Raw genomic sequence first — 53,401 nt, 5'->3', positions numbered from 1 at the left:
GATCAAGGGCAAACGCACGTGGTTTGATCTCTTTTCCGCGTGCATTCGCCCTTGATCGATGCGAATGGCCTTGATCGGCGCACGGTCCGCATGGCGGGCGCGCGCGGCGGGGCCGGCGTAGCCGCGCTCGATCGCGCGGCGTCAAGGTCGCAGCCCGAGAGGCCCGCGGTGGGTCGAGCGCCCACCGGGGCGGTGATCGGCATGGCGCGGCGCAGGATCGTCCAACTCCGCGGCGTTGATCAAGGAGATCTGCATGGATCAAGGGCAAACGCACGCGGAAAAGAGATCCAACCACGTGCGTTTGCCCTTGATCGGCGGAAGAGGGGCGCGGGCGTACTAGGCGCGGAGGGCGGCCGTGATCAGGGCGCGGCCCTCGGCCTGGAGTGACGCTAGATGGTCCTTGCCGCGGAAACTCTCGGCGTAGAGCTTGTAGACGTCTTCCGTACCGGAGGGGCGGGCGGCGAGCCAGCCGGACTCGGTCACGATCTTCAGGCCGCCAATCGCGGCGCCGTTGCCCGGGGCCTCGGTCAGCAGGGCGGTGATCGGCTCGCCGGCCAGCTCGGTCGCGGTGACCTGGTCGGGGGAGAGTCCAGCCAGCACGGCCTTCTCCTCGCGGCTCGCCGGTGCGTCGATCCGCTCGTAGGCCGGCGCCCCAAAGCGCGACGTCAGCCTGGCGTAGTGCTCGCTGGGAGTACTGCCGGTGACGGCGGTGATCTCGGCGGCCAGCAGGCACAGGGCGATGCCGTCCTTGTCGGTGGTCCACACGCTGCCGTCGCGCCGCAGGAACGACGCCCCCGCGCTCTCCTCGCCGCCGAAGCCGATCGAGCCATCGAGCAGCCCGTCGACGAACCACTTGAAGCCGACCGGCACCTCCATCAACGGGCGGCCAAGGTCGGCGGCCACTCGGTCGATCATGGACGAGGAGACCAGTGTCTTGCCGACCGCCGTGCCGGCGGGCCAGCCATCCCGGTGCCGGTACAGGTAGTCGATCGCCACCGCGAGGTAGTGGTTGGGGTTCATCAATCCGGCGTCGGCGGTGACGATGCCGTGCCGGTCGGCGTCGGCGTCGTTTGCGGTGGTGACCTGGTAGTCGGCGCGGGACGCGATGAGCGAGGCCATCGCGTACGGCGACGAGCAGTCCATCCGGATCTTGCCGTCCCAGTCGAGCGTCATGAACCGCCACGCCGGGTCGACGTCGGGGTTGACGACGGTCAGGTCCAGCTCGTACCGCGACGCGATCTCGCCCCAGTACGCGACGCTGGCGCCGCCGAGCGGGTCGGCGCCGAGCCGCACGCCGGCCGCCCGGATCGCGTCGAGGTCGACGACGCTCGGCAGGTCGCCGACGTACGCGTCGAGATAGTCGTACTCGCCGGCCTGCTCGCGAGCGCGCGCGTGCGGCACCCGGCGCACCTCTTTGAGGCCGCCTTCGATGAGCGCGTTGGCGCGCTGCTCGATCACCTTGGTGGCGTCGGAGCCGGCCGGGCCGCCGTTGGGCGGGTTGTACTTGAACCCACCGTCGGACGGCGGGTTGTGCGACGGGGTGATCACCACGCCGTCGGCGAGCCCGGACGTGCGGCCCCGGTTGTACGTGAGGATCGCGTGCGACAGTGCCGGCGTTGGCGTGTATCCGTCGCGGCTGTCCCGCAGCACGTGTACCCCGTTGGCGGCGAACACCTCGAGCGCGCTGATCATGGCCGGCTCGGACAGAGCGTGCGTGTCACGCCCGACAAACAGCGGCCCGTCGATGCCCTGGCTGGCCCTGTACTCGCAGATCGCCTGGCTGATCGCCAGCACGTGGTCTTCGTTGAAGCTGAGCCGGGCGCTCGAACCCCGGTGCCCGGAGGTGCCGAACGCGACTCGCTGGTCGGCGACGGACGGGTCGGGGTGGGCCGTGTAGTAGCTCGCCACCAGGTGCGGCACGTCGATCAGGTCGGCGGCGGTGGCGCGTTGCCCCGCGCGAGGATGCGTCACGGTCAAACCTCCTGGTGGAAACAGTAGTGGGCAACGGTAGAGGGCGCGCGGCGGGCACGGGCGGCACGCCGTTACGGTGTGGGGCGGGCATGCACTCTTTCGACTGGAGGAAGCTCTTGACGGGCAGCGTTCGGATCGTGGCGTTCGACCTGGATGACACGCTGGCCGTGTCGAAGTCCCAGATCGACGAGCGGATGGCTGACCTCCTCGCCCAGCTCGTCGCTCGGGTCGACGTCTGCATCATCTCCGGCGGCCGCTTCGAGCAGTTCGAGGCCCAGGTCCTGCGGCACCTGAAGCTCGACGACAAGGCGCGCACCCACCTGCACCTGATGCCCACCTGCGGCACCCGGTACTACCGGTGGATCGATGGCGGCTGGGGCATCGTCTACGCGGAGAACTTCGCCGAAGAGGTCAAGGCGCGCGTCATCGAGGTGCTGACCGAGGGCGCCAAGGAGCTGGGGCTCTGGGAGCCCGAGCCGTGGGGCGACATCATCGAAGACCGCGGCAGCCAGATCACGTTTTCGGCGCTGGGCCAGTCCGCCCCGCCCGACGCCAAGTACGCGTGGGACCCCGACGGCGCGAAGAAGGAGCGCCTGCGGGCGTACGCCGCGCAACGCCTGCCGGACCTCGAGGTGCGCAGCGGCGGTTCCACGTCGGTCGACGTCACAAAGAAGGGTGTCGACAAGGCGTACGGTATGCGGAGGCTGATCGAACGCGTCGGCGTGGCGCACGACGAGGTGCTCTTCATCGGCGACCGGCTCGACGAGGGTGGCAACGACTACCCCGTCAAGGCGATGGGCATTCCCTCCGTGGCCGTGACCCGTTGGCAGGACACCGCGGACTACGTAGAGCGCTTGCTGCCGTCATTGGCCGCTGCCCCGCTGCCGTAGGATCATGGGTCGGTAAAGCCCTGGAAGGAGCAGTCCGGTGTCCCTGGACCCGCAGTTGCGCCAGATCCTTGCGTGTCCGGACACGCATCACGCTCCACTGGAGTTCGACGCCGCCGCGCAGACTCTGACGTGCACCGAGTGCAAGCGAATCTTCGAGGTCCGCGACGGCATCCCGGTGCTGCTGCTGGACGAGGCGCGAAACGGAGCTGACGGTGGGCGCTAGCGTGCGCGGCCGGCGGAACGTCGATGAGACTCTGCTCGACGACGCTGCCGCCCTTCAGGAGAACGACCCGGGCGGCATGCTGCGGGCCACCGCCTCGGCGGGCGCGCAGGTGCGCGAGTCGGCGGCGCTGGCCGCCGAGGCCAACCTGACGTCGTTGCTCGACGAGGGCCGCCCCCGCGCGGTGGTGATCGCGGGCGTCGGCACCGCTGGGCGTACCGGAGACGTGCTGGCCACCGTCGCGGGACCGCGCTGCCCAGTTCCGGTGATCGCGCACCGCAGCGCGGGTGTTCCCGGCTGGGTGGGCGCCGCCGACGTGGTGATCGCGGTCAGTGCCTCGGGGCGCAGCCCGGAGGCGCTCGGCGCCGCCGACGCCGCCGCGCGGCGCGGCGCCCGGCTGGTCGCCGTGGGCGCGCCGGACTCGATGCTCCAGTCGGTGGCCGAACGGGCCAGGGCGCCATTCATCGCGGTGCCGCGGCGCGCGCCGGCCCGGGCGAGCTTGTGGGCGCTGACCGTGCCGGTACTGATGGCAGCCCGCGCCCTTGGCCTCGTCAAGGTGAACGAGGCAGACCTCGCGGAGACGGCGACCCGGCTGGACGCCGACGCCGACCGGTCCCGCCCGACCGCTGAGTCGTTCGTCAACCCGGCCAAGTCGCTGGCAATGGCCCTGGCCGGCTCGGTGCCGATCGTGTGGGGCTCGTCGCCGCTGGCCACCGTGGCCGCGCGGCGCTTCGCCGACACCCTGTCGGCCAACGCCCGGTACCCCGTTGTGGCGGGCGCTCTCGGCGAGGCTGGCCGCGGTCGGGTCGGCCTGCTCGACGGCGTCTTCGGCGGGCTGGTCGAGTCGGCCCGCGACATCTTCGCCGACCCGGGCGAGGAGTCCGACGCCACCCGACTGCGGGTGGTGCTGCTGCGCGACGGCGGCCTCGGCACCGAAGAAGACGCCGACGAGCCGGTGGCCGTGGAGGAGCGGCGGGCCGACGCCGTGCAGACTCTGGCCGAGCGGCGCGGCGTGCGCTGCGACGTGGTCACCGCGGAGGGCGGCTCGTCGCTGGAGCGGCTCGCGTCGCTCGTCGCGATCCCTGACTTCGCATCCGTTTACCTGGCGCTGGCCCACGGGCTGGACCCGATGGCGGTGCCGGCCGTCACCGAGATGAAGGAGCTTTCCAACCCATGAGCGAGCGGAGCGAGCGAATCATCGGGCGCAGTGCGCTTGGTGCCTCATGGCCGCCCGCAGCGAAGCGAGGACGGCCATGAGCGCCTCCGGGGGCACCAAGGCGATCGTCGCGGCCCTGCTGGCCAACCTGGGTATCGCGGTCACGAAGTTCGTGGCGTGGCTCCTCACCCAGTCGTCGTCGATGCTGGCGGAGTCGATCCACTCGGTTGCCGACTCGGGCAACCAGGCGCTGCTGCTACTGGGCGGGCGGCGGGCGCGGCGTAAGGCCACGCCGCAGCACCCGTTCGGGTACGGCCGCGAGCGCTACATCTACGCGTTCATCGTGTCGATCGTGCTGTTCAGCGTCGGTGGCCTGTTCGCGCTGTACGAGGCGTACCACAAGTACGAGCACTGGCACGGCGGCCACGACGAGGGCATCACGGCGTGGCACTGGGTGCCGGTGGTGGTGCTGTCGGTGGCGATCGTGCTGGAGTCGTTCTCGTTCCGGACTGCGATCGTGGAGTCCAACCATGTGCGGGGCAAGGCGACCTGGGTCCAGTTCGTCCGCAGGGCGCGCGCGCCCGAGCTGCCCGTCGTGCTGCTGGAGGACCTTGGCGCGCTGGTCGGTCTGGTCTTCGCGTTGATCGGCGTGTCGCTGACGCTGATCACCGGAAGCAGCCTGTGGGACGCGCTTGGCACCGCGGCGATCGGACTCCTGCTGGTCACCATCGCGGTCATCCTGGCGATCGAGACCAAGAGCCTGCTGCTCGGCGAGGGCGCTACGCCGGAAGACGTCGCCAAGATCGAAGAGGCCCTCCTCGCCGGGCCCGAGGTCGACCGGATCATCCACATGAAGACGCTGCACCTCGGCCCGGATGAGCTGCTCGTCGCTGCGAAGATCGCGGTACGCGAAAGCGAAACCGCCGATGAGATCGCAGACCACATCAACGCGGCCGAGAGCCGCATCCGTGCCGCGGTGCCCATCGCCCGGGCCATCTACCTGGAGCCCGACATCTACCGGGTACCGGCAGCGCCGGCCGCGGAGCCGGCGCCAGCGGCGGGCTGAACCGTGGAGGCGCTGGCCAGCCCGATCCGGCCGTACGCCTGGGGTTCCCGCACCGTGATCGCGGGAATCCAGGGGCGGCCGGTGCCGAGCGACGGGCCGGAGGCGGAGCTGTGGATCGGCGCGCACCCGGGCGATCCGTCCACTATCGACGGTGTAAGTCTCGCCGACCGGGTCACCGCCGAGCCGGAACGGTTGCTCGGTCCTGCCGTCGCGGCCCGGTTCGACGCGCGCCTGCCGTACCTCGTGAAGATCCTGGCGGCCGCCGCGCCGTTGTCGTTGCAGGCGCACCCGGACGAGGCCCAGGCCCGTGCCCGCTTCGCGGCCGGGCATCCGAGCTATGTGGACGCTCACCACAAGCCGGAGATGCTCGTCGCGGTCTCGGATTTCGAGGCGCTGTGCGGGTTCCGTGACCCGTTGGCGGCAGCCGACAGCCTCGCGGCACTCGATGTGTCCACGTTGGAGCCGGTGGTCGCGGCGCTGCGCGCCGGCGACCTGCGCACCGCGCTGCGCGCGTTGCTGGAATGGCCCCAGACCGACCGCCCGTCACTCGTCGAGGCGGCGGTGGCGGCGCCCGGCGCTCCTGATCTGGTACGCCAACTCGCCGCCCACTATCCCGGTGATCCAGGGGTACTGGTGGCGCTCTTGCTGAACCACGTCACGCTGGCGCCCGGCGAGGCGATCTGGATGCCGGCCGGCAACCTGCACGCGTACCTTCGCGGCACCGGCATTGAGATCATGGCGGCCAGCGACAACGTGTTGCGCGGCGGGCTCACGCCCAAGCACGTCGACGTGCCCGAGCTGCTCGACGTGCTGCGATTCGAGGCGCTGGTCGACCCGGTCGTGCCGGCGGTCCCAGTGGCGCCGGGCGTGGTGACGTGGCGGGCGCCGGTGGCCGAGTTCGCGCTGCACCGCGTGCGGCCGGTGGAGGCCGGTGGTCCGGTGACGCTCGACGTGTCCGGTCCGCGCGTGGTGCTGTGTATCGCCGGCGAGGTCGTGGCGGACGACGGCGCCGCGAGCGTGAAGCTGCCGGCCGGGTACGCGGCGTTTGGTGCGGCCGGTGCCGGACCGGTGATCGTGGCCGGCGCGGGCGAGGCGTTCGTCGCGTCGGTCCCGGCCTGAAGCCAGTTCCTGCACGCCCGTCCGAAGATGGGGCGTATACCGAAATTTCGCGTTTTAGCTTGACACTGACGTTGCGTAGTGTGACTCTATGGGTACGCAGTGTTATCGGGATTAAGGTCCGAGTCACGCGCGGGGAACCAAACCGGGGGGATGCGCGGGGCGGTGGGAGCTGGGCGGAGATGCCGCTCATGACCCGCCGCCCCGCGCGCTGTACGGGTCAGATTGCCGTCCGCGTAAGGTAGTGGGTCGTGCAGTAGACGCGTACGACAGGAGCTTTCATGACCAGCACTCTTCCGGCGCCCGGCGCGTCGGCCGAGTCCCGTCCGCGCACCGTCGCCGAGGGCGACTACAAGGTCGCTGACCTTTCCCTGGCTGCCTTCGGGCGCAAGGAGATCCAGCTCGCAGAGCACGAAATGCCTGGGCTGATGTCGATCCGGCGTGAGTTCGCTGCGGAGCAGCCGCTGCGTGGCGCGCGGATCACCGGTTCGCTGCACATGACGATCCAGACCGCTGTGCTGATCGAAACCCTGGTCGCACTGGGCGCGCAGGTCCGCTGGGCGTCGTGCAACATCTTCTCCACTCAGGACCACGCCGCCGCGGCGATCGTGGTCGGCCCCGAGGGCACGCCCGAGACGCCGACCGGTGTGCCGGTGTACGCGTGGAAGGGCGAGACGCTCGAAGAGTACTGGTGGTGCACCGAGCAGGTGCTCATCTGGCCCGACGGCGAGGGCCCCAACATGATCCTCGACGACGGTGGCGACGCGACGCTGCTCGTGCACAAGGGCGCCGAGTTCGAGACGGCGGGTGCGGTGCCGGCGACCGAGGCGTCCGACAGCGAGGAGTACGCCGTCATCCTCGACGTGCTGCGCCGCTCGCTCGCCACGGACAACCGGCGGTGGAGCCGGATCGCCGAGGGCATCAAGGGCGTCACCGAGGAGACCACCACGGGCGTGCACCGGCTGTACGAGATGCAGTCGGCCGGCACCCTGCTCTTCCCGGCGATCAACGTCAACGACTCGGTGACGAAGAGCAAGTTCGACAACAAGTACGGCTGCCGCCACTCGCTCATCGACGGCATCAACCGGGCCACCGACGTGCTGATCGGCGGCAAGGTCGCGGTCGTGTTCGGGTACGGCGACGTGGGCAAGGGCTGCGCCGAGTCGCTGCGCGGCCAGGGCGCCCGCGTCATCGTGACCGAGGTCGACCCGATCTGCGCGCTTCAGGCGGCGATGGACGGTTACCAGGTCGCCACGATGGAAGACGTGGTCGAGACGGCCGACATCTTCATCACCGCCACCGGCTGCTTCGACGTGATCACCGCCGACCACATGGCGCGGATGAAGCACCAGGCGATCGTGGGCAACATTGGCCACTTCGACAACGAAATCGACATGGCTGGTCTTGCGAAGCGCGACGACGTCACGCGGATCAACATCAAGCCGCAGGTCGACGAGTGGAGGTTCGACGACGGCCACTCGATCATCGTGCTGTCGGAGGGGCGCCTGCTGAACCTTGGCAACGCCACCGGCCACCCGTCGTTCGTGATGTCGAACTCGTTCGCGAACCAGACGATCGCGCAGATCGAGCTCTTCACCAAGCTCGACCAGTACCCGGTGGGCGTCTACACGCTGCCCAAGCACCTCGACGAGAAGGTGGCCCGGCTGCACCTCGACGCCCTCGGCGCGAAGCTGACCACCCTCACCAAGGAGCAGGCGTCGTACCTGGGCATCCCAGTGGAGGGTCCGTACAAGTCGGACCACTACCGCTACTGAGCACCAACTGACGCGATCGGGCCGGGTCCTACCCGGCCCGATCGTGCTTTCTGGGCCGGACCCAGGTCCACACGCAGTACGCGAGCCAGCCAACCGCCACGGCGGTGGCCAACGGCCGCAGCTTCAGCGCGCTGAGCAGGATGATCACCGCCAGCACGGTGAGCCACGGGATGAAGGCCTTCACCCGGCAACAGTAGACGGAGATCCGCACAAGGGGCGGCGGGCCGGTGGTTGCCGCCACCTGGCCCGCCGTCCGGCCTCGGTTTCCGTGTCAGAGCACGTGCTGCGCCTGCCTGCCAACGACCTGTACCACCTCGGCGTCCAGCATGCGGACCCACCGGCGGCGGACGCTGTGCAGTGTGGTGAGGATAGGCCGAGCCGGCGTGCCCTCGGTCGGCTGGAGCACGGCGTTGCCGTCCGGCAGTACGAGCAGCCAGGCCGCCACCTGACCGGGAGTATCGCGATCGCCTCGGCGATAGAGGGCGAAAACGATCGGGCGCTCGTCGACGAAGACCAAGCCGGTATCCAGTTGCCAGGGAAGCTCGGGGTCTGCGGCGAAGGTGCGTTCGTCCAGCACGGGCTGCCTCCGTCGGTCGGTGTGGCGGGTGCCTCGACGCCGTTGTCGCCTTAACTTCCCTTCAGGGTGAAGGTTGCGAGGTGAAGATGCAAGTGCATCTGCGGCCTGTCCGTTGCATGTGAAGACGCCGGCTTGCGTTACCGTGTCCTTGATGGCAGTGAAGCCCAGTCCACCCACTCTGCGTCGGCAACTCGGTGCCGAGCTTCGGCGCCTGCGTGCGGAACGCACGGTCGCGGACGTTGCTGCCGAACTCGGGTGGTCTGAATCGAAGCTGAGCCGCATCGAGACGGCCCATACGGGCATCCGGCCCAAGGACCTGGACCGACTGCTCGACGTTTACGCGCTAGCCCAGGACACCCGGGCGCGTATCCAGGCGCTGGCCACTCAAGCCCGCAAGCGCGCCTGGTGGGAGGCGTACGGTGACGTGCTACCGAACGCCTACGAGACGTATATCGGGTTCGAAGCCGAAGCCACCAGTATCTATAACTATGAAGCACAGATCGTTCCTGGCCTGTTACAAACCGCCGACTACGCCAGCGCGGTCATCGCCGCCGACGGTGTTTACCAGGATGAGGAGGTTCATGGCCAGCGGGTCGCTGTTCGGATGGCGCGTCAGGCGGTATTGACGCGGAGTCCACCTCCGCAGCTAATCGTCGTGGTCGACGAGGCCGTCCTGAGGCGACAGGTCGGGGGAGCCGATGTTATGCGGCGTCAGTTGGGCCGACTCGTCGAAGCAAATGATCGCAAGATGATCACGGTTCAGGTACTGCCGTTCAGTGTGGGTGCGCACCGGGCCCTCGCCGGCTCATTTGTGATTATGGAATTTGCGGGGGACGCCGACCATCCGCTTGTCTATTCCGAGGGCATGACCGGCGGTGTCTTCCGAAGTCGCGCAGATGAGCTTCGAAGTTACTGGATGAGCTTCGAGGCGTTACGGACTGCCTCGCTTACTCCGAAGCAGTCCGTGGAGTTTATTCAAGCCGTAATACATGGCGAAATCTGACTTAGTTTGAGAGGATTCGAAAGTTCATGGTTGGGTGGAATCTGCGTGATAACGCGAACTGGGTGAAGAGTACGCGCAGTGCCGGAAATGGTCAGTGTGTCGAGGTGGCCAAGTTCGGTGGATGCGTCGCGATACGCGACTCCAAGGACACCGATGGGCCAATGCTCCAGTTCTCGGCCACATCGTGGCAGTCTTTCGTGAGCTCGCTGGCCGCGAAGGCCGACGACGAGTAACTCGTTGCCGGGTCACAGTGCAGGCGGTTCTTGTGGGGCCGCCTGCGGTGAGCCTCCGAGCTCTTCAGAGAAGACGGCGATGATCCCTCCCTGCTTGCCCTGGTAACCCGTACGCCAAACGTCCTCAGTGCTTTGCCAGTAGCTACGAACCCACTCGCTGGTCGCCATGAATCGCAAATGAAGCCGGATCTCGTCTATGTTGGCGGTGCCCGTCTGGTGTAGCATTATGAAGTAATTCAAAACCAGATTGGTGTAAACCACCAATCTGGTTTCGACTCCCTCGGGTCGGGGAAATTGTCCCCAGGCTTGCAGTAGTTCTGGATCATTGATTGCCATGGCCAGGAGATCGGTCTGAAATTGTCGAATGGCCATCCGACGCGCATCGCGCATCTGCCTTTGTTGTAGCGCCAGCGTCATGGCGACGGCAATAACGGCTGCGGCGGCAAGAACTGCTGAGATGGCGCCATAGGACTGCCCGATAAGGCTAAGGCGCTCCCAGTCTTGCTCTTCACTGTCGAGAAAGCGTAATGCAAGCGGCGAGGCGACGATGAGCGCTGTTGCCAGGATCAACAGGATCGATGTCGCCAGGATGCCGAGATTAACCTTGAGTGGGCTAAGGAGTCCTGCCGTCGGTTGCCTCTGCCTCTGCATCCTTCTCCTCGTCGCCGGGGCTGCATGTCAGCGGGATCGCCGCCGTATCGCGTCACGCTTGAACGCGTATGCCCGCCAGAACCATTACAAGACAGCGGCGCAACCTCCATGTGAAGGGCGCGGTCGCGCTGGTCAGGTGAATCTGGCGTCTGACGAGATGAGCCGTACCCTATTGAGCTGCGTTTTTAGGCCGATTCGTGGGGCTCGGGCGCGGGGCGCCTGAGCGTGCTGGCCACCGGCGGTGGGCGCAGGCCTGTCCAGTCCGCTTGCTCCGCCGCGGGATTCAGCCACGGTGGTGTGGGCCATTGGTGGCTGGCCCAACCGGCGGCTGGCGCGGTCGCGGGCGGCTCCGCCCCACCCGGGGCGCTCCACGGCGACGGTGCTGGTGCGCCTCCCGGTACGCCGGGACGGGGTGTGGACGGGACGCGGCGCGGGGGACCGGTCAGGCCTGGCCACAGCGTGGCGGTGACCGCGCGGGCCCGTGCCAGCCGGTGTGCCGCCCGGCGGTGCCGCTCGGCGAGCACTGCCGCCAGGTACGCCCACCCGGGCACTCCCGGCGGTGGCGGTGGGGTCGTGGCGGCTGCCACCTCGGTGGCGAGCGCCTGACCGAGGCGGCTGCGCTCTGGTTCGGCCAGCCCGTGCCCGCGGGCTAGAAAGTGCCGCACCGCCAGCGCCAGATCGTCGTCGAGCCCGGTCAGGTCGAGCGTGGCCGCCCAACTCGCGAGCGGCAGGGGCATGCCGGGCACCCAGCCCCAGGAGGCCGGTGTGCGCTCGTGGATGACCATCGTGCCGGCCGCCAGGTCGCCGAGGCGTTTGCCGCGCGGGTTGCTCAGCATCGTGGCGAGGCTGGCGATCCAGGTGACGAGCGGCAGTACGAGGCCGGGCCACTCGACAGCGACGCTGACCAGGGAGCGAGTCAGCGCGTGGCGGAACCGGACGGGACCGCCGTCGTCGCGGATCACCCGCAGGCCCACGGCGAGCTTGCCGACGGTGCGGCCGCCGCTCAGCGTCTCGCAGATCACGGGGTACCCGACCAGCACGAGCACGATGCCGACGGTGAGCAGTGCGCCTTCGAGAGCGGCGTCGGCGCGCACGGTGGTGATGAGGACGCCGCCCACCATCGCCAGTACGAGGGCGATGCCCGCCTGAACCGCGATGTCGACGAGCAGCGCGAGCACGCGGGAACCGACCCGCGCGACCCGCACCTCCAGCTCTACGGCCTCCCCGTTGACGAGACGGCTTGACGACCCCCCTTGCGCGTTCACCCGACCAGTGAACACCATGTCCGGCGTGGATCTCGACGCGTACGTCGCCGAGCACGATGCCGAGTGGCGACGGCTGGAGCAGCTGTCGCGGGGACGCAAGCTGTCCGCGGCCGAGGCGGACGAACTGGTGGCCCTCTATCAGCGGGCGGCCACCCACCTGTCTGTGGTGCGCAGCCGGTCGCCCGACCCGGCGCTGGTTGCCCGCCTCTCCCGGCTGGTGCTGAGCGCCCGCGCCGCGATCACGGGCGGCACCGGGGTGTCGTGGCGCGAGGTGGGCCGGTTCTTCACGGTCGGCTTCCCACTGGCCGTGTACCGGGCACTGCCGTGGTGTACAGGCGTGGCGGTGGCCTTCACGGCCGTGACCGGCTTTCTGATGTGGTGGGTGTCCGGGCACCCGGAAAGCGCCGCCGCGTTCATCGGTGAAGACGCGGCCCGCGAGCTGGTGGAGTCGGAGTTCGCCGGGTACTACACCGAGTTCATGCCGGCGACCTTCGCCTTCCACCTGTGGACGCACAACGCCTGGCTGGCGGCGCAGTGCCTGGCCGCGGGCGTGCTCATCGTGCCGGTGCTGTGGCTGCTGTGGAACAACGCGCTGAACATCGGCGTGGTCGGCGGGGTGATGCTCTCGTACGACCGGGGTGACCTTTTCTTCGGACTGATCCTGCCGCACGGGCTCCTGGAGCTGACGGGGATCTACGTGGCGGCCGGCGTGGGGCTGCGGATCGGTTGGGCGTGGATCGCCCCTGGTTCGCACCGCACCCGTGGGCGGGCAGTCGCCGAGGCGGGTCGCACCGGGATGCTGGTCGCCTTGGGCCTGGTCGGCTTGTTCGCGGTGGCCGGGCTGATCGAAGCGTTCGTGACGCCTTCGCCGCTGCCGGCGGTGTTTCGGGTCGGCACCGGCGCGGCCGTCTGGCTCGCCTTCCTGGCCTACGTCGTAGTCCTGGGCGGCCGCGCCGCCCGCGCTGGCGAAACCCCCGACGTCCCCTGACCCCGCCTACGCCGGCGCCGCCCGCTCTCCCGTCGATCAAGGGCAAATGCACGCAGATCGGAGAGGCCCCGATCAGCGTGGCGGCCAGCCACCCTGTTCGGGCGGCTGGCCGCCGCGCGCTGTCAGAGGCGGCCGGCCTGCTTCAACGTCAGGTACGCGTCGCAGAGGCGAGACGGAAACACGTCGAGCGGCGCGTCGAGCACCGTGACCCCGTTGCGGGTCAGCGCCGACCGCACCCGGTCTCGCTCGCCGAGGGTGCGGATCGCCGCGGCTGACAGGTACGGGTCGCCGGTCGGCTCGGCCATCCGCTCCAGCAGCGGGTCGTGCACCGCCGCCACGATCACGCGGTGCCGCGCCGCCAGTCGCGGCAGCACCGGCAGCAGCCCTTCGCCGAGCGCGCCCGGCTCCAGCGCGGTGAACAGCACCACCAGCGCGCGTTTCCGCTCGCGCCGCAGAACCTCGCCGACCACCAACTCGAAGTCGGTCTCCACAAGGGATGGTTGGAGCGGCGCGAGCGCGTTGACGAGGCGGGGGAGCAGCACATGGCGGCCGCCGGACACGGTGGCGCGCACCGCGGTGTCGACCGCGAGCAGATCCACCTGGTCGCCGGCCCGCGAGGCGAGCGCCGCGAGCAGCAGGGCGGCGTCGATCGACGCGTCGAGCCGCGGTTCGTCACCCACCCGCACCGCCGACGTGCGCCCGGTGTCGAGCACGCATACGACCCGGCGGTCGCGCTCCGGTCGCCAGGTGCGCACGAGTACGTCGGAACGGCGCGCGCTGGCCCGCCAGTCGATCGACCGGACGTCGTCACCGATCACATACTCGCGCAGCGCGTCGAATTCGGTGCCCTGCCCTCGTCCCCGGGTCACCCGCGCGCCTTCGAGCGTGCGCAGCCGGGCCATCTTCTCCGGCAGGAAGCGCCGTGAGTCGAAGCGCGGCAGCACCCGCAGGCGCCACGGCGGCGTGGCGGGGCGGCCGGCACGCTGCCGGAACGCCAGCCCCAGCGGGCCGTACGAGCGCACGCTCACCCGCACAGCCGGGCGGTCACCGCGCCGGGTCGGCATCACCGTGGTCTCGATCCCGGCCGACGCGCGCGGCTCCACTACCACCCGGTGCACCCGCGAGGGCGCGCCGGCTGACGGTACCCAGGAATCCCGGACCTGCGCGCGCAGGACGCGTGGGGAGTCATTGTGGACGCTCAGCGTCACCGCGGCGGTCTCGCCGAGCCGGACCGCGCGGGCCCCGTCGCGGCGAAGGAGCACGCCGCGCAGCGGCGCGGCGAGCGCGGCGTCGGCCGCCGCGAGCGCCAGGACCGCTGCGGTGAGAAGCACGACGCCCCACCACGGCGACGGCCACAGCGGAAGCGTGGCGGCGCTGAGCGCGAGGAGCGCGGCGGTCCGGCCGGTGAGCATTACCGCGGCGTGGGCACGGTGGCGAGCACAGCGTCGAGTACCGCGTCCGGCGTCACGCCTTCCAACTCGGCCTCTGGGCGCAGCCGGACGCGGTGCCGGAGGGTGGCCCGCGCTACCGCCTTGATGTCGTCGGGCGTCACGTACTCACGCCCGGCCAGCCAGGCCCACGCCTTGGCGGTGCCCAGCAGGGCGGTCGCGCCGCGCGGCGAGGCGCCCAACTCCAGTGACGGCGACGTCCGGGTGGCCCTGCACAGGTCCACGACGTAACCGAGCACAGCGTCGGCGACGCCCACCCGTTGCACGGCGGCCCGGCCCGCGGCCAGATCGGCGGCGCTGGCGACCCGTTGCACGCCGGCCGCCTTGAGGTCGCGCGGATCGAACCCGTTGTGATGCGCGCGCAGCACGCCGATCTCCTCGTCGCGGCCGGGCAGCGGCACGGTCAGCTTGATGAGGAACCGATCGAGCTGAGCCTCGGGCAGTGGATACGTGCCCTCGTACTCGATGGGGTTCTGGGTGGCGGCCACGATGAACGGCTCGGGGAGGGGGCGTGGCGTGCCTTCCACCGACACCTGCCGCTCCTCCATGACCTCCAGCAGCGCCGACTGGGTCTTCGGCGGCGTGCGGTTGATCTCGTCGGCGAGCAGCAGGTTGGTGAACACCGGCCCGGTGCGGAACTCGAAAGCCGCGCTGTGCGGGTCGTACACCAGCGAGCCGGTGACGTCGCCGGGCATGAGGTCGGGCGTGAACTGCAGGCGCTTGGCGTCGAGGTCGAGCGCGGCGGCGAGGGTGCGCACCATCAGGGTCTTGGCGACGCCTGGCACGCCTTCGAGGAGCACGTGGCCGCGGCACAGCAGCGCGATCACCAGCCCGCTCACGATGGCGTCCTGCCCGACCACCGCCTTGGCGACCTCGGCGCGCAGCCGGTGCAGGGCCGCTCGGGCGTGGTCGGCGTCGGCGGGGTGGGTCACCGCTGCTCTCCTTCGTCGGTCCTCACGGGTGGCGCGCCGACCTCGTGTGCCAGCGCGTCGAGGTCAGCGGCCAGCGCGACCAGTTCCTCGTCGGTCTCCGGGGAGGCACCGTACAGCAGGTGGTCCACCTCGTCCCTGTTCCAGCCGGTGTGCACGGCGACCGCGTCGGCCAGCGCCCCCTCGTCGGCGTCCGGCTCCAGCCGCAGCAGGGTCGCCGCGCGCTGGCGTGCCGCTTCTCGCAGGATGTCGGCGGTGGGCCCGCGCGCCTTGGCCCGGCGGTACAGCCGGCCACGGCCCAGCACGGTTTCGGCGCCCCGCACGGTAGCCGGCAGCGGCTCGCTCACTGGCGGGCCGAGCCGTCGCGCCCGCCAGAGCGCGACGACCAGGGCGGCCAGGGCGAGCTGGACCAGCACCGCCCAGAACCAGGGCGGGAACGCGTCCCAAAGCGGGTTACGCCCCTCGCCGGGTGGTGCCGCCTCTCCACCGTCTCCTTCGGACCCGCCAGAGGCGGATCCGTTGCCGGAGCGCCCATTCCCGCTGTCGCCTTCTCCCGGCTCACTACCGGAATCGCCTTCGTACGAAGGGTCCTGCGAGGGCGGCCGGTCCGGCGCGGTGCCGGGCGGGTCGACGTTTCCCGGCGGTGGCTTTTCGAGCTCGTGCAGGTCGAGCCAGACCACTGTGGACCGGCTGGACAGCAGTCCGACGGCGAGCGCGAGGTTGCCGTGCTCGTCGACGCGGTCGTTGCGGAACGGTTCGTTCGCCCCGATCACCACAAGCTCGGCCGCCGACCACCGGGTCAGGACGAGCCCGGCGTCGTAGCACCGCTCGCCGTCAGCGTCGTACCGCTGGCGCAGCGCCGCGGCAATGCCGGCGCGGCGGGCCTCGTCGAGCGCGCAGCCCGGCTCGGTCGCTTTGGCCGCCCACCGGCGCACGCTGGTCGCGACCGGCGCCGCCACGGTGTCGAGGGTACGGGCGGACGGGTCGACGAGCACGATCCGGGTGCTGGCCGGCAGGGACGACAGCATGCGCAGGTAGTCCGGGTGTGAGACGCCCGGCACCGGCACGAAGAGTGTGGCGTTCCCCTCGTACGCGGCGCCGATCGCGTCGAGCGTGCTGGCCGTCCGGTGCACCCGTACGCCCTCGCGGCGCAAGGCGTCGGCGAGCGCGCGGCCACCGATCGGCGCCTCGCTGACCGGGCTGAGGAAGTCGGCGTCGGTCGGGTCGGGCTGCTCGATGGCGTACGTGACGCCGGTCACCGTCAACAGAAGCGCCGCGATGCCGATGGGGATCGCGATCCGGTGCCACCTCATGACACTGCCGCCATCACAGGGCCCGCCGCAGCTGGTCGGTCAGCTCACGCATGCGCGCGTCGTGCTGGGAGGTGGCGGGAAGCTGGCCGTACCAGAGGTCGGAGAAGACGCCACCGGCCGCGCGCAGCGGCTCGTCGACCGCGGGCCGGGCTCTCCCCGCTGCGCCGGCCAGCTCGGTCACCGTCCATCCTGGACGATGCTCGACGACGCGCCGGTCGACCAGTTCGCGCACCATCGCGCGCAGCCGTTCGCGCACGGCCTCGGCGTACCGGCCCTGCGCGGCGAGCCGGTCGGCCAGCGAGATGAACGCCGCCACCGGCATGTCGGGAAGCTCGTCGGGGCCTGCCGCGCTCTTGCCGGTGGCAGGCTCGGGCACGCTCTCACGGCGGCGCCAGGGCCAGCGGAACCGGGGCCACCGCAGGCGCGGCATGCGCAGGCGTGGCCACCGGAGCCAGCTCGGCCGGCGGCGCGGCACCCAGGCCGGCCACCATCGCCAGCCGGCGGCGACCAGGCCCGCGAGCAGCACTAGGAGCAGCGCCGCCAGCGGCAGCGGGACGACGTCGCCCAGCGCCGCCACCGACTCTGTCCACCACCGGCTCATCGGGCCAGCGCGAGCAGGTCGGGGGCCAGCCGGCCGTGATGGCGGGCCCGGGAGAGCAGGATGTCGAGCCCTTCGGTGCGCATCCGGGTCTCCAGGTGCAGCACGGCGTCGAGGCAGGCGAGCGTCGGGTAGGCGAGCGTGTTGACCAGCAGCCAGGCGACCGCGCTGAGCAGGCCGGTCCACTGCGGCCGGTCGAGGCTGAGCGCGTCGAGCGCGGCGACCGCGCCGAAGCCGAGCGCCACCCGGATCGCCAGCCACGCCAGATAGCCGAGCACCCGTACCCCACCGGCACGCAGGCCCGCGCGGCACGCCAGGCCCGCGCTGCGCACCAGCGCCCGACCCGGTCCGAGGCGATCGAGTACAACGGCAGGGGCGACCAGGCCGAGCAGGGCGTACACGGCGAACCAGGCCGGTCCGGCGAGTGCCGCCGCGAACATGGCGGCGCCGGTCACCGCGGCGACCAGCGCGACCCGCCCCCACCGGGCACCGCGCGGGTCGATCAGGCGGCTTGCGGGAACTGGCTGGCCGAGGACGGAGGCCGCCGCGGCTCGCGACGTGAGCCCACCGAGCAGCACGATGATCGTCATCTCGGTGGCGGCGCCTACGGCGAGCAGCAGCCAGTACAAGCTGAGGAGGTCGGAGTCGGGTAGGTAGGCGGGCGGCTGCGCGTCGGCGGACCGCCGGAGGGGAGCGAGCAGCGCCTGCTCGAGCGCGGCGAGCACCGCCGCGACGGGCAGCAACACTCGCCCGTGCGTCCGTAGCAGCGTCACCGCGGCGTCGAGAAGCTCGCCGACGGTAAGGGGACGCAGCGGCAGCACTGCGCCATCCTGGCACGGTGTGGCCAATCGGTCCGCCCCGGCCACCCTGACGACCGATGTTGATCGTCCGATTTGTCGTATGCGCAGGTGAACCGCCCGTGGAGCCGGACACACGGATCTGAAGCGAGGTGGAATATTGAACGCATGAGGGCACGGGTACTGGTGGTCGACGACGATCCCGCACTCGCCGAGATGCTCGGCATTGTGTTGCGGAGTGAGGGTTTCCTGCCCTCCTTCGTGGCCGATGGCGAGCGGGCGTTGGCCGCGTTCCGGGAGAACCGTCCCGACATAGTCCTCCTTGACCTGATGTTGCCTGGAATGAGCGGCATCGACGTGTGCAGGTCGATACGTACCGAGTCCGGCATTCCGATCGTCATGCTGACCGCCAAGAGCGACACCGTCGACGTGGTGCTGGGTCTGGAGTCAGGCGCCGACGACTACGTGGTCAAACCGTTCAAGCCCAAGGAACTGGTCGCCCGGATGCGGGCCCGGCTGCGCCGGGGCGAGGACGCTGCGCCCGAGATGTTGACCATCGGCCCGCCCGGCAACCAGATCAACATCGACGTGCCGGCGCACACCGTGAGCCGCGACGGCGACGAGGTCAAGCTGACCCCGCTCGAGTTCGACCTGCTGGTCGCGCTGGCCCGCAAGCCGCGCCAGGTGTTCACCCGCGAGGTGCTGCTGGAGCAGGTGTGGGGATACCGGCACGCTGCCGACACCCGGCTGGTCAACGTGCACGTCCAGCGGCTGCGGGCCAAGATCGAGCCCGACCCTGAGCGGCCGGAGATCATCCTGACCGTGCGGGGCGTGGGCTACAAGGCGGGCACCGGATAGCCTGGGGCCGACTGTGGCACTTTCGGCACCCTCCGCATCCGCGCTCGGCAAGGCTTCCGCACTCGGCAGGCGCGCGCTCGCCGCTGCCCACGGTGCCTGGCGGGCCGCCGCCCAGCGCGGTGTCGCGCTGGGCGCGCCCGTGCGTCTGACGTGGCGGCGGTCGCTGCACGCCCGCGTCGTCACCATCACGCTGGTCGCCTCCAGCCTGCTGGTTGGCGGCTTCTCGTACCTGGTGGCCACCCAGAGCACGAACATCCTGATGCAAGGCACCGAGTCCGGGGTCAGCTCGCAGCTCCACGACGACGTCGAGTACGCGGCGAACCAGCTGAGCGTCTACGACCAGCCGTATGACCCGGACATCCAGGTGACGCTCAACCAGACCGCGACCTACCTGTCCGGCGGCGGGCCCGAGCAGGGCGGGATGGTGGCGCTGACGGCCGTCAAGCACACCAACCTCAAGAGCGCGGCGCCGCTCGGTGTCGATGTCAGCCCGCTGATCGGCGACGAGCTCGAAGACGCGGTGGCGTTCCAGGGCCGAGTGGCCAAGCAGATCCGCACGGCCGATCTCGGCCCCGGCCCGACCAAATTCCTCGTGTACGGCTCCCGGGTGCCCACCAGCTTTGGCCAGGTCGAGCTGTACCGGATTGTCCCCCTGACCACCGAGGACCAGGTGGCCAACCAGATCCGCACGATGGTGCTCTTCACCGGCGTGGCGCTGGTGGTGCTGCTCGGTGTGCTGGCGGCTCTGGTTACCCGCCTGGTCGTCAACCCGGTACGGGTGGCCGCCCGTACCGCACAGCGCCTCTCCGCCGGGCTGCTCGACCAGCGGATGGCGGTCAACGGCGAAGACGACCTGGCCCAGCTCGCTGCGGCGTTCAACCAGATGGCGACGAATCTCCAGCGCCAGATCGTGCGACTCGAGGAGATGTCGCGGCTCCAGCGCCGGTTCACCTCCGACGTCTCGCACGAGCTGCGCACGCCGTTGACCACCGTCCGGATGGCGGCCGATCTGATCTTCGCCGAGCGTGACGAGTTCGACCCGGCCGTCGCGCGCTCGGCCGAGCTGTTGCAGGCTGAGCTCGACCGGTTCGAGAGCCTGCTCACCGACCTGCTGGAGATCAGTCGCTTCGACGCCGGCTTCGCCATGCTGGACGCGGAGCCAACCGACCTGGTGCCGGTCGTACGCAGGGTCGTCGATCGGCTCGCGGGCGTCGCTGAACGGGCCGGCGTGGCGATCGACCTGCACATGCCCGACACACCGGTGATCGCCGAGGTGGATCCTCGACGGGTCGAGCGGGTCCTGCGCAACCTCGTCGGCAACGCGGTCGAGCACAGCGAGGGCAAGCCGGTCGGAGTCACCCTCGGCGCCGACGAGTCCGCCGTGGCGATGACCGTTCGTGACCACGGCATCGGGCTGCGGCCGGGCGAGGAGAAGCTGGTGTTCAACAGGTTCTGGCGGGCCGACCCGTCGCGGGCCCGGCAGACCGGCGGCACCGGGCTCGGCCTGTCGATCAGTCTGGAAGACGCGCGGCTGCACGGCGGTTGGCTGGAAGCGTGGGGCGCGCCGGGTCAGGGGGCCCAGTTCCGGCTCACCCTGCCGGTGCGGGCCGGCGACCGGCTTACCTCGTCGCCACTGCGCCTGGTGCCGCAGGCCGAGGTGACGGCGTGACGCGTCGGCGATCGGTGCTGGCCGCGGCGCTGGCGATCGGGCTCGGAGCGGCCGGCTGCGGCATACCCGACGAGACAGAGGTACGGGTCGACGGGCCGGGCCCTTCGCCGGGATTCGCCACCAGCGGCGGGGTCGGCGCCGCCCCGCCGCCCCGTGACTCGGCCGCCTCGAAAGAGCAGTTCGTCGACAACTTCCTCCTGGCCGCGGCCGGTGAGCCACGGGAGACGCACCTGCGGGTGCGCAACTACCTCGCGCCAGCGGTCAAGGACGAGTTCAAGGAGTCGCAGGAGGAGCCGCCGGTCAACCTGGTGCGGGTGCGCTCGCGCACGGTGGCCGACAACGCCGACGGCACGTCGATTGCCACGCTGCAGGTCGACCAGGTCGGGGTGCTCGACGGCGACGGGCGCGTCAACCCGCCAGCACTGACGGTGACGACCTACACCATCGGGATCGGGCAGGTCGAGGGCAACAGCGGCTGGTTCGTCACCGTCCCGCCCAACGTGCTGCTGCTCAATGTCTCCGCGCTCGACAGCAACCCGCTCAACGGGTACTACGAGCCGCAGACCATCTACTTCTGGAACGCCGAGCGCACCGCGCTGGTGCCCGACCTGCGGTACATGCCGCGGGCGGTGCCGCCCGAGGGCCAGCCGACCGAGATCCTCGACCGTTTGATCGCCGGCCCGTCCGACCTGCTGCGCCCAGCGGTGCGGCGGTTGCCGGCGGGCACCCAGCGCACCGGCACCGTGCCCGATACCGGCGACCGGTTGGAGATCAGCCTTTCCGCCGAGGCGGGGGCGCCCGACTACGACCCGGCTGACCTTGGCCGGCAGCTCATATGGTCGCTGCCGCCGTCGTTGCGTAAAGACCTGGAGGTGAAGATCGAGGGGCAGTCGCCTCGGGTCATCACGATGGATCAGGCGTACCTCGACGCGAACCAGGCGGGCACTTCCAGCGAGACCCCGGAGCGGTTCGCGATCTACCAGCGCAAGATCTACCGGCTGAACAGCTCGCCCAACAACGGTCGGGACCCGTTGCCCGCGCTGCTCACCAACGCGGTCAACCACGACGTGCTGTTCGCGGCCCTGGCCAGCGGCTCCGGCGTGACGGCTGGCGCGCTCGTCGTCGCGCGCGGTCAGCGGCAACAACTGATCGTCGGGGCGACCGGCGGCGACCGGCCGCGCTCGTTCACCCCGGTCGGTTCGGAGCACCAGTCGATCGGTCGGCCTGTGTGGTTGAAGGCGCCGCTCGACACCGGGCTCGTCGTCGTGGAGGGCGGCCTGTACCAGTTCGGCCTCGACCGTGGTGAGCTGACGCGGGTCGGCCTACCGGGCGTGCCTGGCGCGGTCAGCGCGGTCAGCGCCGCCCCCGACGGCAGGCGGCTCGCCGTCGTCGCGGACGGGCGGCTGTGGGTCGCCGCGCTCGGCCGCGACGACCGGTCGGTGGAGGTGCTGGCGGTCCGCCCGGTGCCGACCACGCTCCAACAGCTCACCGAGGTGGCCTGGAGCGGCGAGGGCCAGTTGGCCGTCGCCGGAGTGCGCGCTGGCAAGAGCACGATCGGCAAGGTCACCATCGACGGCGTGGCCGAGGCTGATCCCAGTTACGAGCTGGGCGGCGGCACCGTGACGTATCTCGTCGGATTTTCGAGTCCGGGCAGCGTCGAGGGCATCAAGATCATGTATGTGGCGGGTGGGAAGGGGTACGACGCGCAGGGACCGGAGCTGATCATCCAGGCGAACGAGGTCGTGAACGGGCCCGCCAACGCACAGCCGGGCAACGCCACCGCCCCCTTCTTCCTGAGCTGATCGCCGTGGGCGTCTGGACCGCCGTCACCGACCTGGTGCTGCCCGCCGGGTGCGCCGGCTGCGGCTCCGAACGGGTGCCGCTGCGGTACGGCGTCTGCGACACCTGTGTGGGCGAGTTGACGGCGTTGCGGCCCGGCCCCGCACGTCCGACTCCGGCGCCGGAGGGCCTGCCGCCGTGCGGCACGCTGGGGCCGTACGCCGGAGCACTGCGGGAGGCGCTGCTGGCGTACAAGGAGCGCGGGCGGCACGGGTTGGCGGTGCCGCTCGGTGCCCTGCTCGCCGACGTGGTCGCCTATTCGGTGGGTGGGGCCCTGCCCGCGTACTCCTTGTGCCTGTGCCTGACACCGCGAGGGCCGCGCGGAGCCGGCATGGCGACCACATGCGGCGGCTTGCCGCGAACGCGGCCGCGAGCCTGCGGCGTGCCGGCTGGCCGGCGGCGGTGGCGCGCCCGTTGCGGGCACGGCCGCGCGCCGACTCCGCGGACCTGGATCGCGCCGCGCGGCTCACGGCGTCGGCGGGCGCGTTCCGGATCGCGACCGGCCGGGCGCCGGCGCTGCGGCGTGCTGCCGCCGGGCGCGCGGTCGTCGTGGTCGACGACATCATGACGACGGGTGCGACGCTCGCGGCCACATCGAGACGGCTGGCGACCGTTGGGGTGACTGTGCGTGCAAGCGCCGTACTCGCAGCGACACAGTTGAGGAACGCTCGCTAGATATCCTTTTCACCCGTTCGTGCGGCTTGGGCGATTCTTCTCGAACCGGTCTCGCCTGGGGGGGTGACGAGCGGCCGAACAGGAGTTAGCGTCGACTTCACCGGGGTATGACCATGGGTTCAACCCCGCAAGGGCGGCTCGTACTTCGGGCGCCCGCTGCCGAGAGGAGGAGCGATTCCTTCATGTCATCGGCAACGGGCCGGTGACATGCCACAGATCAATCGTGGGGGAGGTCACGCGTGGACATCGTCGTCAAGGGGCGCAACGTTGAAGTGCCCGATCACTACCGAGTTCATGTATCCGAAAAACTCGCAAAGATTGAGCGCTACGACCACAAGCTCATCCGCGTCGACGTCGAACTATTCCACGAGCGAAACCCGCGACAGTCCGACCACTGCCAGCGCGTAGAGATCACGGTGTTCTCCCGCGGGCCGGTAGTTCGCGCGGAAGCCTGTGCGCAGGACTTCTACGCGGCGCTCGACTGCGCGATCGCCAAGCTCGACACCCGGCTACGCCGTGCCGCCGACCGGCGCCGCGTCCATCGCGGCAGGCGCGCACCCGTCTCCGTCGCCGCCGCGACGGCGGGCCTGCCAACCGAGCTACCTAGTACTCCAGCGGTCAACGGGAGCCGTGCTCCCGCGCCGGTCGAGGAGGAGGAGTACGACGACCAGCCCTGGCACATCGTGCGCGAGAAGGAGCACACCGGTGAGCCGATGACCATCGACGACGCTCTGTTCCAGATGGAGCTCGTCGGGCACGACTTCTACTTGTTCCTCGACAAGGAAACGGGCCGGCCCAGCGTCGTGTACCGGCGCAAGGGCTACGACTACGGCATCCTCTCGCTGGCTGTCTGAACCAGCACGAGATCCCCGGCAAGCAGGCCGTAGATCACGTCGTCGACGCGGGTGCCGGAGAAGCCTGGCAGCCGGCCGCGCAGGTACCCCTCGCGCCGGAACCCGGCCTTCTCCAGCACCCGCTGAGACGCGACGTTTCCCGGTCGCGTGCCGGCGGTCAGGCGGTCGATCCCCGCCTCGGTGAACGCCCATCCGGCGAGCAATCGCGCCGCCCGCGTGGGAAGGCCGCGCCCGCGCCAGGGCGGCAGCATCGCGTACCCGATCATCGCCTGGCCACTGCGCGGCTCGTCGTAGTACAGGCCGATGTTGCCGGTCGCCGCACCGGTCAGCGCATGGACGATCACGAAGTCGGCCCGCTCGCCGGCGAGCCAGCGGCCCTCGGCGCGGGCGCACCGCAGCTCCACCTCGTCGCGATCTGGCGCGATGGGCGGCAGGCTGGTGGCCGCCACATCCGGCGTGGTCAGCAACGTGTGCAGAAACTCGCCGTCGCCCGGCCCGAGCGGGCGGAGCGTGACCACCCCATCCGAGAGCCCGCCGGCCGGCAGATCGGGCAGCAGGCGCGGTGTCTGGCCCGGCGGGTCATCGGCCAGCCGGCTCCAGACCACCAGGTCGTCCCGGTGACCGTCGCGCCGGAGGGCGGCCCCTCGGCGTACCCCCTCGCGCTGGAACCCCGCGGCCAGCGCGACCCGCTGGCTGGGCGCGTTGGCGAGGTCGGTCAGCAGTTCCAGCCGCCCGAAACCGCGGGCGAACGCCCATCCGGCGAGCGCGGTCGCGGCGGCGGTGGCCACCCCGCGGCGGCGCGCCCACGGCGCCACCCAATACCCGATCTCGGCCTGAGCGCGCTCCGGCACCAGCCGGCCGAGACCGGCGCCGCCGATGAGGCGGCCGGTGACCGGGTCGGCGACCGCGAACGCCGCGCCGCCCGACGCCCAAGCAGCGGGCGCGCCCTGGCTGATCCACCCGAACGCGTCGGACGGGCTGTACGGCTGAGGCAGGCCCGGCATGAACCGTGCGGTCAGTGGGTCGTTGCAGCCGGCCACCAGGTCGTTGACGTCGGCGTCGGTGAACCGGCGCAGCAGCACGCCGTCGCCCTGTACCGGCGTCGCGCCTGTCACAGGGAATCTCCCGGGAGGAGGCTGGCGATCCACGCGTCGCGGCGCTCGCCGCGGTGGGCGAGGTCGCCGCGCAACATGCCCTCCATCGTGAATCCGGCCTTCTCCGCGACCCGCCGCGACGCCACGTTGCCGACGTGCGCACGCCATTTCACGCGGGCGAGCCCCACCTCCGCGAACGCCCACTCGCACACCGCTCGCAGCGCGGCCGTGGCGTACCCGCGTCCCCGTGCCTCGGGAGCGACGAGGAAGCCGACCTCGCCGATCAGCGGGTCGTCGGCGGAGATCCGCAGGTCGATGTTGCCGACCCACGTATCGGCCGGATCCGTGATGGCGAAGACCGCGCCCGCGCCGCGTGCCCAGCCGAACGGGGCGATCCGGAACGCGAACTCCTCGGCGTCCTTGCGCCTGTACGGGGTCGGGACGGTGGTGTAGCGCACGGCGTCCAGGTCGGAGCAGGCTGCGACCATCGCGTCGATGTCGCGTTCGTCGGGCCGGCGGAGCGTCGCCTCCTTGGCGTGCAGGATCGGCTGGGCCCGACCGAACACCTTGGCCCGGCGGGCGGTCAGCTCGTCGACCTGCACCTCGACCGGGTCACCCGGCAGCAGCGACCCCACCCAGCCGGCGTGGCCGCCGAGCGGGTTGCCGTCCGCCAGCCGGAGCTCGCCCTCCAGCCGGAACCCGGCCCGCAGCGCGACCAGGCGGGACGCGTGGTTGCCGACCGCCGCCTGCCAGACCACGCGGCGCATTTCGAGCGCCTCGAATGCCCAGCGGCACACCGTGCGGGTGGCGCCGACAGCCACGCCCCGACCACGGGCCCAGGGCGCCGTCCAGTAGCCGACCTCGGCCGAGCGCAGCACCCGGTCGATCGAGACCAGCCCGCACGAGCCGAGCAATTCGCCGCTGTTGGCATCCGTCACCGCGAAATGCGTGCCGGTGCCGTCCGCCCAGGCCGACGGGGCCAGCTCGGTGACGAAGTGCCGGGCATTTTCGCGCCCGTACGGCACCGGCACGCGGGTCCAGAGTTGGATGTCGGGATCTTGGCAGGCCTGGTAGACCGCGTCGGCGTCGTCGGCCCGCCACTGGCGAAGCACGAGACCAGGCGCCGTGATCTGATCCTGGGTCACCATCGGATCCCGCTGGGAGTCGTGGCCGCCCACGATGGCGCCTGACGTGGATTCCGGTTGAGGTTCACTGGGTAATCGTGCCGGATCGTTCGCGGCTGGCGTAACCTGTTTCGGTGCTCGCCCCAGGTGAAATGTCCGCTTACGCACGGTCGGCCGGAGGCGCGGCTGACAGTTCCCCTCACGGTGCGCCTACGATGGTTCGGCAGACTGTCCAAGGGGAGCGTTGACCCGTGTCGATTCTTGAAAAGTTCCTTCGTGCTGGCGAAGGCCGAATGGTACGCCGGCTGAAGGTGATCGCTGCAGCGGTCAACTCGATAGAGGACAACTACACAGACCTCACCGACGCCGAGCTTCGCGAGCTCACCGACCAGTATCGGGAGCGGATCGCCGACGGTGAGACCGTCGACGACCTGCTGCCGGAGGCGTTCGCGACAGCGCGCGAGGCGGCCGCTCGCGTGCTCGGCCAGCGGCCCTACGACGTACAGGTCATGGGTGGCGCCGCGCTGCACTTCGGCAACATCGCGGAGATGAAGACCGGTGAGGGCAAGACCCTCACCTCCATGCTCCCGGCGTACCTGAACGCGCTCTCCGGCAAGGGCGTGCACATCGTCACGGTCAACGACTACCTGGCACAGCGCGACGCCGAATGGATGGGTCGCATCCACCGGTTCCTCGGGCTCAGTGTGGGCGTGATCCTGCCGAACCGGCCCGCCGCCGAGCACCGTGCCGCGTACGAGTGCGACATCACGTACGGCACCAACAACGAGTTCGGCTTCGACTACCTGCGCGACAACATGGCGTGGTCGGCCGAGGAGTTGGTGCAGCGCGGGCACAACTTCGCGATCGTCGACGAGGTCGACTCGATCTTGATCGACGAGGCCCGCACACCGCTGATCATCTCCGGTCCGGCGGAGCACTCGGCTCGCTGGTACGGCGAGTTCTCCACGGTCGTGGCCAGGTTGCAGTCGGGCAAGGACGGCGAGGGCGACTACGAGGTCGACTACGCCAAGCGCACCGTCGCCATCACCGAGCGCGGCGTCGCGAAGGTCGAAGACCGACTGGGCATCGACAACCTGTACGAGTCGGTCAACACCCCGCTCGTCGGATATCTCAACAACGCCATCAAGGCCAAAGAGCTGTACAAGAAGGACAAGGACTACATCGTCAGCGACGGCGAGGTCCTGATCGTCGACGAGTTCACCGGGCGCATCCTGCATGGCCGCCGGTACAACGAGGGCATGCACCAGGCGATCGAGGCCAAAGAAGGCGTCGAGATCAAGCAGGAAAACCAGACCCTCGCCACGATCACGCTCCAGAACTACTTCCGCCTCTACGAGAAGCTGTCCGGTATGACCGGCACCGCCCAGACCGAGGCCGGCGAGTTCAACAAGGTCTACAAGGTCGGCGTGGTCAGCATCCCCACCCACCGCCCGATGATCCGGCTCGACCGCTCCGACGTCATCTACAAGACCGAGAAGGCCAAGTTCAACGCCGTGGTCGAAGACATCGTCGAGCGGCACACCCTGGGCCAGCCGGTCCTCGTCGGCACAGTCTCCGTGGAGAACTCGGAGATCCTTTCGCAGATGCTGCGCCGCCGCGGCATTCCGCACGCAGTGCTCAACGCGAAGTTCCACCAGAAAGAGGCGGAAATCGTCGCGCAGGCCGGGCGCAAGGGCGCAGTCACCGTCGCCACCAACATGGCCGGCCGCGGCACCGACATCCTGCTCGGTGGCAACCCCGAGTTCCTCGCCAAGAACGAACTGCGCCAGCGTGGCCTCGACCCGGTCGAGCACGAAGACGACTACTACAAGGCGCTCGAAGAGATCCTTCCCAGGTGGAAGGATGCCTGCGACGCCGAGGCCGAAGAGGTCGCCGAGGCCGGTGGCCTGTACGTGCTCGGCACGGAGCGGCACGACTCCCGGCGCATCGACAACCAGCTCCGCGGCCGCTCCGGCCGGCAGGGCGACCCGGGCGAGTCGCGCTTCTACCTGTCGCTACAGGACGAACTGATGAAGCGGTTCCGGGCCGGCGCTGTCGAGGCGGTCATGGAGCGGCTCAACATCCCCGAAGACGTGCCGATCGAGTCCAAGATGGTCACTCGGCAGATCAAGAGCGCGCAGGCTCAGATCGAAGGCCAGAACGCCGAGATCCGCAAGAACGTGCTCAAGTACGACGAGGTGCTCAACAAGCAGCGCATGGTGGTCTACGCCGAGCGCAAGCGTGTGCTCAACGGCGAAGACCTTCACGAGCAGGTCGAGCACATGATCAACGATGTCGTCGAGGCGTACGTCGGCGGAGCCACCGCCGAGGGGTACGCCGAAGACTGGGACCTCGACCAGCTCATGACCAGCCTCAAGCAGCTGTACCCCGTCGGTGTCACCGTCGACGACCTCGTGGACGAGGCCGGCGGCGAGCTCAACAACCTCGACGCCGACTTCCTGACCGCTCAGCTCAAGGAAGACGCGCACGCGGCGTACGTGCGGCGCGAGGAGGAGCTCGGCTCCGAGGCGATGCGCCAGCTCGAGCGCATGGTCCTGCTCCAGGTGATCGACCGGAAGTGGCGCGAGCACCTGTACGAGATGGACTACCTCCAGGAGGGCGTGGGGCTGCGCGCCTACGCCCAGCGTGACCCGCTCGTCGAGTACCAGCGCGAGGGGTACGCGATGTTCGCCACGATGATGGACGGCATCAAGGAGGAGACCGTCGGATTCCTCTTCAACCTGGAGGTCCAGGTCGAAGAGGCGCCGCCCACGCCCGCCCAGCCGGGTGGCCCGGCGCCGCTGCCGATGCCCGACGACGCCACCGTCGAGATCAAGGCCAAGGGCCTCGGGCGGCAGCGTCCGCAGCAGCCGCTCCAGTACTCGGCACCCACCATCGACGGCGCTGCCGGCGCTGGCGCCGTGGCCATGGAGCAGGAGCAGGCACCGGCGTTGGGCCTCGGCGGCCCGGCTCGGGAGCCCGCTGGCCGGCGCCCGTCGCCGAGCCAGGGTGCGTCGGCCACGAGCGCCGGTCCGTCCCGCAACGCGCCGTGCCCGTGCGGCTCCGGCAAGAAGTACAAGCGCTGCCACGGCGCCCCCGGTGGCGCCTAGGCCCTAGCCGTGGAGCCCGGGGCGCGCACCGCCACCTTCGCAGGTGAGCGCCCCGGGGCCGGTGGTGCCCGGACTGCCCCGCCCACCTCCCCCGACCACCGCCCGACGAAGTCGGTGCGCGGCGCGAGGGAAGGCACCGCCTCCGAGGGGACCGGGCCAACCAGCGCGAGCCCCGGTGTCAGGTCACACCGTGCGGACGGCGGTGCAAAGCCACGCGCCACGCCGCCGCTCCAACCGGAACGCCATCGCCCAGGTGCGGCCTGCCAGGCCGAGCGCCGCGGCTGCCTCCACCACGCCCGGGCACGGCTCGCAGGTGTGGAGGCGGCGGGCTCGCACGAAGGCGCTCGGGCGCTTGGTCACGTGTGGTGGCTGACCACCGCGCAGCGTGGCGGCGCGGTCGAGGCCGGCGGCGAGCTGGGTGATGACGGCCTCGGCGCAGCCGGGAACCGTGAGCGGACGGATGTGGCCGGTCGGACGGTAGCCGTTGAGGATTTCCAGGCACATGTCGAGGAACCGCTTGGTGGCCTGCTTCGCCTCGGGTGAGGCCGACGCGACCGGCACCGGCGCCTCGGGTGCCCCGGCGTCAGCGAGGGCGGCCGCGGCGGCTCCGGTGCCCGGGACCAGCACCGGGGGCCGCGCCCGCCGGCGACCTGTGAGGTCGAACTGGAGCGCGAGCTGGGCGTGCCACGGCTCCTGGTCGATCTCGTCTTCGAACGGTGGGTCGAGAGCCGGAGCGGGGCGGAGCCGGATGGGTGGACGAGTCGTGGCGATCATGCAGCTCACCCCGATCTTGCGTTTGCCTACGTTTGCCTTCGACAGCATCCGTTGTAAGACCGCAAGACGGCACTCGTCAATGTGTTGCAGGGAAATCGGGCGCTAATCAGTCGACGAGTGGGTTCCCGCGCACCCATTCCGCCGTCTCGTCGTACTTGCGCTCGATGTACTCCTCCAGCTTGGTGCGCTCGACGCGCCACTGGCCCCGGCCACCGATCTTGATCGCGGGCAACTCGCCGCTGCGGACCATGTGGTAGACCTGCGAGTCGGTGACGTTCAGCTCGGCTGCGACGTCCGACAGGAGCAGGAAACGAGGGCTCACTGCTTCAGTTTGCCATCGATTGCGGCGGGTTCCGCCGCCTGCCCGCCCCGGTCGCGGGTTGATCACCGGAGGGGTGTAGTAACTGGGGCGTGTCAGATCAGGTCATCCGGGTGTACGTGCCGGCCACCGTGCCCATGCTCGCGGCGCTGCGCGCGTCGGGCCACCTCGGCGCGGTAGAGGGGCATGCGGTCACGCCGGCACTGCGCGAGTGGTACGCCGAGGGCGACGAGGAGGAGCTGGAGTACGTCGCGTTCACCCGTGCCGCTCAGGGTGCCCTGCGCCTGCTCCGGCACGACCTGGACGCGCCCCGGCGCCGCGTCGTGGTCTCCGCCGACGTGCCGGCTGCCGTGGTGCACCGGGAGGACGACGAGCTGGGCTCCAGCGCGGTACGCCTCACCGAGCCGGTCGGGCTGGGATCAGTGGCCGCGATCCACGTCGACGGTGCCGACGCGGCCGACGACGTGGCAGCCGCGGCCGACGTGGTCGAGGAGGCGCTGGTGGGTGACCCGGACGCCCAGTTCACGGTCGACGGCGCCGAGGACCACGAGCTCGAGTGGTACGACGTGACCGAGTTGGAAACTCTTACTTAGACGGCAGCGACCGGCCGAACGCCATGATCGCCGAGATCGCCCCCACGAAGAGCACGACCAGCGCGTAGTTCACCCGCGACTCGTCCAGCATGCGCTGGACCGTGCCGTCGGCCTCGCTCACCTCGCCGGCGAGCGTCATCACGCGGCTGCCGAGGGTCCGGACGATCACCTCGGCGACCATCAGCGCGAGCCCGGGGCCGGCTCCGGCGGTCGCGTACGCCGGCCAGCGCAGCACCTGTGCCCCCGCCCGACGCTGGGTCCAACGCAGGTAGAAGTACGCCACGAGGCCGGCTACCAAGCCGCTGATCACGGCGGTGGTCAGCGCGGCCCAGCCGGCGGCGCTGAGGCGCGACGACGCGTCGTCACCGGCGCCGTAGAGCGAGATCAGGTTCTCCTTGAAGTTGTCGAGCACCAGCCCGACGGCGAAGACCACGAGGCCGGCGCTGACCACGGCGCCGACCACCGAGCGTGCCCGCACCCCAGCCACAGCGCCGCCGACGGTGACCGCCGCCGCGAGGGTGCCGGCCAGGATCGTGCTGGCCTCGCCCTCGCCGTAGCTGGACACCACCGCGAGCGCCGCGCCCAGCCCTGTGAGCAGGCCGGCGCCGATCGCCGCGACGAACCGGACGGTGACGTGCCGCCGCAGCAGGTGGGCGACCGCGAGGCTCACCCCCGCGCCGGCCACGATGCCGGCCGAGATCACGCTCGGCAGCGCGAGGGCCGCCGATGTGATGGCCAGGGTGCCCTCGCCGCTGACGATGACGCGGTGGGCCGACCACATCATCGCGGCCAGCCACACCAGCGCCAGCACCGCCAGCACAGCCGCCCCCGGCGCGGCCTCTCCTGGGGGAGAAGCGGGCGGGGCGGAGGCGGGCGTGGTCTGGACGTCTTCAGTCATCGTCGCCACCCCTCGTGAAACCCGCCCCAGCGTACGCCGCGTGCGACGATGGCATGCGAGGCTACCGCCCACGCAGTAAAGATCAAGTTCCTACAGGAGCCGCAGATGGACGCCGTTTCCGCCGTACCCCCGCCGCGCAACGAGCCGGTCCGGAACTACGCACCGGGCAGTGCCGAGCGCGAGAGCCTGCGAAGCCGTCTGACCGAGCTGGCCGCCGACCGACTCGACCTCACCATGACGGTCGACGGCGAGCAGCGGATGGCCAGCGGCGCCCCGATCGACGTGGTGCAGCCGCACCGGCACCGGCACGTGCTGGGCGTCACGCGCAACGCGACGACCGCGGACGCGGCGGCGGCGGTGGCCGCCGCGAAGAAAGCGGCTCCGATGTGGCGCGCGCTGTCGTACGAGGATCGTGCCGCCATCTTCCTCCGCGCGGCAGACCTGCTCGCCGGCCCGTGGCGTGACACCCTCAACGGCGCCACGATGCTCGGCCAGTCGAAAACGGTGTACCAGGCCGAGATCGACGCCGCCTGCGAGCTGATCGACTTTCTTCGCTTCAATGTCTACTTCGGACACAAGCTGCTCGGCGAGCAACCCCTCTCGTCGCCGGGCATGTGGAACCGCTTCGACCACCGGCCGCTGGAGGGCTTCGTCTACGCGGTCACCCCGTTCAACTTCACCGCGATCGCCGCCAACCTGCCCGCGGCGCCGGCCCTGATGGGCAACACGGTGGTGTGGAAGCCGTCGCCGACCCAGCAGTTCGCCGCGCACTTCACGATGCGGCTCTTCGAGGCGGCCGGTCTGCCGCCCGGTGTCATCAACATGGTCACCGGCGATGGGCTCGCGGTCTCCGAGGTGGCGCTCGTCGACCCCGACCTGGCGGGCATCCACTTCACCGGTTCCACCAAGACGTTCCAGACGCTGTGGCAGGCCGTCGGGCAGCGCATCGCGGAGTACCGGACGTATCCGCGGCTGGTCGGCGAGACGGGCGGCAAGGACTTCGTCGTCGCGCACGCCAGCGCCGAGCCGGACGCGCTCGTGACCGCACTCGTGCGGGGCGCGTTCGAGTACCAGGGCCAGAAGTGCTCGGCCGCCTCGCGGGCGTACGTGCCGCGCTCGCTCTGGGAGGCTGGGGTGCGCGACAAGCTGGCGGCGACCGCCGACTCCCTCGCGTACGGCGACGTCGCCGACTTCACCAACTTCGGCGGCGCGGTCATCGACTCGCGGGCCTTCGCGAAGCACGCCGCGGCGCTCGACCGCATCAAGAACGCCGACTCCTGCACCGTGCTGGCCGGTGGCACCGCCGACGACAGCGAGGGGTACTTCGTGCGCCCCACGGTCGTGCAGTGCGGCGACCCGGACCACGAGGTCTTCACCACTGAGTACTTTGGACCGATCCTGGGCGTGCACGTATACGACGACGCACGCTTCGAAGACGTGGTGACACAGGCAGAGCGGGCCGCGCCGTACGCGTTGACCGGTGCCGTCTTCGCGACCGACCGCCGCGTCGTCGACTGGGCGTCGCAGGCGCTCCGGTACGCCGCGGGCAACTTCTACGTCAACGACAAGCCGACCGGTGCGGTGGTGGGGCAGCAGCCGTTCGGCGGTGCGAGGGCGAGCGGCACCAACGACAAGGCCGGCTCCTGGCACAACCTGGTTCGCTGGACGTCCCCGCGCACCATCAAGGAGACCTTCGTCCCGCCCACCGACCACACCTACCCGCACATGGGTTAGGCCGATCATTGCCCGCCGCAGGCCGGCAATGATCGACAGGACAGGGCCTAAGCGGGTGTCACGCCGCCTATGCGGTCGAGCAGAAACATGCGCTCGTCGTCGCGCAGGTGGCACCACGCGGCGAGCATCGGGCCGTCCAGGTCGAGCGGCTCGATGACCCGCTGTGACATCGAGCCCTGCGCGTCGGTGTAGGCGATCGTCACGGCGATTCCGCCGTCCACGGCGGCGGCCAGCAGCCGCTGCTCGCCGTCGCCGAGGTGTGGCGCCGCCACCTGCACGTGGTGGAGGGCCGACACCGGCGGCTCCAGCAGGCGGGCAGCCAGTTCGGCTGGTTTGGGCGGTTTGACGGCCGTCCGCGAAGGTGGGCGCCGCGGCACGGGAGCCCGCCGGCGAACCGGCCGCTCGATGGCCGCGGCCCCCGAGGCGTCCTCGCCGATCGGCGCGTATCCGGCCGACCGCAGCGCCGTGAGCGTCTCCACGAGCGGCCGGACGCTCGTGAGGACGGTTGGCGCCAGCACCGCGAGCCCGAGCGGACGCAGCGCCTTGGCCCCCGCCACCTCCGCCACCAGCGCGGGGTCGTCGGCGTACAGCACGCATCCGACCTCGCGCACCCGCAGCCGCCCATGCTGCCGCCCGACGTCGGCGACCAGGTACTCCAGCACCTGCGGTAGCGCACCGCCCACCGCGGCCGAGCGCAGCGCGTCGACCAGGGCCTCGGGGGTGCGGCCGGCGTCCAGCGCGGCGCGCACCGACGCGGTGGAGAAGCGCCAGGTGGTCGCTCCGCCGCGCGACTCCCGGGTGGCGGCGTCGTCGAGCAGCGCGGCGAGCGCGGCGGCCGGCGCGCCGGGCACCACGGCGGTGAGGTCGTTCTGGAACAGCGCCTCCGACACCGGCGGCGGCAGCAGATCCTCGGCGGCCACGGCGAGGCTCGCCCGCTCGTCGACGAGCGGGCGGCCGAGCGGGGTCAGGGCGCCATGCGCGACGGCGCCGATCAGCCGCGCCTCCTCCCACAGCGCGTCGAGCAGGGGCTCATCCGGGTCGGCCAGCAGCGGCGACCGCCAGCCCAGCACGTCGGCGAGGCCCTCGGCGGCACCCTGCCCGTCGGGCAGCTCGGCCAGCGCGTCCAGCAGGGCAGGACGCAAATCGTAGGCGGCCAGCCCGGCCGCGTCCCGCACCAGCGCGGGCCCGGGTTCGGGCACCAGCGGCGCGGCGGGCAGCCGCGGCCAGGCCCGGAGCAACGGCTGCAGGCGACCGGCCGGGCTCGTGACACACCACTCGTCGTACGCGTCGGTCGGCAGTACTCGCGCTTCCGCGATCCCGAGGAGGCCGGCGGCGTACCCGAGCTCCAGCCAGAGCCTGACCTGTGACTCGCCGCAGCCGGCGGACTTGGCCAGCCGTCGCAGCTCGCGGGCGCCGACGCCGCCCGACTTGAGCAGCGTGACGGGCGCCGCGCCGAACACCGCCGCGGCCTGCTCGACCGCCGCGCTGGCAGCGGCGGCGGCCTCCCGGGCCACGGCCTGCGCCGGCGCCGCCGTCAACCGTGGCGACGGCGGCCGTGGATCGAAGGGCGCCCGCCACTGCGGCCCGCGCAGCGCCCTGCCCACCTCGCCCGGCATCTGCGCGTGCTGCCAGCCGTCGGAGATCAACAAGCCGTGGCGCAGCGCCCACGCGAGCGGCCCGGTCGTGGGCCGCGCGTATGCCGGCATCGCCACGAGCGGTCCGCGCCACGCGACCGCCGTCAGCAACTCGCGCGCGCCGTCAGGGGCCGCCGCGACCAGAGCGGTCACCCGCTCGCCGTCAGCGAGCGCGGCGCACACCGCGGTCCAGGTTTTTTGTCTGGTACGCCCACCGGGCAACCCGAGTGCGATGGCGACTTCCCGTAGCTCGCTCACGGGGTACCCCTCCAGTAGCCGCTTGACAGGCCCGCCGAGGTTCAGTGGGTACTCGAAGGCCGTCCACAGAGGTCCCGCCATCCGCAGGTCGTCTCCGTCGGGCCACATCAGAGCGCGCTGGGAGAGCACGCGTAGGGTCGCGGCGAACTCGGGATCGTCCGGCGTCCGCCCCACCGCCGCGGCGAGTTGGTCGGTGCCGACCGTCGGCGGCCCGAACGCCTGCATGGCCTCGATGAGCTGGAGGGCCGGGCGGGGCAGCGACCCGATCGCGACGGAGACCGACTCGCCGTCCTGGAGCCGGCCGGCGAGGGCGGAGAGGGTCGTGACGGCCGGCGCGGCCATCGTGTCGGGGCGCCTCATCAAGATCGATTCGAGGTCGCCGGCACCGAGCGTCGCCAGCCATCGGACTAGGGGGGAAGCCACGAGCAATCAGCCTCTCGTAGCGTGTTTGCGAACGCTAGTCCCTTGTTCGTGCCAACCACCCGACAGGCCGAACCGGGAATTGGTGACCTCGGCCTACCGTCATTGGCATGGAGGCGCTGGCCGGCCGGTATCGGCTGGGTAGGGAGATCGCGCGCGGCGCGATCGGCACCGTGTGGCGCGGTGTCGATACGCGTAGTGATGAGCCGGTCGCGATCAAGCTGCTGCGCCCGGAGGCGGCCGAGCAGGCCAGCCTGGCCGAGGCCTTCCGCGCCGAGGCCGGGATCCTGCGTGAGCTGGACCACCCGAGCATCGTCCGGCCGCGCGACTACGTCGGCGAGGGCGACTTGCAGGCCCTCGTGCTCGACCTGATCGACGGTGAAGACCTGCGCCGCCGGCTCCGCCGGGACGGCCCGGTGCCGCCGTCGATCGCCGCCAACGTGGTGGCCCAGGTCGCCGACGCGCTCGCCTACCTGCACGCCCAGGGCGTCGTGCACGGCGACATCAAGCCCGGCAACCTGCTGGTGCCCGCCGACGGTCAGGCGGTGCGGCTGATCGACTTCGGCGTGGCGCGCCGGATGTCCGATCCGCCGCCCACCGCGATCCACGCCACGCCCGAGTACGTGCCGCCGGAGGTGGTCGAGGGCGCGCCGCCCAGTCCCGCCGCCGATGTGTACGCCCTCGGCATGGTGCTTTATGAACTGCTCTGCGGCCGGAGTCCGTTTCGGGGCGGCGAACCGCTCCAGGTGCTCCGCCGGCACGGCACCTGTACCCCGGTGCCGCCGCCCGGCCTGCCCCCGGTGGTCTGGCCGATCATCGAGGATTGCCTCGCGACCGACCCCGAGCGGCGGCCGGAGGCCAAGCTGATCGGGGCACGGCTGCGCGGCGTCGAGCCGGCTCTGGAGGGCGCGCCGGCCCTGCCGCCGCTCAGCCCCGGCCAGATCACGTGGTGGCCCCGCCCCACCGGCCCCGCGGCCGCCGTGGCGAAGGTCACCTGGGTGCCGCTCAACGCCGCGCCCGTGTCGCCCGCGTCCGCGTACGCCGGCCGCATGGTGGCCATCCCGATCGCCGGGGTAGGCCCGCAGCACCTCGACCCGGCGTACGGCACGGCGAGCCCGTGGCCCTCCCGGCGCGACCAGTCCGACTCGGGGTCGCCACGCCCGCGCCGCGGGCGTTTCATCGTGGCGGGCGGGGGCGGCGCGGCGGCTCTCGCGGTGCTCGCGTTCCTGGGCGGCCTCGTGGTGGCCGGCAATGGGCGCGTGACGGGCACCGTCCCGGCGGCCCGGATCACCTCGCCGGCACCGGCGGCCACATCGGCCACGCCGGTGCCACTGGCCACACCGGACACACGCGGCTGGCCCGGCATCGGCGACCCGATGCCACCGGCACCACCACTGGTACCTCGCTGATCACTGCTCGTAGCGGGTCCTCACCGGACTGTCGGGCACGGACAGTGCACAGTGGAGCAGATCGCCCCGCGGATCACGCGAAATCCTGGACGCGAAGGCCACAAAGTGGCAGCGTGGAGGGCATGGCAGAAACAGCAATCAACCCGACCGCCGCGGCCCTCCTCGGGCTGCTCCACGAAGGACCGATGACAGGTGGTCAGTTGATGGCCGCCGCCGAGCGTCGCCTCGGACCGTTCTGGTCGATGACCCGGAGCCAGGTCTACCGCGAATTGCCGGCGCTGGCCGACGCGGGATACGTCCGCTTGGGTAAGCCGGGACCGCGCTCCAGCCAGCCTTACGCGATCACCGCGTCGGGGAAGCGGGCGTTCGGCCGCTGGCTCGCGGAGTCGCCGGGCCGGGATGCCGTGCGCAACCCGATCGCGCTCCGCGTGGCCTTTGGCGACCAGCACTCCGCGGCTCAGTTGAAGGATCTCTACGCCGGCGCCAGCGAGTACCACAATCAGGCGCTCGCGGCGGCTCGGGAGCAGGCGAAGGAGGTCAAGAAGGAGGGCGACAACTACGGTGCGGCGGCGCTGGAGTTCGCGGTGGCCTATCACAAGGCCGCTCTGTCGTGGCTGAAGACAGCACCGACCGGGTAACGCGTACGCTTGACGGTTGTGACCGCTGCCGACTTCGCCGAAGAGCTCAAGGCCCTCGACTCCACCCTGCGCAACCTCGAGTCGGTTCTCGACCTTGACAAGTTGCGCCGGAGCAAGGCTGAGCTCGAGGAGGCGGCGTCCGCGCCGGACCTGTGGGACGACCAGGCGCGGGCGCAGCAGGTCACCTCGCGGCTGTCGTACGCCAACGGCGAGATCGCGAAGGTCGAAGGGCTGCGTCAGCAGCTCGACGACGCGCATGTGCTACTCGAGCTGGCCGAGGCAGAAGGCGACCCCAGCGCCTTCGCCGAGGTTGGCACCGAGCTGATCTCCCTGCGCAAGGCCATCGACGAGCTTGAGGTGCGCACGCTGCTCTCGGGGGAGTACGACTCCCGGGAGGCGCTCGTGGCCATCCGAGCCGGCGCGGGCGGCGTCGACGCCGCCGACTTCGCCGAGATGCTCCTACGCATGTATCTGCGCTGGGCGGAGCGGCACGGGTACCAGACCGAGGTCTACGACACGTCATACGCGGAAGAGGCCGGCCTCAAGTCGGCCACCTTCGCGGTCAAGGCGCCGTACGCGTACGGCACGCTGAGTGTCGAGTCAGGCACGCACCGGCTGGTGCGGATCAGCCCGTTCGACAACCAGGGGCGGCGGCAGACGAGCTTCGCGGGTGTCGAGGTGCTTCCGGTCGTGGAACAGACCGACCACATCGACATCCCGGAAAACGAAATCCGGGTCGACGTGTACCGTTCGTCTGGTCCTGGTGGACAGAGCGTGAACACGACCGACTCGGCGGTTCGGATCACACACATCCCCACCAACATCGTGGTCACCTGCCAGAACGAGAAGTCCCAGCTGCAAAACAAGGCCTCCGCGTTGCGGGTGCTCCAGGCCCGCCTGCTGGAGCGCAAGCGCCAGGAGGAGCAGGCCAAGATGGAGGGCCTGAAGACCGACGCGGCTGGCTCCTGGGGCGACCAGATGCGCTCGTACGTCCTGCATCCGTATCAGATGGTGAAGGATTTGCGCACTGAGAAGGAGACGGGCAATCCGTCCTCCGTGTTCGACGGCGAGATCGACGACTTCATCGAGGCGGGCATCCGCTGGCGGAAGCAGCGCGAGATGGCGGGCGACGCGGCCTGAGTACGTCACAGCTGGCGCTGAATTTCAGGCAAGGTGCGCAAACTGCTCCAGGGCGGACTTGGCTATCTAGTTACACCGCGTAGACTCTCGACCCGTGATTCAGCTCGAGAACGTCACGAAGACGTATCCCAAGGCGTCAAGGCCGTCGCTGGACCAGGTCTCGTGCGGGATCGAGAAGGGCGAGTTCGTCTTCTTCATCGGCCCCTCCGGCTCCGGCAAGTCCACGATCATCAAGCTGCTGCTGCACGAGGTCACGCCCAATCAGGGCAAGGTCGTCGTGAACGGCCGCGACGTCACGTCGATGCGCTCCTGGAAGATCCCCCACTTCCGACGCTCGATCGGCTGCGTCTTCCAGGACTTCCGTCTGCTGCCCAACCGCACCGCCTACGAGAACGTGGCCTTCGCCCTCGAGGTCATCGGCAAGACCAAGGCGGTCGCTCGGCGGGTCGTGCCCGAGGTGCTGGAGCTCGTCGGTCTCGGCGGCAAGGAGCACCGGTACCCTCACGAGCTCTCCGGTGGTGAGCAGCAGCGTGTGGCGGTCGCACGGGCGTTCGTCAACCGGCCGCTGATCCTGCTGGCCGACGAGCCGACTGGAAACCTCGACCCCGACACCTCAATCGAGATCATGCGGTTGCTGGACCGGATCAACCGGACGGGCACGACCGTCGTGATGGTCACGCATGACTCCAACATCGTCAATCAGATGCGCCGGCGGGTCGTTGAGATCGAGAGTGGCCGGATCGTCCGCGACCAGGCGCGCGGCGTCTACGGCTAAGCACCCGACCGAACCCCAGCGAAGGAAATCCCCCGATGCAGCGGCTTAAATACGTCCTGTCCGAGGTGATGGTCGGGCTGTGGCGAAACGTCACGATGACCATCGCCATGATCATTACGATGGCCGTCTCGTTGGCCATGCTGGGCGCTAGCGGCCTGATGTACATGCAGGTCGACAGCATGAAGGACTTCTACTACAAGAACATCGAGGTGGCGATCTTCCTCGACGCTGAGGTGACCGACGCGCAGCGGTCCGAGCTGAAGACGCAGCTCGAGGGCGACCCGCTGGTCCGCGAGGTCATCTACGAGTCCAAGCAGCAGGCGTACGAGAAGTTCAAGACCATGTACGCCGACGCTCCTGACCTGGTCAACGCGGTCAAGGAGGGTCAGCTCCCCGAGTCGTTCCGGGTGCGGCTCAACAACCCCGAGCAGTTCAAGCAGATCTTCGACAAGTACGAGAACACCGAGGGCATCGAGACGATCGTCGACCAGAGACGGCTGCTCGACAAGATCTTCAACATCCTCGGGTCCGTGCAGAACATGGCCCTGGCAGCCGCGACCGTCATGGCCATCGCGGCCCTGCTGCTGGTCGGAAACACGATCCAGGTAGCCGCGTACAGCAAGCGGCGAGAGGTCGCGGTCATGAAGCTCGTCGGCGCGTCGAACTGGTTCATCCAGGCTCCGTTCGTGCTGGAGGCCGTGGTCGCCGGGCTCATCGGCTCGATCATCGCCTTCGCCGGGCTGGCCGCGTTCAAGGGCTTCCTCCTCGACGGGTCGCTGAGAGACCTGACCGACCTGCTGACACGTCTGAGCTGGGGTGACGTGCTCCTGATGTTCCCGCTGATGGCGGGCGTCGGCGGTCTGGTCAGCGCGATCACCGCTTGGGTCACACTCCGCTTCTACCTGCGGGTTTGACGCGCTTCGACGCAGCTCACGAGCGCCGCTCCCCCCGAACGGGTGGGGAGCGGCGTTCCGTTTTAGGTGCTTGAGACTGCTGTGACGGGGGTACGGTAAAAGACACGAATGAGGGGAGTTGCCTGTGAAGCCCCATCGTGCCTGGTTTGCGGTCTTTGCTGCCGTGCTGCTGACCCTGCCCGCGGCCCCAGCGGCGGCGGCGCCTGGACTGCCCGCCCACCTCCCCGACCACGCCACCCTTCAGGCTCAGGGGGCCGCGCCAGCCAGCAGAGCGGCAAGTGATCCGCGCGACGACAAGAAGCGCATCGACGCCGAGGTGGCCGCGGCCGCCTCGATCCTGGAGGGCGCCACCGCGCGGGCACAGTCGGCCGCGAAGCGGCTCGCGGCGGCGAACGCCGTGCTGCCCGGCGCGCAGGACCGGGCTGCAGAGGCCCGCGGGCTGGTCGCCGCAGCGGATGTCGCCGCCAACACGGCACGGCGCCGCGCCGAGGCTGCCGCGGTCGCCGTCAAGGGGGCCGCGCAGCGATACACCGAGTCGGAGCGGCGCGTCGAGGAGGCGCGCGGGCGGGTCACCGAGTTCGTGTCGTCGGCGTACAAGGGCGGCGGCATCGTCACCCTCAACCTGCTGATCGACGCCCGTACCCCCATCGAGGCGGCCGAGCGGTACGGGTACTTCGAGCGCATCCTCGGCGCCGAGAAGGTGGCGCTGGACGGGTTCACGCATGCACGGCGAGCCGCCAAGCAAGCGCAGAACGACGCCGTGCTGGCCCAGCGCGAGGCCGAGGCGGCGCGGCTCGCGGCCGAAGGGGCGCTCGCCGAGGCGCGGGCGGCACAGGCCGAGGCGGAGGCAGCGGTCGCCTACGTCGCCACGCTGGCCGCCGAGCGGACCGAATCGCTGGAGATCGCCGAGCAGGAGCGCGACGCCAGCCTCGCGAAGTACGAGGAGGCGAAGGCGGAAGCGGCGCGGATCGAGCAGGAACTGCGCGCCTGGGAGGACCGGCAGAAGGTCACCCGGCCGGGCGGGGGCACCCCCGTGGTGCGGCCCGGTGCGAGGCTCCTGATGCCGGTGCAGGGCTGGAAGTCCAGCGATTTCGGCATGCGTTACGACCCGTACTACCGCGTGTGGCAGCTGCACGCCGGGGTCGACATCGCAGCGGGCGGCGGCCAACCCATCTACGCCGCCGCCGACGGGCGGGTCATCCGGGCCGGCTGGAACGGCGGGTACGGCAACTACACGTGCATCAGCCACGGCAGCTACCGGGGCAGCGGATTGAGCACCTGCTACGCGCACCAATCCCGGATCGTCGTGTCGTCGGGGCAGCGGGTGCGGCGGGGGCAGGTGATCGGGCGGGTCGGCACCACCGGTGCCTCGACGGGATACCACCTCCACTTCGAGGTGCGCCTCTCCGGCCGGCCCACGCAACCGCTGAACTGGCTCCCTGGTTGCCTGTGTTGACACGCTAGGCTTGCGCGGTGCCGAGAGAAAAGGGTCGCAAGGTCGTCGCGTCAAACCGCAAAGCGCGCCACGACTACACCATCCTCGACACGTACGAGGCGGGCATGGCGTTGACCGGCACCGAGGTGAAGTCGCTTCGCGCCGGCCGGGCATCTCTCGTCGACGCGTTCGCCCAGGAAAAAGCCGGCGAGCTGTACCTCTACGGGATGCACATCCCGGAGTACACCCAGGGCACGTGGAACAATCACGAGCCCCGCCGCACCCGCAAGCTCCTGCTCGGCCGGCTCGAGATCGACCGCCTGATCGGCAAGCTGCGCGAGACCGGCTACACGCTCGTGCCGCTGTCGGTGTACTTCTCCGACGGGTGGGCGAAGGTCGAGATCGCGCTGGCGAAGGGCAAACGGGCGTACGACAAGCGGCAGGATCTCGCGAAGCGCGACGCGGATCGCGAGATCACCCGGGCGATGGGGCGCCGCGGCAAGGGGATGGAGTGACACCCCTCCGGGCGCCGCGGTGACCGAGATCAGGATCAGCGTCCAGTACCAGCACCAGCCCGAGCTGGTGTGGCGGGCGCTGACCGACCGCAAGCTGCTCTCCCGGTGGTTCATGCTGACCGACCTGGAGCCGCACGCGGGGTCCACATTCGAGCTGCTGCCGGAGACTCTGCCCGGCTTCGACGGCACGGTGCGGGGCGAGCTGATCGAGGTGACCGAGGGGCGCCGGCTGTCGATGCGCTGGCGCGGCGAGCAGATGCACTCGCGGGTCACCTGGGAACTGTCCGAGACGCCGGGTGGCTCCCGCTTGCTGATCACGCAGTCCGGGTTCCTTGGGATCCGGGGCACCGCCCGGCGGCGGCAGCTCATCGCCACGTACCGGCGGCTCTTTGGGGTGCGGCTGGCCGCCGTACTCGATGGGCTCGCGGCCGGTGCGGACATCGCGGTGCCGCCACCCCCGTCGGTGACCGACGCTCCGGAGCCGCCGGACCGGCGGCGGCAGGTGCTCGTGGTGCTCGCCGCCGCGCTGCTCGTGGCCTGCGCCGCTGTCGTGGTGGCCAACCTGCCATCGCGCACGAGCGACCCGGCGTCGGCGCAGATGACGTCCGGCTCGGCGCTCCCGGCGGCGACGCAGGCGACCAACCGGCTGGCATCCGGTACTGCCGCGCCGCCGCGCCGGACGCCCACGACAAGCCCATCCCCGTCCGGGTCGGTCAGCAGCGCCGCGACGCCGGCCGCGCCCAGCACGACCCCGCCCGCCCCCGAGGCTGCTGCCCTGGGGGCCAGCTACGCCACGCTTTCGACGACTTTGCTCGGATACCGGGGAAGCGTCGAGGTTGCCAACAGCGGCGGTAGTTCGTCAGAGCCGTGGACGGTCACCCTGGTCGTGCAGGGCCTCGATCTGGTCAGCGGAGTGGAGGGCCCGGCGCCGAAGCGAAGTGGCGATACCGTCACCTTCAGCGGTCCGGCGCTGCGGTCCGGCTCGTCCACGCGGATCGTCTTCGACGTGACTCTTAGCCTCCTAGGGTCGAAAGAGCCGGCCAATTGCGAGATAGATGGCAGTACTTGCGCGGGTCTGTAAGGTCACCCGAGTGAGTGAAATCCGGTTAGATGTCGACCTTGAGCATCCGCCCGAGCGCGTGTGGCGGGCGTTGACCGAAGACCGGCTGCTGGCCCAGTGGCTTGACCTGCCCGGATTCGATCCTGTATCGGAACTTGAGGTGACCGGGCTCGAAGAGCCGCGCCGCGTCGCCATGCTCTGGGGCAACGACGACCTGCACACCCGGCTGACGTGGGAGCTGTCGGAGACCTCCAACGGCTGCCAGCTGCTGCTGCGGCAGACCTGCGTGTACGGCGAGTGGGACGACGAGCAGCGCGAGACGCTGCGGGACGTCTGGGAGTCGGTACTGGACGAACGGCTGCCGGCCGCGCTCGATTGGCTGGCGTTCGGCGAGGTCGACCTGCTGGGCGACCCCGACCCCGACACCGAGCCCGCCGTAGCCGGCGTCGACGAACCCACCGTCCTCGCGCCGACCGTGGCGCCCCGCCGACGCAGTGGCCGCCGGACCCTCGTAGCCGTCCTCGCCGTCCTCGCCGTGGCCACCGGAGCCACCCTGATCCTGCTCGTCCGGCCCGGCAAGGACGACCCGATCGCGTCCACCACGCCCGCCGCCGAGGAGTCGTCCACCACTGCCCCCGCGGCCACGGCCAGCGCCGGCGCGGGCCGCGCGGAGGCGGCATCCGCCCCCTCACCGACGCCGACCCCGTCACCCACCAGTCGCGCCGAGTCGGCCACCACGCGTCCGGCCCCGCAGGCCAAGCTGGGCGCCCAGTACGAGACCGTGTCGACGCGCATCCTCGGCTACCGCGGCGAGGTCACACTGAAGAACACCGGCGACGCCACCGCGCAGGGCTGGCAGGTGACGATCACCCTTCGGGAGGGCGCCACTGTGACGGACGCCACTGGCGCCTCCTTCAAGCAGGAGGGCACGACGGTGACGTTCACCGGCTCGAACGTGCGGGCAGGTGCCTCGCTGGCTTTCGAGTTCGAGGTGGCAGGCGACGCGCGCCTCGGCGCCAAGGGACCCGACAGCTGCCAGGTGGACAACGCGCCCTGTGGGGCGGCGGCGGGATGAATCCAGTAGCGCGGGGCGTTAAGCTTGGCGGTAGGTAGTGATCAGCTCAGGGAGTGATCAGCAAGGGGGTGACTGGTTTCGACTTCGTCCGTTGCGACAGGGGAAGCGAGCCGAGGAAGCCGACGTCGTCTCGAGAATCGGTCGTCGGAAACCAATAAGCGCCGAAACCAAGCGCGCTGACTTCGCTCTCGCCGCCTGAGGCGAGTAGTGAGTCTGTCGGTCTGGGAATGCCTTCGTCCCAGTTAACCGGCATCAGCTAGAAGGCTGGCCAATCGAACCCGGCCGCGGGGTTCGTGCGGTGAGATTAATCGCGGCTGGGCCCGTCACATCGACTCGCTCGCGTGATCGGTGGGGCCGAGTAGAGGCATAGCGAGCTGCGCTCGGAGAAGCCCTGACAAGACGCCGAAGGACCCGGGTTCGATTCCCGGCACCTCCACCAGTCCAAGGGCGGTACGACCCACTCGGGTCGTACCGCCCTTCGCCATCTCCGCTGGTCGGGAGGGGTCGCGTGGGGGTCGCACAATGAGGGGGCACCGCGATCTAGGGGAGGCGCTGTGTCCGAATCCGCGTACGCCGTCGACATCGTCTTCTGTATCGACGTGACGGGCAGCATGTCGCCCGTCATCGACACCGTGAAGAAGGGCGCACTGTCGTTCCACAAGAGACTCGTCGATGCGATGTCCGCCCGCGAGAAGGCGGTTGGCCAGCTGCGGATCCGCGTCGTGGCGTACCGGGACTTCGAGGCCGATCCCGGCAACCCCGTGGAGCTGTCCGACTTCTGGCGGATACCCGAGCAGGCCAAGCAGTTCGAAAAGTTCGTCAAAGGGCTGCGGGCGGACGGCGGGGGTGACGTGCCCGAGTCGGGCCTCGAAGCACTCGCCCTCGCCATCAACTCGCCGTGGGAGCGGGAGTTCGAGCGGCGCCGCCACGTGATCGTCATGTTCACCGACGCGCCGGCGCACGACCTGGGCGTCGGTTCGGGCACGAGGCAGTACCCGCCCGACATGCCCAATGACCTGGACGAGTTGGCCGCGATGTGGGGGCGCGGCCGCAGCAACTCGGCCGTCATGGACAGCGGCGCCAAGCGACTGCTCATCTTCGCGCCGGATCTCCGGCCGTGGACGACGATCGCCGACTCCTGGAGCAACACCCTGCACTCGGCGTCGAACGCCGGCACCGGCCTGCGCGACGTCGACCTCGACGAGGTCATCGGCACCATCGCCGGCAGCGTGTAACCGCCTCATCCGTCCCACCAACCACAACCCGCCAGTGAAGGCTGGACACTCCGCGCTCCCAGCCGCGACCATCGCCTAATAGCTCGTGGCGGGAGGTGCGTCGTGGTGGCAGGACCGATTCAGCACCCGACCGCGGCGGATGCCACGTCGCTCGCCGTCGCACGGCGGCACCGCGCGACCCTCCTGGGAAGCATTCACGCCTTCGAGCAGGCGCTCGCCGCGCCGGCGGGTGACCCGGGATGGCGGCCACGAGTGAGCACCCGGCTGCACGCGCTGCGCGGGGCGTTCGCGGAGCACATCGTGGTGACCGAGGGCGCCGACGGCCTGTACGCCGAACTGCTCGACCAATCGCCGCGGCTGGCGCGCGCGGTGCGGGTACTCGTGCATGAGCACGCGGCGGTGGCCGCCGCGCTCGGCGCCCTTCAACGGCGGGTCGACGCGCTCGAGACCACGGTCGACGACCTGCGCGCCTGGGCGAGCGACCTGCTGCGCGACCTCACGCGGCACCGCCAGCGCGGCGCAGACCTGGTCTACGAGGCCTTCGGGACCGACATCGGCGGCGAGACCTGAGCCGCCTACGGCAGCTCGATTGGCAGCTTGATGCCGTCCAACGCGGACGGGCACGGGCAATCGCGCTCTTGCGGCAGCGCCGCCAGCGTGTCGAGGAGTACCGTGCGGAGGCGGTCGGTGTTTTCCCCGAAGACCCGGAAGACCTCGTCCTGCGTGACGCTGTGCCCGCCCTCGACTCCGGCGTCGAGGTCGGTGACCAGAGCGATCGCCGTGTAACAGAGCGCCAGCTCGCGGGCGAGCACCGCCTCCGGGTGGCCGGTCATGTTGACGACAGTGCCGCCCATGCTGGTGTACCAGCGTGACTCCGCCCGGGTCGAGAAGCGAGGGCCTTCGATGACGACTATCGTGCCGCGGCTCTCCGCTTCGATCCCGTGCCCGCTGGCCGTGGCGAGCACCGTCGCGCGGCCCACCGGGCAGTACGGGTCAGCGAACGAGACGTGGACGGCGCCCCGGTCGTAGTACGTCTGCACCCGGCCGGTGGTGCGGTCGATGAGCTGATCGGGCACGACGAAGCTGCCCGGCCCGAGGTCAGGCCGCAACCCGCCGACCGCGCACGGCGCCAGAATTTGCCGTACTCCGAGCGAGCGCAGCGCCCACAGGTTGGCCCGGTAAGGGATGAGGTGCGGCGGATGCCGGTGGTCGCGCCCGTGGCGGGGCAGGAACGCCACCGATCGGCCGCCCACCTCGGCGATTGTGATCGGGTCGGACGGTGCGCCGTAGGGCGTCTCGACCACATGCTCGGTGGCGCTGTCCAGTAAGGCATAAAGGCCGGACCCGCCGATGACGGCAAACTCTGCGTGAGGGCTCACGTTTGAGACCTTAACCATGGCCCTTGCCGCAGGCTATCGTGCGTGCATGGCGTTCACTGCGCGCATGGTCGGCACCGACCGCGCCGACCCAGAGGGTAAGCAGTTCCGGACACTAGGCGCGCGCGGGTAGCGGGGCGCCATGTACGGAGAGGGGCAGCGAATCGGGGGGCGGTCGATGGAGTCGATGACCGGGCAGCTACTGGTCGCGACCCCCGCCCTGAAAGATCCAAACTTCGACCGCACCGTCGTTCTGCTCGTTGCACACGAGGCGGGCGGCGCGCTCGGCGTCGTGCTCAACCGGGCCACCGAGGTGCCGGTGTCCGAGGTGCTGGGCAACTGGGGCACGATGGCCCGCGAGCCGGCTGTGCTCTTCGAGGGCGGCCCGGTGCAGCCCGAGTCGGCAATCTGTCTGGCCCGGATGCGCCCCGGCGCTCGCAAGGTGCGCGGCTTCCATCCGGTGTCCGGCTCGGTCGGCACGGTCGACCTATCCGTCGACCCCGAGACGCTCCAGAGCAGCCTCGTCGGCATCCGGGTGTTCGCCGGCTACTCGGGCTGGTCCGCCGGGCAGTTGGAAGACGAGATCTCCACGGGATCGTGGTTCGTCTTCGACGCACTGCCCGGAGACGCGTTCGTCGAGCGGCCGGAAGACCTCTGGTCCATGGTGCTGCGCCGGCAGGGCGGCATCCTGGCGGCGGTGGCACAATTCCCGCCCGACGTGGCCCTCAACTGACCCTCGGATGTGACCGGCGACTGCGGGATGTGTACTATTGCGCGGGTGCCCGGGAGACCGGGGATGTTTGGGGGCCGTGGCGCAGCTGGTAGCGCACCACACTGGCAGTGTGGGGGTCAGGGGTTCGAGTCCCCTCGGCTCCACCCAGATCCACATACGACAAACGCCCTGGTAGGGGAGAGATCCCGACACTAGGGCGTTTCTCGTCTCCGCTTACGATTGCCGGCCGCGTGCCAGATCCGTGCCAGATCAGGCGGCGATTTCGCCTCGCGCTTCCGTTATCAGCGTGTCGAGTGCCGACGCGATCGCGTGGTCCCGGTCACGCCTCGCGTGCTGGTAGATCATTGCCTCAGTGCCGGCCAGACGACCGGACGGCGCGGCGCGACGGGAGCAGCCGCGGTGCCCTCGGTCGTGATGTTGGTGCCCGGGTCTGCGGGCTGGCCTTCCAGCGGCGACGCGTCCAGCGGCAGCGTCTGCTCGGCGTCCGCCGGGTCCGGAATGGCCGGGGGCGGGCCGATCAGGTCCGGAGTGCGGTCAGTGGGCTCCGGCACCTCGGCCGGCGCGGCGGGCGGGGCGAGCAGCTCGGCCAGGGCGTCGCGTAGCGCGTTCGCCTTCGGTGAGCCGACGCGCAGCTCCTTCTTGAGCCGGTTGCGGGAGGGGATCTCGCCGAGCGTCTCGGCGAGCGCGCGGGCACGGGGCAGCAGGTCATCGATTGGCGCCGGGTAGGCGCTGTTGACGGTTGGTGCGGCGGTCATCGGTTACCGTCCTTCGTTGCAGTCCAGGCACTCGCCGAGCGAGCGCGGGATGTAGTAGGGCCGGACGTTCGTGCAGGTCGGGCAGGTGCGGCGGGCGGCTAGCGCCGCCTCGATCGCCGCGCGCTGACGCGCGGTTGCGGTGCGCTTGGGCCGTGCGAGGTCGACGCGGTACAGGTACGCGACTCGGGTGCCGCCTACGCCGCGCCACAAGATCTGAGCGGCGACCGGCTGACCGGTGGGGCGTAGCCCGCCGACTGATCGTCAGCCGGCAGGGCAGCGGCGCGTTCGTCCGGGCGCAGACACAGCGCCCCGTCGAACTCCGGCCGCACATCGAGGCTGCGTTCGAACACCCTCACGTCACCGTCGACTTCGCTGGGTTCTCCGGCGAAACACTGCGCGACGCGCTCAGCGAGACGCTAGACAAGGTGCGGGCCGGACGGCTGACACCGGAAACGGTCGCCGTGCGGGTGCTGCTCTGCGACACCTCGGCGCCGATGGCGCTGCCCGCCAGGGCCGAGACGCAGTCAGACGATCCGGCAGTGCGGGATCGAGCTGACCGGATCACCCGACGCGCGGCGAGCGGAATTCTCGATCAGATCAACGAACTGTCGGACCTGGGTCTCATTCCCTCGGCCACGGTCGCCGTTCGGATCTGGGGCGGTTCACCGCAGTTCAAGATGTACATCCTCAACAATGAGGAGGTGTTTTTCGGGTTCTACCCTGTGGTTGAGAGGACGGTAACGATCAAGGGCGTTCCGCTCGCTATTAATGACCTGCTGGGTAAGGACGTTCCGCTGTTCCACTACGCGATTACCGACGATGATGAAGCGCTCGGCACGCAGTTCGTACATGCCTCACGCGCCTGGTTCGATTCACTGTGGAACAGCGTTGCGCGGGGGTACGAGCCGTGACCACCAATGCCGCGCTTAGCCGCCTGCTGGCCGGTCGCGGGCCGCTCCTACTGGACTTCGACGGCCCGGTGTGTTCCATATTTGCCGGCTATCCCGCCGCAAGCGTCGCCGATGAACTCCGGTCGCTGTTGCGTGAGCACGGCGTGACGATCACCGAAATCCTGCTAGAAACCCCGGACCCGCTAGACGTGCTGCGCTGGGTCGGAACCCGGCGGCAGCCGGAAATCACGCGCCTTGTCGAGGACGCGCTGTGCGAAGCCGAGCTGCACGCGGTGCGGTCGTCCGCGCCAACGATGTACGCCAAAGAGGTCATCGTTGCTGCTCGCAAGTCGGGTAAGCCGATCGCGGTGGTCAGCAACAACTCCGCCGGGGCTGTCATGGAGTACCTGACCGCCAAGCGGCTTGCGCCGTACATTACTTCCGTCATTGGGCGCGCGTACGCCGATCCCGCCCTAATGAAACCCAACCCCGAACCGATCCTGCACGCCGTGTTTGACCTCGGCGCCGAGCCGGGCGAGTGCGTGCTAGTCGGTGATTCCCTCGCTGACATTACGGGCGCGCAAGCGGCCGGCGTCCCCATCATCGGGTACGCGAACCGCGAGGAAAAGGTGCAGACGTTCAAGGACGCAAAGGCAGACGCGGTAATCACGAGCATGGGCGATATTGCCGTCGCGCTAATCTGCGACGACACCGACTGACCTACCAGCACATACACATCACCGCCCCAACATTGAGGCGGTGCGCCTCACCCTGCGCTGACCAAGAAGGTCAAATGTCCCCTATTTCAAGAGCGCGATTGGCAACCCAATTTTCGGCTCTCGCTGGAAGAGGTTGCGTATTTTCGCAAGGTACTAACGGTGCACGCCAACGATCCGAAAGCGGGTGTGTGCCGGGTATGTGGGCGAGCAAGTTGCGAAGACTGGCGTGCCGCGTACGACCGACTCGCAGTAGCAGGTGAGCTTATGGGAGAGACGTCAAGGGCATCCCGCTACGTGCCGACGGGTCGCAACTTCGCGCCGAACCCCGATTCGCGACAGTTCGGCCGCGGGCATACAACCGTTCCGACCACCGGAAGGGCCAGCCGGACGGCCCGTATCTACGCGGACTGTGTCGACGGTGTCACCTGTGTCACTGGTGTCACTCGGCTGTCTCTGAACTGTGGAAACGTGCGCTGATCATGAGTGACAGTCGAGTGACACAGCTAGTCCCACCCTCTGATCGTTGGGACGTTTATGCAGGTCAGTGGTCGGCGCTCAAGGATTTCCTCCAGCAGGCCCTGATCTGCTCACACAATTCCCCTGGTCGCCGCTCGCCATGGACCGCACGTGCCCTGCTGGGGGCCGCGGCTCGTCGTCCCCCGGAGGAATTCCGTGTGCCCGATGCCAGAGGAACGTCGTGAGCGTGGCCAGAATCGGCGAGCCCTTGACCCCTTACGCCAACCATCAATACGATGCGTTCAACATTGATCGACGTAGTCGGCGGATGCCCAGACTCACGGTCACTTTCTGTTCCGATGGCCCGCAGCTACCCAAGGGGAGGGTGCATGAGGCAGCACGGACGCACAAGGAGGGGTGTCGGGATCCTGACGCTCGTCTTGGCCACCGCAACATTCGTTGTTCCGCCGCCAGCCGTGGCAGCGGAAACAACCGAACCCGAGCGAATTCTCACCGGACAGATCCTGACAGCGACGGGAACACTAAGCGGCGAATCAGTGGACGAGGCGAGCCTCGCAAACGTGAAAGAAGCGGCGGGCGCCGTAGTCCGGTTGACCTACCTTACGAACCCGAGCGGTCCGGATGGCGGTACCGGAGATATGGTGGTGGTCGCCAATGCCGTCACCGATTCTCAAGGGACTTACACGCTGTCGTATGTGCCCGACACGGTCCTCAAGGAGCAGGCGGAGGTCAATGACGGTTGGGCGAACTTCATCCTGGTCGTCGTAACGTCTGATGGCTCGACGACCCTTGAGGGAGTATCGCGTCGGTGGACCGGCTTAGCGTGGGAGTACAATGATCGCGAAGGCATGTCGCCCGACGACAACCGTGCGACTTATCTCGTCTCTGATGCTGATACCGGTCGACTCCTCAATGGCAGCAAGGCTGAGGTACCAGACGTCAGCCTAATGGCGGTGCCGTACCCATATTGCTCTCATACGGTGCTTCAAACGCACACCGCCTACACAGACATCATGGAGTTTCACAACTCTGCGGATGCTGACGGGCGTTGGGAGTACGGACAAACCTCCGACTCGGACATCAGCCTTGGCCTGAAGCCTGCCGGAGGTAACTGGTCTCTAGGTGGCACCGTGCACGCCGGAAACTCGCTTTCGAGTAGGATCGGCGGTGCGACCCCAAACAACTACAACAGGGTGCCGCGCACCCTCTTCGAGTACAAGCGGTCCAAACTATCCGGAAACATTCGAGTCTGCAACGTTAACAACTATGAGGTTGTGTACGCGACGCGGTGGCTCGGTGGCCTAATTGACCGAGCTCGCAACATTTCAAGCGGCTGCGTCACAACTCCGCAGTCCAACTACCGAGTCCAGTTTGCTAAAGGGACGAGCTTCTACCGAGGGTCGAGGCGTGCGGTAACTTTAGGCGCGGCGGCGGAGCTGGGCTTCGTGAGCCTCAGCGCCACGAGCGGCTATTCGGGATGGGTCGACATGTCTTGGACGTTCACGCGCAATTGGTGTTGGGTATGTGGCAATAACGACTACCCCAACTACTCAAAGGTCGTTTATGTCACGTAGTGGGGGCAAGATGGCGACAACACTGGTCAGACGGCGGCCAGCGATCTTCTTGGCCGCAGCCGTCGCAGTGATCGTGTTGGGTGTCGTCGTCGCCATCAACGCTCGGACGGGGGAAATCTCTGGTGGGCCGCTAACGTTGGGCGACATCCCCACCGAGACGCATATCCCGACGCCTGTGAACACTACGGTTACGTATGGCGTGCTGGTTCTACGCAACCGGGGGTCCGAGACCGCCACGATCAAGAGCATCGAGCTGGTGCCCGACGGCGACCAAGGGGGAGTAGAAGTCGTTGATATCCGGGTGTACGCGCTTTCCAGAGGTGCGGATATCATCGGCACCGCTCTGAACTACGACCCTCCGGCCCAGTCGGTTCCTGCTCGGGACAGCACTATCCCGCCGAGCAACGGCGAGAATGCGAGTGGTCAGGAACTCATCTTCGGGGTGCGCGGAGAAGATCCAGGCATCGCCAAATTCAAGGATGTGGAGATCCACTACCGCATTGGCTCTACCCGGTACGTGCTCTCGTCTCGGCATACCGTCTGGTTCTGTGTAGGAAAGGAGACATGCTAGTAGCGGGGTGTCACCCGTGTCGCTCAACCGCTTTTGACCTGCCGAGATGCTCCTGATCTTGATTGACGTACCGGTACGTACAGAGACTGAAACATGAGTGGAGGAAGCGCCGTCGCTCATGTTTCAGTCTCTCGTGCGGGAGCCGGAGCTGTAGCCAGATGTGTAGCTAGGACGCAGCGAATCCATCGGGTGGCCAGCCAGGGCTATTGCGTTCTAGATGCGCTGGTCACGGCCTTGATGAGATCGTGGGGGCGGCGGTTG

The 53,401-nt window shown here is 69.7% G+C and carries 48 protein-coding genes, 1 tRNA gene, 1 other RNA gene and 4 pseudogenes; 35 read left to right on the top strand and 19 right to left on the bottom strand.

All coding sequences use genetic code 11. The annotated features are described in order from the left end of the window. Positions 1–336: 336 nt before the first annotated feature. The gene (gene pgm / locus V6V89_RS29270) at positions 337–1,971 is read right to left on the bottom strand and encodes a phosphoglucomutase (alpha-D-glucose-1,6-bisphosphate-dependent) (RefSeq protein ID WP_334622699.1); all 1,635 of its coding nucleotides are present in this window, start codon (positions 1,969–1,971) and stop codon (positions 337–339) included. Positions 1,972–2,087: 116 nt separating this feature from the next. On the opposite strand from pgm, the gene V6V89_RS29265 reads away from it, so the two are divergent. The 6 genes from V6V89_RS29265 to ahcY all read left to right on the top strand — a co-directional run bounded on the left by V6V89_RS29265 (position 2,088) and on the right by ahcY (position 8,194). Beyond that, the gene (locus V6V89_RS29265) at positions 2,088–2,861 is read left to right on the top strand and encodes an HAD-IIB family hydrolase (RefSeq protein WP_334622698.1); all 774 of its coding nucleotides are present in this window, start codon (positions 2,088–2,090) and stop codon (positions 2,859–2,861) included. Positions 2,862–2,898: 37 nt separating this feature from the next. Beyond that, a complete protein-coding gene (locus tag V6V89_RS29260; RefSeq protein WP_334622697.1) occupies positions 2,899–3,084 on the top strand; it encodes a Trm112 family protein in 186 nt (61 codons plus the stop codon). Next, positions 3,074–4,258, top strand: a complete 1,185-nt coding sequence (locus tag V6V89_RS29255) for an SIS domain-containing protein (RefSeq protein WP_442935239.1) — start codon at positions 3,074–3,076, stop codon at positions 4,256–4,258. Before V6V89_RS29260 ends, V6V89_RS29255 begins: the two co-directional genes overlap by 11 nt. 76 nt (positions 4,259–4,334) lie before the next feature. Continuing rightward, positions 4,335–5,303, top strand: coding sequence for a cation diffusion facilitator family transporter (locus tag V6V89_RS29250; protein WP_334622696.1), 969 nt, complete (start codon positions 4,335–4,337; stop codon positions 5,301–5,303). Between the two features lie 3 nt (positions 5,304–5,306). Further along, complete coding sequence (gene manA / locus V6V89_RS29245) at positions 5,307–6,422, top strand: mannose-6-phosphate isomerase, class I (protein WP_334622695.1); 1,116 nt, start codon at positions 5,307–5,309, stop codon at positions 6,420–6,422. Positions 6,423–6,700: 278 nt separating this feature from the next. After that, complete coding sequence (gene ahcY, locus V6V89_RS29240; RefSeq protein ID WP_334622694.1) at positions 6,701–8,194, top strand: adenosylhomocysteinase; 1,494 nt, start codon at positions 6,701–6,703, stop codon at positions 8,192–8,194. 28 nt (positions 8,195–8,222) lie between these two features. On the opposite strand, the gene V6V89_RS29235 is transcribed toward ahcY, so the two are convergent. After that, a complete protein-coding gene (locus V6V89_RS29235) occupies positions 8,223–8,378 on the bottom strand; it encodes a hypothetical protein (protein WP_334622693.1) in 156 nt (51 codons plus the stop codon). 87 nt (positions 8,379–8,465) lie between these two features. Next, the gene (locus V6V89_RS29230) at positions 8,466–8,771 is read right to left on the bottom strand and encodes a hypothetical protein (RefSeq protein WP_334622692.1); all 306 of its coding nucleotides are present in this window, start codon (positions 8,769–8,771) and stop codon (positions 8,466–8,468) included. Between the two features lie 151 nt (positions 8,772–8,922). On the opposite strand from V6V89_RS29230, the gene V6V89_RS29225 reads away from it, so the two are divergent. Further along, positions 8,923–9,774 carry a helix-turn-helix domain-containing protein gene (locus tag V6V89_RS29225; protein WP_334622691.1) on the top strand — a complete coding sequence of 284 codons (852 nt, stop codon included), beginning with the start codon at positions 8,923–8,925 and terminating at the stop codon, positions 9,772–9,774. A 26-nt stretch (positions 9,775–9,800) separates the two neighbouring features. Continuing rightward, positions 9,801–10,007, top strand: a complete 207-nt coding sequence (locus V6V89_RS29220; RefSeq protein WP_334622690.1) for a DUF397 domain-containing protein — start codon at positions 9,801–9,803, stop codon at positions 10,005–10,007. A 12-nt stretch (positions 10,008–10,019) separates the two neighbouring features. On the opposite strand, the gene V6V89_RS29215 is transcribed toward V6V89_RS29220, so the two are convergent. Together V6V89_RS29215 and V6V89_RS29210 are read right to left on the bottom strand one after the other, a co-directional pair. Beyond that, positions 10,020–10,658: a DUF6082 family protein gene (locus V6V89_RS29215; protein ID WP_334622689.1), complete on the bottom strand. Its 639-nt coding sequence runs from the start codon at positions 10,656–10,658 to the stop codon at positions 10,020–10,022. A gap of 185 nt (positions 10,659–10,843) precedes the next feature. Then, positions 10,844–11,923 (bottom strand): RDD family protein, encoded by a 1,080-nt coding sequence (locus V6V89_RS29210; RefSeq protein WP_334622688.1) that lies wholly within the window; start codon positions 11,921–11,923, stop codon positions 10,844–10,846. A gap of 25 nt (positions 11,924–11,948) precedes the next feature. Between V6V89_RS29210 and V6V89_RS29205 the strand changes: the two genes are divergently transcribed. Then, the gene (locus tag V6V89_RS29205) at positions 11,949–12,911 is read left to right on the top strand and encodes a stage II sporulation protein M (protein ID WP_334622686.1); all 963 of its coding nucleotides are present in this window, start codon (positions 11,949–11,951) and stop codon (positions 12,909–12,911) included. Positions 12,912–13,033: 122 nt separating this feature from the next. Here V6V89_RS29205 and V6V89_RS29200 read toward each other — a convergent pair whose 3' ends face one another. The 5 genes from V6V89_RS29200 to V6V89_RS29180 are packed head-to-tail and all read right to left on the bottom strand — an operon-like array spanning position 13,034 to position 18,020. Continuing rightward, positions 13,034–14,323 carry a DUF58 domain-containing protein gene (locus tag V6V89_RS29200; RefSeq protein ID WP_334622685.1) on the bottom strand — a complete coding sequence of 430 codons (1,290 nt, stop codon included), beginning with the start codon at positions 14,321–14,323 and terminating at the stop codon, positions 13,034–13,036. After that, a complete protein-coding gene (locus V6V89_RS29195) occupies positions 14,323–15,291 on the bottom strand; it encodes an AAA family ATPase (RefSeq protein ID WP_334622684.1) in 969 nt (322 codons plus the stop codon). The genes V6V89_RS29200 and V6V89_RS29195 overlap by 1 nt, the downstream gene beginning before the upstream one ends. Continuing rightward, the gene (locus tag V6V89_RS29190) at positions 15,288–16,601 is read right to left on the bottom strand and encodes a DUF4350 domain-containing protein (RefSeq protein WP_334622683.1); all 1,314 of its coding nucleotides are present in this window, start codon (positions 16,599–16,601) and stop codon (positions 15,288–15,290) included. The genes V6V89_RS29195 and V6V89_RS29190 overlap by 4 nt, the downstream gene beginning before the upstream one ends. Positions 16,602–16,614: 13 nt before the next feature. Next, complete coding sequence (locus tag V6V89_RS29185) at positions 16,615–17,202, bottom strand: DUF4129 domain-containing protein (RefSeq protein ID WP_334622682.1); 588 nt, start codon at positions 17,200–17,202, stop codon at positions 16,615–16,617. Then, the gene (locus tag V6V89_RS29180) at positions 17,199–18,020 is read right to left on the bottom strand and encodes a hypothetical protein (protein WP_334622681.1); all 822 of its coding nucleotides are present in this window, start codon (positions 18,018–18,020) and stop codon (positions 17,199–17,201) included. The genes V6V89_RS29185 and V6V89_RS29180 overlap by 4 nt, the downstream gene beginning before the upstream one ends. A gap of 144 nt (positions 18,021–18,164) precedes the next feature. Here V6V89_RS29180 and mtrA point away from each other — a divergent pair, with 144 nt between their 5' ends. The 5 genes and pseudogenes from mtrA to hpf all read left to right on the top strand — a co-directional run bounded on the left by mtrA (position 18,165) and on the right by hpf (position 23,891). Then, positions 18,165–18,854, top strand: a complete 690-nt coding sequence (mtrA, locus tag V6V89_RS29175; protein WP_334622680.1) for an MtrAB system response regulator MtrA — start codon at positions 18,165–18,167, stop codon at positions 18,852–18,854. Between the two features lie 127 nt (positions 18,855–18,981). Continuing rightward, positions 18,982–20,502: pseudogene (gene mtrB, locus V6V89_RS29170) on the top strand (MtrAB system histidine kinase MtrB); the annotation flags it as partial. Positions 20,503–20,519: 17 nt separating this feature from the next. Continuing rightward, positions 20,520–22,325, top strand: a complete 1,806-nt coding sequence (locus V6V89_RS29165; RefSeq protein ID WP_334622678.1) for an LpqB family beta-propeller domain-containing protein — start codon at positions 20,520–20,522, stop codon at positions 22,323–22,325. A 35-nt stretch (positions 22,326–22,360) separates the two neighbouring features. Further along, positions 22,361–23,037 (top strand): annotated as a pseudogene (locus V6V89_RS29160) (ComF family protein). 239 nt (positions 23,038–23,276) lie between these two features. Beyond that, a complete protein-coding gene (gene hpf, locus V6V89_RS29155) occupies positions 23,277–23,891 on the top strand; it encodes a ribosome hibernation-promoting factor, HPF/YfiA family (RefSeq protein ID WP_334622677.1) in 615 nt (204 codons plus the stop codon). Here the strand turns inward: hpf and V6V89_RS29150 are convergent. Both V6V89_RS29150 and V6V89_RS29145 read right to left on the bottom strand, forming a co-directional pair. After that, on the bottom strand, positions 23,864–25,006 hold the full coding sequence (locus V6V89_RS29150) for a GNAT family N-acetyltransferase (RefSeq protein ID WP_334622676.1): 1,143 nt from the start codon (positions 25,004–25,006) through the stop codon (positions 23,864–23,866). The two genes, hpf and V6V89_RS29150, sit on opposite strands and share 28 nt — an antisense overlap. Beyond that, a complete protein-coding gene (locus V6V89_RS29145) occupies positions 25,003–26,130 on the bottom strand; it encodes a GNAT family N-acetyltransferase (protein ID WP_334622675.1) in 1,128 nt (375 codons plus the stop codon). Before V6V89_RS29145 ends, V6V89_RS29150 begins: the two co-directional genes overlap by 4 nt. Positions 26,131–26,360: 230 nt before the next feature. Between V6V89_RS29145 and secA the strand changes: the two genes are divergently transcribed. Then, the gene (secA, locus tag V6V89_RS29140; protein ID WP_334622674.1) at positions 26,361–29,219 is read left to right on the top strand and encodes a preprotein translocase subunit SecA; all 2,859 of its coding nucleotides are present in this window, start codon (positions 26,361–26,363) and stop codon (positions 29,217–29,219) included. A gap of 183 nt (positions 29,220–29,402) precedes the next feature. Here secA and V6V89_RS29135 read toward each other — a convergent pair whose 3' ends face one another. Both V6V89_RS29135 and V6V89_RS29130 read right to left on the bottom strand, forming a co-directional pair. Beyond that, positions 29,403–29,993, bottom strand: coding sequence for an Rv3235 family protein (locus V6V89_RS29135; RefSeq protein ID WP_334622673.1), 591 nt, complete (start codon positions 29,991–29,993; stop codon positions 29,403–29,405). Positions 29,994–30,099: 106 nt separating this feature from the next. Further along, entirely contained in the window at positions 30,100–30,315 is a 216-nt protein-coding gene (locus tag V6V89_RS29130; RefSeq protein ID WP_334622672.1) for a helix-turn-helix domain-containing protein, read from the bottom strand. An 89-nt stretch (positions 30,316–30,404) separates the two neighbouring features. Between V6V89_RS29130 and V6V89_RS29125 the strand changes: the two genes are divergently transcribed. Then, positions 30,405–30,905: a DUF6912 family protein gene (locus V6V89_RS29125; RefSeq protein ID WP_334622671.1), complete on the top strand. Its 501-nt coding sequence runs from the start codon at positions 30,405–30,407 to the stop codon at positions 30,903–30,905. Here the strand turns inward: V6V89_RS29125 and V6V89_RS29120 are convergent. After that, positions 30,898–31,803: a hypothetical protein gene (locus V6V89_RS29120; protein ID WP_334622670.1), complete on the bottom strand. Its 906-nt coding sequence runs from the start codon at positions 31,801–31,803 to the stop codon at positions 30,898–30,900. The two genes, V6V89_RS29125 and V6V89_RS29120, sit on opposite strands and share 8 nt — an antisense overlap. A 105-nt stretch (positions 31,804–31,908) precedes the next feature. Between V6V89_RS29120 and pruA the strand changes: the two genes are divergently transcribed. Then, the gene (pruA, locus tag V6V89_RS29115) at positions 31,909–33,537 is read left to right on the top strand and encodes an L-glutamate gamma-semialdehyde dehydrogenase (RefSeq protein WP_334622669.1); all 1,629 of its coding nucleotides are present in this window, start codon (positions 31,909–31,911) and stop codon (positions 33,535–33,537) included. Between the two features lie 47 nt (positions 33,538–33,584). Here the strand turns inward: pruA and V6V89_RS29110 are convergent, their stop codons facing one another. After that, on the bottom strand, positions 33,585–35,789 hold the full coding sequence (locus tag V6V89_RS29110) for a helicase-associated domain-containing protein (RefSeq protein ID WP_334622668.1): 2,205 nt from the start codon (positions 35,787–35,789) through the stop codon (positions 33,585–33,587). 170 nt (positions 35,790–35,959) lie between these two features. Between V6V89_RS29110 and V6V89_RS29105 the strand changes: the two genes are divergently transcribed. The 12 genes from V6V89_RS29105 (at position 35,960) to V6V89_RS29050 (ending at position 46,615) form a co-directional block, all read left to right on the top strand. Then, positions 35,960–37,258, top strand: coding sequence for a serine/threonine-protein kinase (locus tag V6V89_RS29105; RefSeq protein ID WP_334622667.1), 1,299 nt, complete (start codon positions 35,960–35,962; stop codon positions 37,256–37,258). A gap of 122 nt (positions 37,259–37,380) precedes the next feature. Next, positions 37,381–37,896, top strand: a complete 516-nt coding sequence (locus V6V89_RS29100) for a PadR family transcriptional regulator (protein ID WP_334622666.1) — start codon at positions 37,381–37,383, stop codon at positions 37,894–37,896. Between the two features lie 18 nt (positions 37,897–37,914). Then, positions 37,915–39,036, top strand: a complete 1,122-nt coding sequence (prfB, locus tag V6V89_RS29095) for a peptide chain release factor 2 (RefSeq protein WP_334622665.1) — start codon at positions 37,915–37,917, stop codon at positions 39,034–39,036. 94 nt (positions 39,037–39,130) lie between these two features. Further along, a complete protein-coding gene (gene ftsE / locus V6V89_RS29090; RefSeq protein WP_265249373.1) occupies positions 39,131–39,811 on the top strand; it encodes a cell division ATP-binding protein FtsE in 681 nt (226 codons plus the stop codon). 35 nt (positions 39,812–39,846) lie between these two features. Further along, positions 39,847–40,725: a permease-like cell division protein FtsX gene (gene ftsX, locus V6V89_RS29085; protein WP_334622663.1), complete on the top strand. Its 879-nt coding sequence runs from the start codon at positions 39,847–39,849 to the stop codon at positions 40,723–40,725. A gap of 124 nt (positions 40,726–40,849) precedes the next feature. Continuing rightward, positions 40,850–42,181, top strand: a complete 1,332-nt coding sequence (locus V6V89_RS29080) for a M23 family metallopeptidase (protein ID WP_334622662.1) — start codon at positions 40,850–40,852, stop codon at positions 42,179–42,181. A gap of 17 nt (positions 42,182–42,198) precedes the next feature. Continuing rightward, a complete protein-coding gene (gene smpB, locus V6V89_RS29075; RefSeq protein WP_334622661.1) occupies positions 42,199–42,675 on the top strand; it encodes an SsrA-binding protein SmpB in 477 nt (158 codons plus the stop codon). A 19-nt stretch (positions 42,676–42,694) separates the two neighbouring features. Beyond that, positions 42,695–43,756, top strand: a complete 1,062-nt coding sequence (locus V6V89_RS29070; protein WP_334622660.1) for an SRPBCC family protein — start codon at positions 42,695–42,697, stop codon at positions 43,754–43,756. 10 nt (positions 43,757–43,766) lie between these two features. Beyond that, a complete protein-coding gene (locus tag V6V89_RS29065; protein ID WP_334622659.1) occupies positions 43,767–44,810 on the top strand; it encodes an SRPBCC domain-containing protein in 1,044 nt (347 codons plus the stop codon). 64 nt (positions 44,811–44,874) lie between these two features. Continuing rightward, positions 44,875–45,249, top strand: a transfer-messenger RNA (tmRNA) gene (gene ssrA, locus V6V89_RS29060). A 115-nt stretch (positions 45,250–45,364) separates the two neighbouring features. Then, positions 45,365–46,045: a vWA domain-containing protein gene (locus tag V6V89_RS29055; protein ID WP_334622658.1), complete on the top strand. Its 681-nt coding sequence runs from the start codon at positions 45,365–45,367 to the stop codon at positions 46,043–46,045. A 105-nt stretch (positions 46,046–46,150) separates the two neighbouring features. Next, positions 46,151–46,615 carry a hemerythrin domain-containing protein gene (locus V6V89_RS29050; protein ID WP_334622657.1) on the top strand — a complete coding sequence of 155 codons (465 nt, stop codon included), beginning with the start codon at positions 46,151–46,153 and terminating at the stop codon, positions 46,613–46,615. A gap of 5 nt (positions 46,616–46,620) precedes the next feature. On the opposite strand, the gene V6V89_RS29045 is transcribed toward V6V89_RS29050, so the two are convergent. Then, entirely contained in the window at positions 46,621–47,424 is an 804-nt protein-coding gene (locus V6V89_RS29045) for an S-methyl-5'-thioadenosine phosphorylase (RefSeq protein WP_334622656.1), read from the bottom strand. 139 nt (positions 47,425–47,563) lie between these two features. Here V6V89_RS29045 and V6V89_RS29040 point away from each other — a divergent pair, with 139 nt between their 5' ends. Further along, complete coding sequence (locus V6V89_RS29040; protein ID WP_334622655.1) at positions 47,564–48,154, top strand: YqgE/AlgH family protein; 591 nt, start codon at positions 47,564–47,566, stop codon at positions 48,152–48,154. Between the two features lie 70 nt (positions 48,155–48,224). Continuing rightward, positions 48,225–48,297 (top strand) — tRNA-Ala (locus V6V89_RS29035). Positions 48,298–48,495: 198 nt separating this feature from the next. Here V6V89_RS29035 and V6V89_RS29030 read toward each other — a convergent pair. Both V6V89_RS29030 and V6V89_RS29025 read right to left on the bottom strand, forming a co-directional pair. Beyond that, positions 48,496–48,909, bottom strand: a complete 414-nt coding sequence (locus tag V6V89_RS29030) for a hypothetical protein (protein ID WP_334622654.1) — start codon at positions 48,907–48,909, stop codon at positions 48,496–48,498. A gap of 3 nt (positions 48,910–48,912) precedes the next feature. Then, positions 48,913–49,158 (bottom strand): annotated as a pseudogene (locus V6V89_RS29025) (RRQRL motif-containing zinc-binding protein); the annotation flags it as partial. Between V6V89_RS29025 and V6V89_RS29020 the strand changes: the two are divergent. From V6V89_RS29020 to V6V89_RS29005, 4 genes and pseudogenes are all read left to right on the top strand, one after another. Then, positions 49,155–49,820, top strand: a pseudogene (locus tag V6V89_RS29020) (GntR family transcriptional regulator); the annotation flags it as partial. The pseudogenes V6V89_RS29025 and V6V89_RS29020 sit on opposite strands and share 4 nt — an antisense overlap. Beyond that, positions 49,817–50,518 carry an HAD family hydrolase gene (locus tag V6V89_RS29015; RefSeq protein WP_334622653.1) on the top strand — a complete coding sequence of 234 codons (702 nt, stop codon included), beginning with the start codon at positions 49,817–49,819 and terminating at the stop codon, positions 50,516–50,518. The pseudogene V6V89_RS29020 and the gene V6V89_RS29015, both read left to right, overlap by 4 nt. A gap of 845 nt (positions 50,519–51,363) precedes the next feature. Next, the gene (locus tag V6V89_RS29010) at positions 51,364–52,569 is read left to right on the top strand and encodes a hypothetical protein (RefSeq protein ID WP_334622652.1); all 1,206 of its coding nucleotides are present in this window, start codon (positions 51,364–51,366) and stop codon (positions 52,567–52,569) included. A 10-nt stretch (positions 52,570–52,579) separates the two neighbouring features. Beyond that, entirely contained in the window at positions 52,580–53,140 is a 561-nt protein-coding gene (locus tag V6V89_RS29005; RefSeq protein ID WP_334622651.1) for a hypothetical protein, read from the top strand. Positions 53,141–53,401: the final 261 nt, after the last annotated feature.

The sequence above is a fragment of the Micromonospora sp. CPCC 206061 genome, assembly GCF_036906915.1.
GTDB lineage: Bacteria > Actinomycetota > Actinomycetes > Mycobacteriales > Micromonosporaceae > Phytohabitans.
The sequence above is the reverse complement of the archived record's forward strand: the minus strand, read 5'-3'. Positions and strand labels throughout refer to the sequence as shown.

Bases quoted from the DNA above. Each gene is read 5' to 3' on its own strand.
- V6V89_RS29250 (WP_334622696.1), top strand. From the start codon at position 4,335: ATGAGCGCCTCCGGGGGCACCAAGGCGATCGTCGCGGCCCTGCTGGCC.
- ahcY (WP_334622694.1), top strand. From the start codon at position 6,701: ATGACCAGCACTCTTCCGGCGCCCGGCGCGTCGGCCGAGTCCCGTCCG.
- V6V89_RS29225 (WP_334622691.1), top strand. From the start codon at position 8,923: ATGGCAGTGAAGCCCAGTCCACCCACTCTGCGTCGGCAACTCGGTGCC.
- V6V89_RS29220 (WP_334622690.1), top strand. From the start codon at position 9,801: ATGGTTGGGTGGAATCTGCGTGATAACGCGAACTGGGTGAAGAGTACG.
- V6V89_RS29215 (WP_334622689.1), bottom strand. From the start codon at position 10,658: ATGCAGAGGCAGAGGCAACCGACGGCAGGACTCCTTAGCCCACTCAAG.
- V6V89_RS29200 (WP_334622685.1), bottom strand. From the start codon at position 14,323: ATGCTCACCGGCCGGACCGCCGCGCTCCTCGCGCTCAGCGCCGCCACG.
- V6V89_RS29190 (WP_334622683.1), bottom strand. From the start codon at position 16,601: ATGAGGTGGCACCGGATCGCGATCCCCATCGGCATCGCGGCGCTTCTG.
- V6V89_RS29185 (WP_334622682.1), bottom strand. From the start codon at position 17,202: ATGAGCCGGTGGTGGACAGAGTCGGTGGCGGCGCTGGGCGACGTCGTC.
- mtrA (WP_334622680.1), top strand. From the start codon at position 18,165: ATGAGGGCACGGGTACTGGTGGTCGACGACGATCCCGCACTCGCCGAG.
- V6V89_RS29135 (WP_334622673.1), bottom strand. From the start codon at position 29,993: ATGATCGCCACGACTCGTCCACCCATCCGGCTCCGCCCCGCTCCGGCT.
- V6V89_RS29120 (WP_334622670.1), bottom strand. From the start codon at position 31,803: ATGACTGAAGACGTCCAGACCACGCCCGCCTCCGCCCCGCCCGCTTCT.
- pruA (WP_334622669.1), top strand. From the start codon at position 31,909: ATGGACGCCGTTTCCGCCGTACCCCCGCCGCGCAACGAGCCGGTCCGG.
- V6V89_RS29110 (WP_334622668.1), bottom strand. From the start codon at position 35,789: ATGAGGCGCCCCGACACGATGGCCGCGCCGGCCGTCACGACCCTCTCC.
- V6V89_RS29105 (WP_334622667.1), top strand. From the start codon at position 35,960: ATGGAGGCGCTGGCCGGCCGGTATCGGCTGGGTAGGGAGATCGCGCGC.
- V6V89_RS29100 (WP_334622666.1), top strand. From the start codon at position 37,381: ATGGCAGAAACAGCAATCAACCCGACCGCCGCGGCCCTCCTCGGGCTG.
- ftsX (WP_334622663.1), top strand. From the start codon at position 39,847: ATGCAGCGGCTTAAATACGTCCTGTCCGAGGTGATGGTCGGGCTGTGG.
- V6V89_RS29040 (WP_334622655.1), top strand. From the start codon at position 47,564: ATGTACGGAGAGGGGCAGCGAATCGGGGGGCGGTCGATGGAGTCGATG.
- V6V89_RS29030 (WP_334622654.1), bottom strand. From the start codon at position 48,909: ATGACCGCCGCACCAACCGTCAACAGCGCCTACCCGGCGCCAATCGAT.
- V6V89_RS29010 (WP_334622652.1), top strand. From the start codon at position 51,364: ATGAGGCAGCACGGACGCACAAGGAGGGGTGTCGGGATCCTGACGCTC.
- V6V89_RS29005 (WP_334622651.1), top strand. From the start codon at position 52,580: ATGGCGACAACACTGGTCAGACGGCGGCCAGCGATCTTCTTGGCCGCA.